The sequence below is a fragment of the Wenyingzhuangia sp. 2_MG-2023 genome (genome assembly GCF_030548295.1).
Classification (GTDB): Bacteria; Bacteroidota; Bacteroidia; order Flavobacteriales; family Flavobacteriaceae; genus Wenyingzhuangia.
Map to the genome: position 1 here is coordinate 1 of NZ_JAUOSB010000001.1, position 57,671 is coordinate 57,671.

The following is a 57,671-nucleotide window of genomic DNA, read 5'->3' on the forward strand; positions in this document are numbered from 1 at the left end:
TGGGACTTGAACCCATACGGGCATTTCTGCCCACTGGATTTTAAGTCCAGCGTGTCTACCAATTCCACCACTTGAGCGTGTGTAAACTAATATCTTTATAAAACTTTGTACTCAAGATGGGACTTGAACCCATACGGGCATTTCTGCCCACTGGATTTTAAGTCCAGCGTGTCTACCAATTCCACCACTTGAGCATCTAGTTTACACTAAATATTTTGGTATGTTTTATTTCTGTTATAAAGAACGTTTTGCATTTTATAAATGCGAGTGCAAATATAGCAGTTAATTCCATTCATAAAAAAATAAATGATTTTTTTTTTAATTTTTTTTCAATTCAGATAAATACATAGTTTCAAATCTTAATTGAATTTAGTCCGTAAGTTCATTTCTAAGTAAATTTTATCTCTATCTTTGCCCAAAATTTAGAATCAAATACTAAATGTCAAATTCTGATACATCATTGGCAGTTTCCGAAAACACTTTTATGAGCGATTTTAAGCAACTCACCAAATTGGGGCTTTCGCTAAGTGTTGTTTTTTCTGCCGTTGCAGGATATTTACTGGCTGTTGACACCATCAATTACAAAACAGTAACACTCCTAGCCATAGGTGGTTATTTAATGGTGGGAGCTTCCAACGCGTTCAATCAAATTATAGAAAAAGACATTGACAAATTGATGAAGCGTACGCAGAACAGACCTTTGCCTACAGGAAGATACAATGTTACTACAGCAATGATTATTGCGATCAGCTTCACCATTTTAGGTTTGGGTATTTTGTATAGCATCAACGAAAAAAGTGCGCTCTTTGGAGCCATCTCTATATTTTTATACACTTGTGCTTATACTCCGCTTAAAGGCGTTACACCTTTGGCTGTTTTTGTAGGTGCTTTTCCAGGAGCCATTCCTTTTATGCTAGGTTGGGTTGCCGCTACAGATCATTTTGGAATAGAAGCAGGAATTCTATTCATGATTCAGTTCTTTTGGCAATTTCCTCATTTTTGGGCAATCGGTTGGTTGGGTCATGATGAGTACCTAAAAGCAGGATACAATTTGTTGCCTATGGGAAAACGAGACAAAAAAGCAGTGGTTCAAATATTAATTTACACTGTTATGTTGATTTTTGCCTCTATCCTACCGGTATTTAAAATGACAGGAAGCTTTTACATCTTTCCACTAACTGCAGTGCTTATTTTTATCTGTGGAAGCGTTATTTTTTACTATGGTATTCAATTATACAAAGACTTGAGTAAAAAAACGGCTAAAAAATTAATGTTGGCAAGTGTATTTTACATCACCGTGGTTCAAATTATTTACATCATCGATAAATTTCTTCATTAACATGGAAAACACAATAAATATTCAACAAGAGTTAACCGTTGCTAGAAAAAAAGCGGCCAAACCAATGTTATGGATCTCCTTAGTCAGCATGACTATGATGTTTGCTGGTTTGGTTAGTGCTTATGTAATTAGTAGCAATAGGGAAGATTGGGTTTCTTTTGATTTACCTACTTCTTTGGTGATAAGTACCGTTCTAATTATAATCAGTAGCTTCACAATTCACGCAGCTGTTTACTTTGGAAAAAAAGAAAATAAAAATTTAACAAGCCTACTTTTAATAATTACTTTAGGGTTAGGAATTGGGTTTGTAATTTCACAATTCAATGGATTTAATGAATTGAAAGCTTCTGGATTATTTTTTACAGGACCCAAGAGTTTGATCTCATCTTCCATGCTTATGGTCATTGTAGGTGCTCACTTGCTTCATATATTTGCTGCTCTAATTGTACTGATTGTTATGTTGACAAAACAACTCTTAGGTAAATATAACAACGGCAACACTTTAGGGCTAGAATTAGGTAGTATTTTCTGGCACTTTTTAGACTTACTATGGATTGCACTATTTTTATTCTTTTATTTTAATACTTAATCTAAATTTATAAATTTGTCTTTCGAACGAAAACCGAAATAAACAAACAATAATAACTCTTATGAAAGCAACAACTGCTGATCAAGTCGCAAATGTATGGGAAGGTGGAACAACTAAACCCTTAGGTGCTAGTTATGGAAAAATGATGATGTGGTTCTTCATTTTATCCGATGCTTTAACTTTCGCAGGTTTCTTATCTGCTTATGGATTGACTCGTTTCAAATTCATTGACATATGGCCTATTGCCGATGAAGTATTCACTCACTTTCCATTTATCCACGGAACTTATCCAATGTATTATGTTGCATTGATGACATTTATTTTGATATTTTCATCTGTAACCATGGTATTGGCGGTAGATGCTGGTCATCAAATGAAACGTAACAAAGTAATTACGTACATGTTTTTAACTATTATTGGAGGTTTGATCTTTGTGGGTTCTCAAGCTTGGGAATGGAAAAACTTCATCAAAGGTGAATACGGTGCTGTTCAATTAAAAGATGGTAAAATTATTCAGTTTGTAGATAAAGAAGGAAAACAAATTGCTTTAGAAGCGTTTGCAACTCCTGACAATCAACTTGTAGAACACACTCGTAACAACGGATTGTGGTTTTCTGAAGGAAAAACTACTTATGAATACACTACAGAAGGAATTGTAGAGGCATTCAAACACAATCCATCTGTTGGAATTCGTTTGGAAAAGATAAACCCTGAAACAAAACAAAAAATTGTTATTCAGGACAAAGCAGAAGCTTTAAAGTTTTTAGAGCAATCATCAAGAGTAGTAAGAGGTGCTAACTTAGAGGTAAACGAATACGGTTCAAGTCAATTTGCTGATTTCTTTTTCTTCATTACAGGTTTTCACGGTTTCCACGTATGTTCTGGTATTGCCATCAACATTATCATTTTCGTAAATGTATTGTTAGGTACTTACGAGAAGAGAGGACACTATGAAATGGTTGAGAAAGTTGGATTGTACTGGCACTTTGTAGATTTAGTGTGGGTATTTGTATTTACATTCTTCTACTTAGTTTAATTATAAAAAAAGCAAAAACATAAGTATATTATGGCACAACACGAATCAAACACTACGTTAATCTGGAAAGTATTCGGATTCTTATCATTAGTAACTATCGTAGAGGTAATCTTAGGAATTATCAAACCTCACGGATTGCATTATACAAATTTCTTAGGAACATCTTTGTTAAACTGGATTTTTATCATCTTAACATTGGTAAAAGCAGCAGGTATCATGTGGTACTTTATGCACCTAAACCACGAGCGTAAAAACTTTTTAAACTCTATCGTACTTCCTTTGATTATCTTAATCCCTTATTTGATAACTTTGTTATTGATTGAAGGAGGATATTTACACGATACTTTAGCTCCTTTAGTGAACTGGAAATATTAATTCACCACATCGTGAGTTACAACTATACAAAAGGTGGATTTATCCACCTTTTTTAGTACCCAAATGATAATAATTATGAAGAAAACAATCATTCTTTCTCTCCTTTTTATAGGTCCCTTGGCGTTTTTTATCTTTTTGTCTATGGGAGAGGTAAATTTTAAACCTTGCGAAACTTTTAAAACCAATGTGATAGAAGTTGCTAATTTTAAAAAAGACACAACTTCTTTTAAAAACAACATCAACATTGTTCATTTTTTAGGAAAGAATCCAAATTTAAAAGACACACAGCTTTTCAACATCAATGAAGTTGCTTTTAAAAAATTAGCCAAATACAAAAAATTTCAGATGATTTCTTTTTATGTTGGTGAAAACAATCCAAAGATAGAAATCATTAAAAATAGATTGATAAAAACAAATGGAAGTGAAGATTTATACAAATGGAAATTTATTTGTTTAGACTCACTACAAACACAAACACTTTACAATTCTCTGAAAACAAAATCTTCTTTAGATCATAATTTTGCATCCGACGATGCGTTTATAATAGACAAAAAAAACAATCAAAGAGGAAGAACAGACGATGATAAACTTGGAGAAGACGTTTTTTGTTACAATATGCTATCTGTAAACGATTTAAAAAACAAATTGGTAACAGACACTAAAAATGTATTTTACGAACAAGAAGTATCCACAACATCCAGAAAAGAAAGATTAGGAAAAGATGAAAAATAAATACTCTTATGTAGGAATTGCTTTAATTGTCCTACTTTTTGGAGCGTTTGTAGTTAGAAATTACAAACACCATTTAGAACCTAGAAATAGAACCACACAAGAACAGAAAGAAGAAGAACTGAACCCTAGCGGTTTGACGTATTTTGAAATTGATCACAAAGCCAGAAAAATGCCTGATTTTGTTTTTACAGATCAAAACAATCAAACTATTTCTAATGTTGATTATAATGGAAAAGTTTTTGTTGTAGAATTTTTCTTTACTACTTGCCCTTCCATCTGTCCGATTATGAACAGAAACATGTTGACTATAGAAAAGGAATTTGGAAAAAGAGACGATTTTGGAATTGCATCTTTCACCATAAATCCAACCGTAGACACTCCTATCAAACTAAAAGAATATGCAGAAAATTATGGAGTTACTAGTTTAAACTGGCATTTCTTAACAGGTGATAGAGAAACCATTTACGAAATGGCCAACAAAGGCTTGAATATTTTTGCAGAATTGAATCCTGAAGTTGAAGGTGGTTTTGAACACCAAGGTTTTTTTGCGTTGGTAGACAAGAATGGTTTTTTAAGATCTCGTAAAGATCCATACGGAAACCCTAAAATTTATTACCAAGGTACCGACGAAAAAGAAGTAGCATTGCTAATAGAAGACATACAATTATTATTAGAAAATGAATAGTCATGAAAAAACAAACTAAAAACTACAAACAACTCATCACCCTATTATCCATTGTAATTCCCGTAGTTGTTGTCATATTGTTTAGTGTAAAATTAGACATTACATTGCCTGTATTCTTACCTCCTATTTACGCTACAATCAATGCAATTACGGCAGTACTCTTAGTTGTTGCTGTAGTTTTTGTTAAAAAAGGAGATATTAAAAAACATGAATTGTGCATAAAAGCGGCATTAGTTTGTTCAACATTATTTTTGGTGTTCTATGTGCTGTATCACATGACTAGTGATTCCACCAAATACGGAGGTGAAGGAGTTATTAAATACATCTATTACTTTATTTTAATCACACATATTATACTATCTGTTGTTGTTATTCCATTGGTATTGACCACCTTTGTAAGAGGAATTAATATGGAAGTAGAAAAGCACCGAAAAATAGCCAAATACACTTTCCCAATATGGTTGTATGTAGCCGTAACTGGGGTGGTGGTTTATATGATGATCAATCCATACTATTAAGATGAAGCGTATACAATTCCTAATTTTATTTTCATTATTAAGTTCAATTCCCTTTGGTTATAGCCAGTGTGCTATGTGTAAAGCTGTGGTAGAAAATGGAGATTCAGGATTGGCTGAAGGTCTGAATGATGGAATTGTTACATTGATGGTGATTCCTTATATTTTAGTTGCTATCATAGCCTTTATTTTATGGAGGAATTATCAAAAAAACAAATAGATATGTCAGTAAGAGCAAAAAAACATTTAGGGCAACATTTTTTAACCGATGAAAGTATTGCAGAAAAAATTGCTGATATATTGTCAGAAAAAGGATACAACCAAGTACTAGAAATAGGACCCGGAATGGGAATGATGACTAAGTATTTGTTGAAAAAAAAATACACAACGCATGTAATAGAAATAGACGATGAGTCTGTAGAATATTTACAAGCACACTACCTCCATTTGGGACCAAGAATTTATGGAAAAGATTTTTTGAAAATGGATTTATCCGAAATTTTCAAAGGAGAGCAATTTGCAATTATTGGTAACTTTCCTTATAATATTTCTAGTCAAATTGTTTTCAAAACTATCGAAAATAGAGCTTCTATTCCAGAATTTGGAGGAATGTTTCAAAAAGAAGTAGCTCAAAGAATATGTGCTCCTCCTGGTAGCAAAACTTACGGAATTATTTCAGTCTTAACACAAGCTTATTACAACACCGAATATTTGTTTACCGTTCCTCCAACCGTTTTCAATCCGCCTCCAAGGGTAGAATCTGGTGTTTTAGTTATGAAGCGAAAAGAAAGTTTAACCCTTAGTGTTCCAGACAGATTGTTCAAACATGTGGTAAAAACAGCATTCGGACAAAGACGTAAAACGTTAAGAAATAGTTTAAAAAGCTTAAACCTATCCGATGATTTAAGAACAAATCCTATCTTTGACAAGCGTCCAGAACAAATTTCTGTTGAAGGATTTACAGAACTAACTGCTTTAATTGAACAAGATGGAATTTCAAATCAATAAAGAATTCATCAACCATGCATCTCTTTTAATTGCCAACAACGACATACAGCAACTAACCGAGATTTTTTCTAATGTGCATTATGCCGATTTGGCCGAACTTTTTGAAGAAATAGAGCCTGATTTGGCTGTTGCAATCATCAAAATTTTAGATACGGACAAAACTTCTGATGCTATTGTAGAACTAGACGAAGATTATCGTGAAGAAATTTTAAAACGAATGTCTTCTGCTGAAATTGCTAAAGAAGTTGACGAGTTAGAATCTGACGATGCTGCTGATGTACTTTCTGAATTGTCTGAAGAACAGAAAGAAGAGGTTATTTCTAAAATAGAAGATGTTGAGCACGCAAAAGACATTGTAGATCTTTTACGTTACGATGAAGATACTGCAGGAGGTTTGATGGGAAAAGAGTTGGTAAAAGTAAAAAACTTCTGGACCAACTTACGAAGCATTAAAGAAATGCGACTACAGGCCGAGGATATTGAAAGAGTGTACACTATTTACGTAGTGGATGACAACGATGTTCTAAAAGGGAGACTTTCTTTAAAAAGTTTGTTAACAACGTCTACCAAAAGTTTGGTAAACGACGTTTATACACCTTCTATTACTTCTGTAAAAGTAGATGACAAAGCCGAAGATGTTGCCAAAATCATGCAAAAATACGATTTGGTTGTGGTTGCTGTAGTAGATGAAATGAATCGCTTAGTTGGTCAAATTACCATTGATGACATTGTCGATATCATTAAAGACGAAGCAGAAAGAGATTACCAAATAGCGGCAGGTATTACTGACGATGTTGAAGCGAGTGATTCAGTTTTAGAATTGACAAAAGCAAGACTTCCTTGGTTAATTTTAGGTCTTTTGGGAGGTTTTTGCTCTGGTGGAATTATGGGAAATTTCGGAGCTATTTTTAATGACTATCCTATGTTGTTCTTTTATACACCTCTTATTGCTGCTCTTGCAGGGAATGTTGGTGTACAATCTTCTGCTATTATTGTACAAGGTCTGGCCAATAACAATATAAAAGGTAGTATGTGGGATCGAATGCTGAAAGAAATTGGTTTGAGTTTGGTGAACGGACTTGCTCTAGGAACTCTTATTATTGGTTATGGTTTTATCCGTCAATATGATTTTTTGATTAGTTTGACCATTGCTTCTTCTTTGGTAATTGTAATTATTATTGCTGCATTGATAGGAACCTTTGTACCTATTGTCTTAGATAAAAAAGGGATAGATCCTGCACTTGCAACTGGACCTTTTATTACCACTAGTAATGATATTTTTGGAATTTTTATTTACTTCTCTATTGCTCGACTGATACTTCCTATATAAATTCTGCTAATGTCTATTGTATACGCTATCTTAGCCATGATTTTTTTTGGTGTTGCTGTTTTCTTTTACAAGCAAGGAACTCCTTTTTTCTCTACAGGTTTGGGTGCAGCTATTTTTATCATGAGTCATATGGTTGTCTTAGGTGTTTTGTCTTTGGTAGAAAAAACCAAATTTGATGGAAAACATTTCAAATTAATTGCTGTGGGTGGTATTTTGGGAGGCTTGGCTCAAGTTTGTTTCTTTTTAGCCTTAAAACACGGAAAACTAAGCACAGTAGTTCCAATCAGAAACATGGCCCTTTTAATCACAATAGCACTGGGAGTTTTCTTTTTAGGAGAACAGTTAACTACTGTAAAAGTTATTGGAATTGTACTAGGATTGATTTCTGTAATTTTGGTTACCTTTTAACTTACAAACAGTTAATTGAAACAAAGTTTTTCCAAAATCACCTTATTTTCACTTAACACACCTATCATTTACTGGTGTTTAAGACTTAAGCAACTGATATTTAACAGACTATTTCTGAACTTTGTTTTTTAGCTTCGTATGAGTCGCAATCTTCAATATCAACTTTTTAAAACAAACTGTTATGTATAAAAAAGATTACATTCTAAGACTCATCACTACACTTACAGATGCACTAAATGAAATTGTTCATGGCATTAAAAATGATGATACCGAAGATGCTAAAATTAAAATAGATCAATGTTATAAAATGCTAGGCAATGACTCTACTTTCTTTTTAAAACAAAACACAGAAGACATCCGAGATTTTTTCGATTCAAAAGAAGAAGGCATCATGGATAAACTGAATTTACTTTCCAAAATCATGTACCAAGATAGTTTGTTAGAAAACAACAAAGACCAAAAAATCAAGATCATGAAAAAATCTATCCTTTTATTAGAATATCACATTGATCATTCTAAAGAATACTATTTTGAAGACATCAACAAATTAAGCGTTATGAAAAACAACCTAAAAAGCTTAACCTAAAATATTTTGACAATCTATTTTACAACTTAGAACTGTACAAAATTAAAAACACCCCTAGCAAAACGCCTATTAATGGAAGAATCTTTAATCCTAAATTTCGCTCTTTAAAAATCAATCCACCAATTACTACTGTAAATAAAACTTGACTTCTTTTGATGGCAGACATCAACACAACCAATGCTTCAGGATCACTCAATCCTTCGTAATAAAAATAATCTGCGAACAATAAAAGAGTACTAATTCCTAAAATAGACCATCTCCATTGAAAACTATGATTGGTTAGTTTGGTGTATTTTCTGTTGTACAGATAAACAACAGACATAAACAGTGTTATGTAAGTAAAGAACCACCACAGCAATGTTATTGCAGTATATTCCTGAACTTGTAATAAAAATTTATCATACAATCCGCTACAAGCTCCAAAAAAGGTAGCCAATACAATGGCTAAAAACCACTTGTTTGTTTTAAAACTAATTCCTTCTTTCTTTCCAATGTAAGAATACGCTATCATAGACAAAATAATCAAAAAGAAACCTAACCATTGATATTCAGAAGGTCTTTCTCCATACAAGAAAAAAGCTCCTAACAATGTAAAAAACGGACCAGAAGCTCTAATAGGCGTTACTAAAGAAATAGGCATATGTTTCAAGGCAGAGAAAGCTAAAATCCAAGAACAAGTCATTAAAAAAACCTTGATCAAAATTAAAGCGTGATCCACCAAAAGCAATTCTGGAATAAACAAATTTGTTCCCTCCAAAGATTCTGGATAAAAGCGAGAAGCAAAATATATTGGAGACATTAACACAACACTTAATCCGTTGGCACAAATTAACACTGGTAAAATAGCATTCTCTCTAACACTCCATTTTTTGCACAAATTGTACAAACTCAAAAAAAAAGCAGCCATTAGGCCGTAGTATACCCACATACCGCAAAGATATGACTATAAATAATTACAGAACATGTTTTAACATTGTTCTTATGTAAAACTTATATCAATTTGGTTTATAATTATAAACACTTATTTTTTAGCTTTCCTATTCTTTTTAGTAATTTTGCATCTTTAATCGAAATTCATAAAAATGAGTACTACGAAGCAAGCTAAATCAGCTTTAATTTCAGTTTTTCACAAAGATGGTTTAGAGCCAATTGTTAGAAAATTTAACGAGTTAGGAATTACTATTTACACTACTGGTGGAACTGAAAAATTCATTAGAGATTTAGGTATTGATTGTGTGGCTGTTGAAGATATTACTTCATACCCATCAATTTTAGGTGGACGTGTTAAGACTTTACACCCAAAAGTATTTGGAGGTATTTTAAGCCGTAGAGATAACGAAGGAGACAAAGCGCAATTAGCTGAGTTTGAAATTCCAGAAATGGATATTGTAATTGTAGATTTGTATCCTTTTGAAAACACCGTAGCAAGTGGTGCTCCTGAGCAAGATATTATTGAAAAAATTGATATCGGTGGAATTTCTTTAATTAGAGCAGCTGCTAAAAACTTTAAAGATGTAATCTGTGTTTCTTCAATGGAACAATACGATGAGTTTTTAAATATTATTTCTGCTGATAAAGGAAACACATCTATTGAAGATAGAAAACGTTTTTCTGCAAAAGCATTTGCTGTTTCTTCTCACTACGATTCTGCAATCTATAATTACATGAACGAAGAAGAAACAAACTTCCGTCAATCTTTTGACAAAGTTACTTCTTTACGTTACGGAGAAAACCCTCATCAAAAAGGTGCTTTCTACGGAGATTTAGATGCTATGTTTGATAAATTACACGGTAAAGAATTATCGTTTAACAACTTGTTAGATGTAGATGCTGCCGTAAATTTAATTAACGAATTTAAAGGAGAAGCTCCTACTTTTGCCATTTTAAAACACAACAACGCTTGTGGATTTGCACAAAGAGACAACTTGAAAGACGCTTATGTAGATGCCTTAGCAGGTGATCCAACTTCTGCTTTTGGAGGTGTTTTAATTGCTAACAAAACTATTGATGTAGCTACTGCTACTGAAATTCACAAATTATTCTGTGAAGTAGTTATTGCTCCAGCATATGATGCAGATGCTTTAGAAGTTTTAAAAGGAAAGAAAAACAGAGTCATCTTAATTTTAAAAGATGTTGAGTTACCAAAAGTATCTTACCGTACTGCATTAAACGGAGTATTATTTCAAGATGCAAACTTAATTACAGACAAAAAAGAAGATTTGAAAAATGTAACCGAAAAAGTAGTTACTGATGCTCAAATAGACGATTTATTGTTTGCTTCTAAAATTTGTAAACACACCAAATCCAATACTATCATATTGGTAAAAAATAAAACATTATGTGCTGGTGGAACAGGACAAACATCTCGTGTAGATGCATTAGAGCAAGCTATTGCAAAAGCAAAACACTTTGAGTTTGACTTAAAAGGAGCAGTAATGGCTAGTGATGCATTTTTCCCATTTCCTGACTGTGTAGAGATTGCACACAACGCAGGAATTGAAGCTGTAATTCAACCAGGAGGTTCTATCAAAGATCAGTTGTCTATAGACTACTGTAACCAAAATGGAATTGGAATGGTATTCACAGGAACACGTCATTTCAAACATTAAATTGATTACATTTGTGCATACAGCATAAAAAATAAAACACAAACAAAACCATGGGATTTTTTGACTTTTGGACTGAAGATATTGCTATAGACTTAGGAACAGCAAACACGCTAATTATCCATGAGGGTAAGGTAGTGATAGATTCACCTTCTATTGTTGCAAGAGACAGAACCACAGGTAAGATTATTGCTACAGGTAGAGATGCCAGTTTGATGCAAGGAAAAACACACGAAAACATCAAAACCATTAGACCTCTAAAGGATGGTGTTATTGCTGATTTCCAAGCTTCTGAAGAAATGATCAAACAGTTTGTGAAAAGCATTCCCTCTATAAAGAAAAAAGTCTTTGCACCTTCTTTAAGAATGGTGATATGTATCCCCTCTGGAATTACAGAAGTTGAAAAAAGAGCTGTTAGAGACTCTGCTGTACACATGAATGCAAAAGAAATATACCTAATATTTGAACCAATGGCTGCGGCCATTGGTGTAGGTATTGATATTATGGAGCCTCGTGGTAACATGATTATTGATATAGGTGGTGGTACTACCGAAATTGCCGTAATTGCTTTAGCTGGAATTGTTTGTGACAAATCTGTAAAAGTAGCTGGAGATTTATTTACTGCTGATATTATGTACTACATGCGTACCCAACACAACTTACATGTAGGAGAAGCTACTGCTGAAAAAATTAAAATTCAGATAGGTGCTGCAACCGAAGATTTAGAAACTCCACCAGAAGATATGTTGGTACAAGGACGTGACTTATTAAGTGGTAAACCAAAACAAGTACAAGTTTCTTATAGAGAAATTGCCAAAGCTTTGGACAAATCTATTTTGAGAATTGAAGATGCTGTTATGGAGTGTTTGTCTTCTACACCTCCAGAATTGGCTGCCGATATTTACAATACAGGTATTTATTTAGCAGGTGGTGGTTCAATGTTAAGAGGTTTGGATAAACGTCTGTCAAGAAAAACAGATTTACCCGTTTACATTGCTGAAGATCCACTTAGAGCAGTTGTTAGAGGTACAGGAATTGCTTTGAAAGAATTGGACAAATACAAATCTGTTTTATTAAACTAGACAAATGCAATTTATTATTTATATAATTCAAAAAAACAAACATGTGTTTCTGTTTTGTCTTTTTGAGTTAATTGCGCTATTCTTTACCATTCAATTACATTCTTATCAAAAAAGTAAGTTCATCAACTCTGCCAACTCTTTAACAGGAGGTATCTATAACAATGCCATTACTTTAAGTAGCTTTTTTAATCTTAGAGTAGAAAACAAACTCTTAATTCAAGAAAACGAAAGGCTACACAACTTAATAGAAACAAGAAACATAACCACTCCTGTAGATAGTAGCCTTACGCAAAAAACAGAACAAGGTTATAGATATATTTCTGCATCCATCATCAACAATGACTACCATCAAAATAACAATTTCATCACACTAGATAAAGGTGAAAATGACGGAGTGCAAGCAGATATGGCAATCATTAATAGCCAAGGTATTGTAGGTATTATTGCCAAAAACTCTCAAAATTATAGCGTTGCTATTTCTGTACTAAACAAGTATTTTAAAACCAATGCTAAATTTAAAAACACCCCCTATTTTGGAACTATTTCTTGGAATGGAAAAAACACCAATATTGTACAATTGCTTGACATTCCTAGACAAGCTCAGGTAAAAGTAGGTGACACCATTGTAACTGGAGGTCGTTCTGCTATTTTTCCAGAAGGAATTTTAATAGGTAGTGTTCACAAAGTTGGATACAACAACAACCGTCATCAAAATATTGATGTCAAATTGTTTAACGATCTTAGGACCGTTAACAATGTGTATGTGATAGAAAATTTACACAAATCAGAAATTAAGAACTTAGAAAAAACGACTTATGAATAACAATATTAAAATAATACTTCGTGCTGTTATTTTAATACTAAGTCAAGTATTGATAGGAAATCAAATGCGAATTTTTGATTATATAAACCCTCAATGGTGTATTCTTTTTGTACTGTGGTACCCTATTAGAACTGAAAAAAGCACCATTCTACTTCCTAGTTTTTTGTTTGGATTAGCTTTAGATTTTTTTGGAAATTCGGGTGGAATTAATGCTGCTTCTTTTACTTTGATTGCTTTTTTAAGACTTTCTATTTTCAAAAGACTGTTGAGCCAAAACGAACTACATATGAAAGCCTTTAAATACAACAATTATGGAACAGCTACTATGATAGCTATGGTATTTTCTTTGGCTTTCTTACATCACTTGATGCTATTTAGTCTTTCTTATTTTGACGTATCCTTTGCTTGGACAATTGTATGGAAATCTTTTGTAAGTAGTATTTTTACTACCTTTGTTACAGTCGTATTTATATCCATTTTTAGTCCAAACAAATAATGAAAAAAAGCCAACTTTTCCCTTTTCTTGTTGTTTTAACAAGCATTATTTTTGTGGCTAGACTTTATTACTTACAAGTTTTAGTACACGACAAAACAGAAGTTGCACTTAGTGGATCTAGTATCAAAAAAGTATACACGTATCCTCCTAGAGGTTTTGTATTTGATAGAAACGGTCAATTATTAATTGCCAACGAACATACTTACGATGTAAAAATAGTACCTAATGAAGTAAAACCTTTTGACACTCTTGAATTGTGTCGATTGTTAAAAATTGACAAAGAATATCTTATCAACAGATACAATAAAGCATATGTCTATTCTCCTTGGTTGCCCTCGGTTTTTTTAAATCAACTATCTAAAGAAGACTACGCTTTTTTACAAGAGAAAATCCACAAATTTAAAGGCTTTAGTGTTCAGAAAAAAAACATGAGAACTTACCCGCATACTTCTGCTGCCAACGTACTTGGTTACATCAACGAAGTAAACGAGGAATTGGCTAAAAAAAATGATTACTATGAACAAGGGGAATTGATTGGTACCGCTGGAATCGAGAAAGAATATGAAAATGAACTAAGAGGAAAAAAAGGAGTTTCTTACAAACTTAGAAATCGTCTGAATAAAGTGATTGGCCCTTATAAGGAAGGGATTTATGACACCTTGCCCATGCCAGGTAAAGATTTAAAACTAACCATTGATCTAGAGTTACAAAAGTATGGAGAACTTTTAATGTCTGGAAAACGTGGTGGAATTGTGGCTATAGAACCTGCTACAGGAGAAATTTTAGCTTTGATAACAGCACCATCATACGATCCTAATTTGATGGTGGGTAGAGACAAGTCAAGAAACTCAGTAATTTTATTCAACGATAGCATCAACAAGCCCATGTTTGATAGAGGTTTGCAAGCAGCATACTCCCCTGGTTCTCCATTTAAACTTGTACAAGGATTGATTGGCTTGCAAGAAGGAGTCATTAATGAGTACACCAGTTTTTATTGCCATCATGGTTTTAGATATGGTAAATTACCTAGCGAATTTATGGGTTGTCACTGTGGTATTGTGGGTAGACCTATTCAATTACAAACCGCAATTGCCAAATCTTGCAACAGTTATTTCTCCAATGTATTTAAACGTATTATAGACAAAAAACAAAACACAGGAGAAGGTTTAAACAACTGGACAAGACATTTGCGTTCTTTTGGCTTGGGACAATATCTAGGATATGATTTGCCTACAGGTAGAAAAGGTTTTATTCCTACTTCTAGTTATTACGATCGATATTATCCTAGCAAAAATTGGCAATCGTCTACCATTATTTCCAACGCAATTGGTCAAGGAGAAATTGTTACAACCCCTATTCAACTGGCCAATCTTACTGTAGCTATTGCCAATAGAGGTTTTTTCTACACGCCACATGTAATCAAAGAAATCAACCAAAAACCTCATCAAATAGAAAAATACAGCACCAAAAGAATTACCACTGTAAAACCCGAACATTTTAAACCTGTAATAGAAGGAATGTCTGATGTTTACAAAACAGGAACTGCAAAACATGTTCAAATAAAAGGAATTGATATTTGTGGAAAGACTGGAACTGTACAAAACTACATTCGAAAAAATGGAAAGAAATTTGAACTAGAAGACCATTCTATTTTTGTAGCATTTGCTCCTAAAGACAATCCTAAAATTGCCTTGGCCGTATTTGTAGAAAATGGAGGTTACGGTTCTATGATTGCTGCTCCTATTGCTAGTTTGATGATTGAAAAATATTTATTAGGCACACAATCTCTAAAATATTGGGAACAAAGAGTCATCAACCAATCATTAGAAAAAGAATATAAAAAACAACTAAACCTTCAATTAAAAAATTGAGAAGTCAAAAAATAAACATACTCGCCCAAGCGGATTTAACGTTGATCCTTATTTATTTATTCTTAGTAATTTTTGGATGGATGAACATTTATGCTGCAGCAAGCACAGAATCTCACCATGAAGTGTTTGATTTTGGTACACGGTATGGAAAACAAATTATTTGGATAGGATTAGGAATTGTAATTTCACTTTTTCTACTTTTTATTGATAGTTATTTTTACGAAAAATTTGCCGCTTTTATTTACCTCGGCTGTCTTTTGCTACTTGTTGGTCTGTTTCTCTTTGGAAAAAACATCAACGGGGCTACTTCTTGGTACAGCATTGGTGGACTAAGCATACAACCTACCGAGTTTGCAAAAACAGGAACCCTCCTAGCTTTAGGAAGGCTTTTAAACGACAAACAATTCAATTTTAAACTTGCTATAGACAAAGCCAAAGCTTTTACCATTATTAGCATTCCTGCTCTTCTAATTACATTACAACCTGATCCGGGTTCTGCATTGGTGTACGTCTCATTGATTTTACTTTTTCACAGAGAAGGTTTACATCCAAATATTTTGATTATCGGAACGTTAGCAATTGTTTTGTTTTTAACCACCCTTGTTTTTGGGTATTTATACGTTATGATTGTAGTTACCATTCTTACACTCTGTTTGCTATGGTACATTTCCAAAGTTCAAAAAAAAATACTGCGTTTTGAATGGGGTAAAATCATTGGGATTTTTGGTGTGGTTATAGGGTATATTTACAGTATATACTACTTATTCAACCATGTTTTTAAACAACGACACCGAGATAGATTCAACGTACTTTTAGGACTGAGTGAAGATACAAGTGATATTGGATACAATACCTATCAATCCATCAAAACCATTATTTCTGGAGGTTTGTCTGGTAAAGGCTATTTGCAAGGAGACCGAACCCAAGGTAAGTTTGTACCCGAACAAGACACTGATTATATTTTTAGCACCATTGGTGAAGAATGGGGATTTTTAGGTTGTTGCTTGGTTGTGCTGACTTTTATGACCTTAATTTTACGAATCATCCGTTTGTCCGAAAAACAAAAATCTACCTTTAGTAGAGTTTACGGTTACGGAGTTGCTTGCGTTTTCTTTTTTCATGTTCTAATCAACATCGCTATGGTGATTGGCTTATTTCCAACCATCGGAATTCCACTTCCATTTTTTAGCTATGGAGGTTCGTCTTTATGGGGATTTACCATGCTTTTGTTTATTTTCATAAAACTTGATGCTTCTAAAAATTACATCTTATAATTTAGGGTGATTATTTAGTGGCTTATCCTTATTTTTGCATCATAAAAAATAAAATAGAACTCATGACTATCGAGAAATTAGTTTCAGAAATAAAAAAGAAAAAGTCTTTTTTATGCATAGGGCTGGATGTTGATTTGAATAAAATTCCGCCGCATCTTTTAGAAACCGAAGATCCTATTTTTGAGTTTAACAAACAAATTATTGATGCTACACATCATCTAGCGGTAGCCTACAAACCCAACACAGCCTTTTTTGAAGCATATGGAATAAAAGGTTGGCAGTCTTTAGACAAAACCATTGCTTACATTAATGAAAAGCATCCTGAAATATTTACCATAGCAGATGCCAAACGTGGAGATATTGGAAACACATCTACCATGTATGCAAAAGCTTTTTTTGAAGATTTAAATTTTGACTCTGTAACCGTTGCTCCTTATATGGGTAGCGATTCTGTAGAACCTTTTTTAGCTTTTGAAAACAAGTTCACCATTATGTTGGCTCTAACATCTAACAGTGGTGGTTTGGATTTTCAAGGACAAACTCTGACCAACGGACAACCTTTGTATAAAGAAGTTCTTAAAACGTCGTTGACATGGAAAAATGCACAAAACTTGATGTTTGTAGTGGGTGCAACCAAAGCAGAATACTTTAAGGGAATTCGTGAAATTGCTCCTAATCATTTTTTACTTGTTCCAGGTGTGGGAGCACAAGGAGGTAGTTTAGAAGATGTGTGTGAATACGGAATTAACCAAGAAAACATTGGTTTGTTGATCAACTCTTCTAGAGGAATTTTATACGCTAGCAATGGATTGGATTTTGCCGAAGCTGCTCAAAAAGAAGCACTAGATTTACAACAAAAAATGTCTGTAATTTTGACTGATAAAAACATCATTTAATGACTTTTATTGATGATTTAGGAAACGTACTTTCCTTTGATGCTAAACGTAACCGAATTGTATCTTTGGTGCCTTCTATTACAGAAACACTGTACGATTTAAACTTAGAAAGTTCTATTGTTGGAATTACGTCTTATTGTGTACATCCTGCTCACTTTAAACATACCAAAACCATTGTTGGCGGTACTAAAAAAGTGAACATCGATAAAATAAAAGAACTACATCCTGATTTGATTTTTTGCAATAAAGAAGAAAACACACCAGAGATTGTAGCTCAACTTCAAGAATTCACACAGGTATATGTAACCGATATTAAAACTATCGAAGATTCTAAACACATGATTTCTAACTTTGGTTTGTTGTTAAATCGTAGAACTGAAGCAGATTTATTGAACATCAAAATTGATTTAAAACTGAGAGACTTTCAGCTTTTTGTTGCAGGTTTTGACATCAAAAAAGCGGCCTATCTTATTTGGTACAAACCATGGATGGTGGCTGGAAACAACACCTACATCAACCATTTATTGACCTTAAATAGGTTTGATAATATTTACCAAAGCAAAGAAAGTTACCCAATTATAGAAGCTAAAAAAATAAGACTAGAAGGTGATCCTGATTTTGTATTTTTCTCTTCAGAGCCTTTTCATTTTAACGACAAACATGTTTTTGAACTAGGTAGATTTACACACCACGCTAGTGCAGTATATGTTGATGGTGAAATGTTTAGTTGGTTTGGTTCTCGTCTTCTGCAGGCTTTTGATTATTTTAAAGCTTTAAGAGAACGCATCACTTTGAGTAGTTTTAAATAAATCACTCATCTCTATAACACAGGCCTATTTATCTGTATTTTTTTTCTTTAAATTCGTAGGATAAATATTATTCAATGTCTGACTACGACTTTTCCACTCTAAATTCAAATGATTTTGAAAAACTAGTTTGTGATCTTCTTAATGAAAGTTCTTCGCTTGAAGGATCTGTTCCATTCCGAAGTTTTAAACCTGGGAAAGATGGTGGTATTGATCTTTTACATTCATCTGATAAAAATGAAAAAGAAATAGTAGTACAGATAAAACATTATTATAAAAGCTCTTTTGCAACTTTGAGGAGAGACTTAGAAAAAAATGAAGTATCCAAAGTCCATACTCTAAACCCTAAAAAATATATTTTTGTAACATCCTTGGAACTTAGTTTTGAGAACAAACGTATAATTAAAAATATTTTTTCTCCATATATAAAAAACATCTCTGACATTTACGGTAAAGATGATTTAAACGACATACTAAGGAAAAATAAACATATTGAAGAAAACCATTTTAAACTATGGCTTTCGAGTGCAGTAGCTATTCAAAAAATTCAACAATATAAATTTATAGGTAGAAAAAATGAATTTCAAGAAAATCAAATTAAGCAAAAACTTCGACTATTTGTAATAACTAGAGAACATTACAAAGCTATCAATATTCTTAATGAAAATAATTTCTTAATTATAACTGGAGAACCCGGAGTTGGAAAAACCACACTTTCAGAAATTTTAATTTATAGATATCTATCAAAAAAATATCAGTTAACGGTTATTTATGATGACATTAGAGAGATAGAGTTAGAATTAAAAGATGACGAATCAAAACAAATCTTTTATTTTGATGATTTCTTGGGGCATACACAAGCGGAAATTCAAAAATCTAAATCTGCTGAAACATATTTACTAAAGATTATTTCTAGAATAGAAAACTCTAAAAACAAACTTTTAATTCTTAATACACGAAAATTCATTCTTAATTCTTTTCTTGATGAATCGGAAAGATTTAAAAACTTCAATCCTTTAAGAGCTGAAGCTAAAATAGAACTACATACATATAGTTATGGAGCTAAAAGAAGAATGCTAGACAATCATATAAATGAATTTGAACTTAGCTCTCAAAAAAAAGAAGTCCTTAAAACACTTGCTCATTTAATATGTACCCATAGTAATTTTTCTCCTAGACATTTAGAATTCTTTACCAACAAACATTATATAGGTGAATTAGATACTTCATCTTTTCATTCATTTATAACCGAAAATTTAGCAAACCCCAAAAGAATTTGGGAACATGCTTACAATAAGCAGATTTCTGACAAAGAACGATTTTTGTTATACTCATTATACTCCCTAGGCTCTAAAGCTTCTAAAAAATCTCTTGAACTAGCATTTGATTCGAGAATTACTTATGAAGTCAGAGAGAATAATTTTTTTAAACCAACAAATCCTTTTAATGATAGTCTAAGAATTTTAAACGAAGGTTTTATCATAAGTTATAGCTATAATAATTATATCGAATTCAACTTTATAAACCCATCACTTGAAGATTTTCTTAAGTACTACATCGAAAACAATAATTATGAATTAACAAGAATATTATCTTCTTCAATATATATTGAACAATGGTTTGTTTTTTATAAACCATTTGAAAAAAAGAATATTGAAAAAAAATTAATAAATATCTTTATTTCTAAATTTTCAAAAAATAAAATATCTGAAGTCGAGAAATATAAAGCTATTTTATTTTTAGCTTCATATGCTCCTGATGAAATAAACGTAATACTAAAAATCTTAAAAAGTATTTATCAATGGGATTTTATTAGTGGAAATGTTATTCTTCAATCATACTCATTACAATTTTTAAAAAATTCTATTAGAGAAAAAAAATTACTATCTATCATTTGCAAACTTGATTACGAGTATTTTTTGAGAATTATTCTTAACTGTAAAAGTATAGGTGAAGTTTCTAATTATATTCATTTATTCCAGAATAATTTAAATTTAAACTTTAAAGAAAAATTTAATTTTAACTCTTTAACATCCTCTAAATACTCTTACCTAATAAAGGAAATTTATTTGTCGTGTAAATTTCTATTAAAAAATGAAATTGAATTTCAATACAACTACCTTCTTAAATCAAACACTTACGTAGATGAGCATTTGGATGTGATTGATCGAATAGAAAACTATATATCCTTTTTTAACAACTACATGTTTGAGGATTTAAACATCAAATATGATATTCTATTAACACCTAATTGGAATGACATAGCATTACAAAATAATTTGAATTCCTTAAGTTTAAAAAAAGAAAGCAACTCTATAGACGAAGATTTAACTCCAGAGTATTTTGACTTTGGCTACGAATACAACTATGACCAAGATTACGACTATGACCTTGAGGAGAAAACTAACGATTCATCGTACCTAATACGATTAAATGATAATCCGAACGATTTGCCATTTTAAAGTGACCTATTTTATTGTGTATTGAAATCCGCACAAAAAACCACGCAACACAATCAATACCTAACAGTTATATCTTCACAACAAACATACTATCTATAAAACACAAAAAACCTCGTAAAAAATACGAGGTTTTTAAATTTTTATATGATTTACTACTCTTCTACTGGAGTAATTTTAAAAGCAAATGCATGCTTTCCTACTTTGTTTTTAGGAAGTTGGATGGTTAAACCTTTGCTATTTCTCTCAAATTTTAAATCTTGATTGTCTCCTAACAATTGAATTGATTTTATTTTTTTAGGGTACAAACCATTGTCTTTTACCAAAGAATCTATGGTAAATTCTTTTCCTTCTGGCCAATCTAAGACAATAGCATATAAAATGTTCCCTTTGGTGGTAAAACGAATATCTTCCGCTGTATTGTCAGCATTTTTTTGTTCACTCAAATGTCCTTCAACTGCTTTAAAACTTCCCTCTCCATAAATATCAAAAGTTCTAGTTCCGTAAATGGCTTCACCATTAGTTTGCAACCAAGCTCCCATTTCTAACAAACGCTCTTTTACAGGTTCTGGAATTTCTCCGTTGGCTTTGGGTGTAATATTTAACAATACAGCTCCGTTTTTACTAACCACATCTACTAAAAAATCTATTAACCTATTGGTAGATTTGTAATTTGGGTTTTTAATATGCGACCAAGAATTCCAATCGATAGAATCATCTGTTAACCAAGGAAATTCTTTCTTTTCACTCATCCTAGCTCTTTCTAAATCTAACACAGCAGAACCTTTGGCAAAGTCTTCAAATTTATAAGTAGATACTACTTCTTGATTTTTTTTATCTGCATGATTGTAATAATACTCTAGAAATTCTTGTCTGTGTTCTTCAGAAATAATATCCATTTTATTGTCAAACCAAACCAAGTCTGGATCGTATTTATTGATGATTTCTTTTAATCTATTCAACCATTCATCATCAAATTCTTTTCCTGCCATTGGATAATGAAATTTTTCTCCATTAGCAGTTGCATGATTTTTTTTATGTGGAAATTGAAAATCTCCTTTGTTTACTTTAGGTCCATACAAATCTGCAAATTCAGGATCAGCAGCATCTGTAGTTTCATCCCATGTAGGAAACCATGCGTACAACCATTGTCTGTGGAAAGTAGCAATAAATTTCATATCTCGTTTTCTAATTTCTTTAGAAAGTTCTCCCATAATATCTCTTTTAGGCCCCATGTTTTTAGAGTTCCAACGAGTTAAATCACTATCCCACATAGCAAAACCATCTGCATGTTCTGATACAGGTCCTGCAAATTTAGCTCCTGCTTTTTGGAATAAATCTGCCCATTCTGCAGCATCAAATTTTTCGGCAGTAAACATGGGAATAAAATCTTTGTATCCAAATTTATCTAACGTTCCATAAGTTTCTACGTGATGTTTGTAATAGTGACTTGCCTCTCCATTTCTAGCTTCGGGATTGTCTTTGTTTACATACATCCAATGCGAATACCATTCATTTTTATATTCGGGTACAGAATAAGGTCCCCAATGACAATAAATTCCAAATTTTGCATCTAAAAACCATTCTGGTGTTTGATGTTTTTTTAAAGATTCCCAATTTGCTTGATACGTCTTTTTTTCCTCTTTTTGCTGACAAGATGCTGTTATAAAAACAAGTGTTAAAACAGCTATTAATTTTATATATTTTTTCATTTTAAATGATTTAATCTATGTTAGTATCGTATCTCTTTACTTTCTAAACAATTAAAAACCTCTAGATTTTATAGTATCTAGTTTTGTTTCATATTCTTGTTCGTTTTCACCTGATAATTTATCAAAAAACTTATAATAATTTCCATAAGTATAGGTCTGATTTCTCTTTCTAATTTCTAACCCCATAGTCTTAAATTTTTTAGAAGCTTCTTTCTGATCTCCAATTAAAAACATATACTCATTAGCAGAAACTATATCTCCTTTTTTATCTTTTAATTCTAAAATAACATAAAAAATTTTCTTTACTGTTTTAAGTACTTTATGATTCAAACTCTTTAGTTTTAGAGAACTATTTTCTTCTACGTTTCCTACATCAAAACTATTTTTAGCTAATACATTACCCTCATCATCTTTAATTACATAACTAGCTTTGCAATTTTTATAAGTTTTGTAAAAATCGTTTACTACCCATATTTCTCCATTAAAAGTATCAGATGTTTTCCATCTACGTTTATCAAACTTTAAATTAATCAACAAGGGTTGATAGGCTATTTTTACATAATTGCAAGAACGTTTGGGTTGTGTGTAATTATCTACAATTCCCCATTTCATATCAGGCCAATAGGTAATAAAATGACACAATGAAATTCCGCTAGTTCTAGGTTTATTTCTTCTAAAGTGCTCTATAGACAATTGAAAAATAATTCCCTGTGCATCTTGAGTCGCATCTACAAATTCTTGTAACGATCCTGTTTTTTCATCACCAAAAGCATCAAAATTTTGAATTCTTAATCTATCTAAATCTGCCCAATGATGTCCCCAACTTACTCCAGGTTTCCACAATTCATCTTTTGGAATAAACTTTTTTAAACTTTCTACATTAGGTACCGATGTAATGGCTAATTCTGGCACAATTGGAAAATCTAAACTAGAGTACCAATCTTCCATTAACCATTTTCCCATACCGTAAAAATACCCTAGGGCATGTACAGCCTCTTTGGGTTTGTATCCTGCTGATTGTGCTGTTTCACAAGTTAACGGAGAATCTGGCACATAAGGTAAATCTACTTTTGCTTGCAATCTTTTTCCTAAGGTTTCTAAAAAGTTACGTGTAAACATAGCATCTCCAGATCTTAAAAACATTTCTTCACCACCTTCCATCATAATTAAAGAGGGATGATTTCTTCTTTCTGTAATTACATTTTCTCCTTCTTTTAATATTTTTTCTAAAAACACTGGATCTTTAGATAGATTTCCTGTTCCTAAGGGAATAATATCTTGCCAAACTGTAATTCCAGCTTCATCACATAATTCATAAAAAATTGGAATTTCAGGAGGATGCCAACCAAAAATTCTGATGTTATTCATGTTTGCATCTTTGGCTAACTGAATTAATCTTCTGTATTTTTCTTCGGTAGTTCTTCCTACAAAAATATCTGGTGGACCTCCCCAACAAGCCGAACGAATAAATATTGGCTTTCCATTAATAACCGTAGTTCTTGGAAAACTAACTTGATCTTTAGAAAATCCAGGATTCCATTTCATGCTAACTTCTCTAATCCCAAAAGTAGTTTCGGCAAAATCTTGATTTACTTTATTTTCTGTTATAGAAACTTTGGCTACGTACAAATTAGGTTTTCCTAAATCCCAAGGCCACCACAACTGAGCATTTTTTACTTTAATTTGTTTTTTTACCACCTGCTTACCTGGTTGTACCAAGGCAGTAAATTTTGTATTGATTTGTTTGCTCTTAAAGTTACTACCTTCTATAGAGCTTGTAAACGTGATGTTTTTAGGTTTGGAAGTGGTGTTTTCTACCTCAACCTGTAGATGTACTGTTGCCGATTTGTCTTTATGAATATTAGAATGCACATACAAATCAGTAACTCTAGAAGATCCGGTATATACCATTTTAATGGGTCTGTAAATTCCAAAAGGAATTAAATCTCTCCAATAATCTCCAAACCAAGGAGTTTTTCTACCCGCCACTTTAGAGTTTACCTGCGGTGGTGGAGCCAAACGAATCATTAATAAGTTAGAACTTTTTAAATTCTTTTTAGAAGTTCTTAAAGCGTGATTGATGTCAAATGAAAATGGAGAAAAAGCACCTTCGTGACTTCCTAAATACTCGCTGTTCAACCAAACATCACAAGTATAATCTACTCCATCAAAATCTAACCTTGCCAAGTTATCTCCTAAATCTTGAGTTACATTAAATTGATAAGAATACCATCATTCATACTGCATTACCCATTGAGCCTTTACGCTATTTCTTCCAAAATAAGGATCTTCTATCACTCCTGCTTTCCACAAATCTATATAAACATCTCCTGGAATTTTTGCAGGATTCCAAACTAAGGTTTCAATATCTTCTGGCGGTATTTTGTGTAAACCTTGCTTTACACCTTCTCCAGGCAACATCATTTTCATTTTCCAACGATGTCCACTTAAATCTCTTACCAACTGACTATTTTCATCATGTGAGTTGATACTTCCTGGTTGTGCAAATCCAACGGATGTACAAATCAAGAACCAAAAAAATATTCTTATTTTTTCTATTATATTTCTCATTACACCTATTATTTTAAACAATCATTAAAAACAAATCAAATCCGACTTAAAAAAAACAATAACTCCAATAAAAATAACAATAAATAAACAAACAAAAACACACAAATCCGACTAAGTCTAAAACAAAAAAGACCACTTAAAGTGGTCTTTTTCATAGGTTTTAAAATCTTATTTATCTTTAGCTTCTTTGTCTGAATTGGCTGTATGCTTTCTCATTACTTTCGTTTTAAACCCACGAATGTATTGATAGTTGTAATTCATGTATTCATGTGTCAATCCCCAACGTAAAATTTCTGTTGGTTCTTTTTCGTTATCAGCAGTTCTGTTTAATCCTATTGCATGTGGTGCCCCTTTTACAGCTCCCATAATTTCAAAATTAATTCCATCAGGAGACCATTGTACCGTGTTTCTTTCTGGACCATCTGTAGTAATTAACGATGCAATTCCTCCATTGTATGGCCAAACGCATATTTCGTGTCCACTGTTAGAAATTGGATTGTATTCTGATTTTACATAAGGACCTTTAGGGTTGTCTGCAATGGCAACTCCATGTCTAATTTGACGACCTCCAAAAGTAATAGCTTCTCCCATTTGTTCTCCTTTGTAGTACAAGTAGAATTTTCCTTTGTAAGGAATGATACATGGATCGTGTACTTTGTGACTATCAAAATCTCCTTTTTTCTCTACAGAAAAACGATCTTGTAAATCATCTCCTTTCCAAATTCCATTATCTGCAGGACTTAAAATTGGTTCTTCACTTTTTGTCCAAGGTCCGTTAGGAGATGTAGACCAAGCTAAACCAACTTGATTTTTAACTCTTTTGTTATATGGATTTTTTACTGTTTGGTAACATAAGTAATACATTCCATCGCTTTCCATAATTTCTACAGTAAACACAGAACGATCATCATAAGAACCTGCTTTACCTCTAGCAACAGCAATTCCTTCTTCTTTCCAAGTAATTCCATCTGCAGAAGTTGCATACCAAATATCGCATCTATCCCAAGGGAATACTTTTTCGTTTTCTACATCACCTCCAAATCCTTGAGATTCTCCTGTACTTCTACTATACCAAGTATAATATTTCCCATCGTGCTTAATCATGGCACTAGGATCTCTTCTTACCACACCTTCTTCGTAAGCAAAATCTCCTTTTAAATCATAAACTTGATATTCAAAATACCAATCATTATTGTGTAACAATTCATCATTCCACTCTAAAGCTCTTTTAGATGCTGCACTTAATTTGTCTTTATTGGTAATTCCTAAAAAGTCTTGTTTTTCATCACTAAGAACTATTTCCTTACCACAATCATCACCTGTTTTGTTTTCTACTTTTGAGTTGCAAGAAAACAAACCAACTCCTAATATTACAGGAATTATATATTTTAAATTTTTCATTATTTATTATTTTTTGTGATTATCCTAAGCTATTAGAATATGCAATTACTAAGATTCCTCCAATCATACAAGCCAAACTTATATACAAAAAGTTTTTTGCTTTGGATGATGCATTGACCCATTCTTTGGTAATAATTCCACTTACAATAGCTGTTACCACACAAGCTGTATTGAAAATAGCATATCCTACACTTCCCCCTAATTCTTTCCCTAATTTAAAAGCTGCATATGCAAATGCCGAAGAAGCAGCAAAGTTGAAAACTCCCATGATAGAAGTTAATAAAATGTTTTTTCCTAAATGAGGTGATTTGAATTTACCCCATAATTTTTTAGCCGTTAATTGTTGAATAAAATAAATAGCAATAGCAACTCCTCCTGCCATGTAAATAACATACATTACCGCAATAGCACTTACCCAAGCTGGATTTCCTTGTGCCTGAGAAGCCTCGTCAATAACACTTGCTCCAAAAGAATTAGCAAAACTAAATCCTGTAGCCAACAAACCACCAATGACTGCTATTAAAATTCCTGCAACTACAGATCCTTTTTTAGAAACCGAATCGTCTTTTGCTTCATCTTTTTGGCGAGTAATTCCTGCTTTTGCATTCGAAATCACACCAATCAAAACAATAAACAACCCACCTAGAATGGTTAAAAACACATTGGTTTCTGGTAAATCTCCCACAAAGAAAGGTATCAAAGATCCCACCAAAATAATGGTACCAATAAAAATAGAGAAACCTAAAGACAAGCCAATATAGTTAATTGCTTTCCCCCACATCATGGCTCCAATACCCCATAAAATACTAGAAACAACCATTCCGACAAGAACTGTACTAGGGATAGCCGCTAATACATCAGCAAAACCATCAATTAACAAAAATGCAGCAATATTAGGGACTACAAATGTGTTGATTGCAAAAAACAAACTCCAAGTGTTTTCAAACTCAAAACCTTTGGTAAACTTTTCTGGTAAGGCATACAAACCAAGCATTAAACCTGCGATGACTGCCCAAATTACTCCTTCAATCATTATTTAATTATTTTTTAAGTTAGTAAAATTGACTACCATCCAAATTTAAAGATGGTTGTGCTTTTAAATTCTTCTCCTGCTTTGGTTATTGATTTTGGAGAGTTTTCAATATTTGGTCCATTTGGATATCTGTGTGTTTCACAACAAAAACCTTTATATTTACCGTATTGCTCTCCACTTTCTCTTTTCAAAGCATCTGAAGTATATTTACCTGTATACAACAACATACAAGGTTCTGTAGTAAACACATCCAAACTACGACCATTAGCTTCAGAAATAATTGATGCTGTAAGTCTCAAGTCCCCTGCTGTGTTATCAAAAATGTAGAAATGTTCAAAACCATCGTTCATTAATTGGTGTACATCACCTATGCGTTTCCCTCCTCTTAAATCGTCTACTTTTCCTTCTAAATGTTCAACTTCTCCAGTAGCAGCTCCTGTAGCATCCGTCACTAACCTTTTATCTGTATGTACTTTTGTTATGTGATTTTCTACTGTTTCTGTAAACCCTAACAAATTAAAGTATGTATGATTAGTTAAAGACAAGGGAGTGTCTGCATCGGGTGTAGCATTATAATTGATAGATAATTCATTTTCATCATTTAAAATAAATACAACTTTTACAGCTACGTTTCCAGGAAACCCCTCTTCCATATCTTTGCTAACCAAAGACATTTCTATACCATTTTCTAAAATAGAAACAGACCAAACTTTTTTATCGAAACCAACAATCCCACCATGTAAATTATTATCTCCACAATTGGCCGCTACGTTGTAAGTTTTACCGTTCAAATCAAAAGAAGCATTTTTAATTTGTGAACAGTACCTACCTATCGTTCCTCCAAAATAAGGAGCATTGTTTTTGTATTCTTCAGAAAAATAACCTCCTAAGGAATCAAATCCACAAGCAATATTTTCAATGATTCCTTTAGAATTTGGAACTTTGATAGCAGTAATAGTAGCACCATAATTTGTGATATTTACTTCAATTCCATTCGCATTTTTTAGCGTATACAAAGTAATTTCTTGATTCTCAATATTTCCAAAATTTGATTGTTCTATTTTCATATCTGTTTTTATTTTTCTTCGTATTGTGCTAATTTTTCCCAGTTAAAAACAACCCCTACACCTGGATAATCTGGAGCTACTGCTCTATAATTCTCTACCACCAAAGGTCTAGTTGTATATTCATCAATTGGGAAACTGTGCACTTCTAACCAACCTGAATTAGGTTGTGCAGAGACCAAACTAACGTGTAATTCTTGCATACCGTGAGAACAAGCTGGAATTCCATGCTTATCTGCCAATCTAGCAGCAGCTAACCATCCTGTTACCCCTCCACAGTTTGAGGCATCTGGCTGTACAAAAGATAATTTTGCTTGATCAAAAGCATATTCAAATTCATGAATAGTGTGTAAGTTTTCACCCATGGCTAATGGAAACCCTGTAGCATCTACTATTTCACCAAATCCTTTGTAATTGTCTGGAATAATTGGTTCTTCAAACCAAGTAATATTTTGATCTTTAAACCCTTCTATAGCTTTGATGGCTTTTTCTACCGTCATAGAGTAGTTGGCATCTACCATAAAAGTAACATCTGGACCAATGTACTCACGTACGGCTTTGATACGCTCTAAATCCTCTTCTAAGTTTTCACGACCAATTTTAATTTTCACAGCATTGAAACCTCTTGCTAAATAACCTTTCATGTTATCTAATAACTTTTCAATAGGGAACATCAAATCAATTCCACCGCAGTAAGCTTTACAAGTATTTCCTGCTCCACCAGCCATTTTCCACAATGGTTGTCCCGCTTTTTTACAACGGATGTCCCAAAGTGCAATATCTACAGCAGAAATAGCAAAAGAAGCAATTCCGCCACGACCAACATAATGCACATGCCACTCTAAAAAGTCGTAAATACCTTCAATATCAACTCCATCCTTACCTATTAATGCTTCTGTAAAATCATGTTCTACCATCGCTTTGATTGCAAAACCTCCTTTACCTCCTGTATACGTATACCCTGTACCTTCGCTACCATCTTCTAAAGTAACCGTAACTGTTACCAATTCAAAATGATAATGATCTCCATGTTTTGCATCTGACATTACTTCTGGTAATGGCACCGTAAACAATTGTGTTTTTATGTTTGAAATTTTTGTACTCATCTTATCTGTTTTAAGAAAGAGCAAAAGCTGTCGGGAAAACTATAAACCAAAAAATAGAAAACCAACAGCCAAATATGCTCTCAAACTAATTATGCTTTGTGTCTGATGTAGAAAGTTTTCTTTTCTAAATATTGTTCAAAACCATATTTACCATCTTCTCCACCTGAACCAGATTTTTTATATCCGTTGTGGAATCCTTGATGTTGTTCTCCGTGACCTCTATTTACATAAACTTCACCGTATTCTAACTCATCGTTACATTTCATAATCGTATTCATATCATTTGTAAATACCATTACTGCTAAGCCATACTCACTATCGTTTGCATAGCCAATAACCTCATCAAAAGAACTAAACTTTAATACAGGTAAAATTGGTCCAAAAGCCTCTTCATGAACAATCGTCATGTCTTGAGTTACGTTTGTTAAAACTGTTGGCTCAAACCAATATCCTTTTTCAAACCCTATACCTTCTGGTTTCTTACCTCCAGTAGCAAGAGTTGCTCCTTCTTTTAAACTTACAGCTACTAAATGTTCCATGTGCTTTAATTCAGCCGCATTTACTTTAGGTCCCATATCTGTTTCTTCTAACATTGGATCTCCAACTTTAAGTGCTTTTGTTGCTGCTATAAACTTCTCCATAAACACATCATGGATACTTTCATGCAAATACATGCGTTCGTTACAAGTACAAACTTGTCCACAGTTGTCAAAACGAGAATGCAAAGCTGCCTCAACAGCTGCATCAATATCAGCATCTGCAAAAACAATAAAAGGTGCTTTACCTCCTAATTCTAACTGTACGTGTGTCATGTTTTCTGCAGCAGCACGAGCAATAGATTGTCCTACTGGTGTAGAACCAGTCATGGTTACCATTTTAGTAATAGGACTTTCTACCAAAGCATTCCCCATTGCTCTACCTGGTCCTGTTAAAATATTGATAACACCTGCAGGAATCCCCACTTTGTTTGCCAAATTTCCTAACTCTAAAGTTGCCAATGGAGTTTCTGACGTAGGCTTAATTACAATGGTATTTCCTGCTACTAAAGCTGGTCCTAATTTACGACCTGCCAATGCCAACGGAAAGTTCCATGCAGTAATAGCAACCACAACTCCTCTCGGTACTTTTTGAATCCATATTTGCTCATTTGGATTGTCTGAAGGAATAATATCTCCTTCAATTCTTCGAGCACCCTCACAAGCATATCTAATAAAAGAAGCAGTAACGGCAACTTCAAAACGAGCTACCTTTAATAACTTCCCTTGTTCTTTTGTCAATAATTCAGCTAAATATTCTGTATTAGCTTCAATTTCATCAGCCAATTTGTACAACATATCCGCACGCTCACGTGGTGGTAATTTTTTCCACTCTTTTTGTGCTTTATCAGCAGCTTCCAAAGCTTCCAAAGCTTCTTCTGTAGTACCATTTTGTACTTTAGCTGTTACTTCTTCTGTAGATGGATTTATAATATCTATAGTTTCTCCTGAAGTTGATGTTTTCCACTCTCCGTTAATAAATAACTGATACTCTTTTACCTGTGACATAATTTTATTTTTTAGTTAGTTATAGATTATCTTCCCATCCATCCACCGTCAACTAACATAATAGTTCCGTGCATGTATGATGCTGCTTCTGATGCTAAAAATACCGTTGGCCCTGCAAAATCTGTTGCTTCACCCCACCTTCCTGCTGGAATACGAGACAAAATAGATTCTGACCTTGCGGCATCATTTCTTAAAGCTTCTGTGTTATCTGTAGCAATGTATCCTGGTGCAATTGCATTTACATTTACACCTTTGCTTGCCCACTCATTTGCAAAAGCCATGGTTAATTGGCCTACTGCTCCTTTACTCGCAGCATACCCAGGAACTGTAATTCCACCTTGGAACGTTAACAATGATGCTGTAAAAATGATTTTCCCAAACCCTCTTGCAACCATTTCCTTTCCAATTTCTCTAGTCAAAATAAATTGAGCATTTTGATTTACTTCAATTACTTTATCCCACATTTCATCTGGGTGTTCTGCTGCAGGAGTACGTAAAATAGTACCTGCATTGTTTACCAAAATATCAATTTGTGGATGGTCTTTTTTTACAGCTGCAATAAATGCATACAATGATTTTCTATCAGAAAAATCACATTGGTAAGCGCTAAAAGATTTACCTGTAGCTTCTACTGCTTTTGAAACTTTGCTATCGCTTAATTCTAAAGAAGCAGAAACTCCAATAATATTTGCTCCAGCCTCAGCCAAACCAACTGCCATTGCCATTCCAATTCCTCTTTTACAACCTGTTACTAAAGCTGTTTTTCCTTCTAAACTAAATGTATTTAAGATACTCATGTTGTTATTTTTTATACTTTTTATTTTAATTCTACAATTGTTGATATAGGCACTGTTGCTCCTAAATTTGCACTTCTTTTACTTGGTAAAGCGTTTGCAACAACCAATTTGTACTTCCCTTTTATCCAAACTTTTTTACCCTCTTGATTGATTTGATACAAATCTTTAGGTTCTAATTCAAATGATACTGTTTCTGATGATTGTGATTTCACTTTTAACCTCTTAAATCTTAACAACCTGTATTTTGGCAAATCGTTTTTATTTTCAACAGGAACCAAGTACAGTTGCGCAACGTCATCGCTGTCCATTTTTCCTTTATTAACCAAAGTACAAGAAACTTTAAGCTTGTCTTTTTTACCGATTTTAGCATTAGAAACTTTGATGTTTTTATAAGTAAAATTTGTGTAAGACAATCCAAAACCAAAAGGAAACAAAGGTTCTTTTTCCATGTATTTATAAGTTCTTCCTTTCATACTGTAATCTTCAAAAGCAGGCAATTGCTCTATCGATTTAGGAAAGGTAATCGGCAAGTGACCCGATGGAGATTCATCTCCGAACAAAACATCTGCAACAGCATGACCACCTTGTTCTCCAGGATACCACATCAACACAATAGCATCTGCCAAGTCGTACAACTCCCCCAAAGAAACAGCACTACCCGAAGCAACTACTAAAATTAAAGGCCCTTTTTTCTTAGCAGCCATTTCTTTTACATAATCAATTTGATTTTGCGGTAATTTTAAATCTTTTTTATCCCCTTTGTTTGGAGAAGCAATGGCATCAACCTCTTCCCCTTCAAAATCTGCAGACAATCCAACCACTGCAATTACTGCATCAGCCGTTTTTGCAACATTTGGAGCCCAATTTTTCGGATTTACATTTTTTGTAAATGGCAAAGCTCCCATTCTATAATTTAAAGAAGTTCCTAAAGAAACCTTTTCCGAAATTCCTTCCAAAACAGACACCAAATTGGTTGTCATTCCGTAATAACTTCCTAAGAGCACATCGTTAGAAGCTGCGAAAGGACCTGTTACGTAAGGCACTTTAATATCTTTACTTAATGGCAAAGTATTGTTATCATTTTTTAACAACACAATAGACTTTAATGCTGTTTTTCTTGCCAAAGCAATGTGCTTATCTGAGTGAATTTCTTTTGGAGAAATAGCATTGTAAGGATTGTCTTGTACAGGATCAAACAAGCCTAATTTAAAACGAGTCATCAACAACTCTTTCAATCTTTTGTCTACCGTTTTTTCTGTTGTCAATCCCTCTTTGATTGCTTTTTCAAGAGCACCGTACACGTAACCACAATTCAAATTTAAACCCATTTCTAAAGCCAACGCTGCAGCTTCTGTTTGAGTTTTCACAACTTTATGACCTTTGTAAATATCTCCCAAAGCACCACAATCTGAAACTATATATCCATTGAACCTCCATTCATCTCTCAAAAGATCCTTCAATAAAAATTTACTACTACCAGCAGGAGAACCATACACCGCATTGTAAGCTGACATAACTCCCTCTACATTTCCTTCTTTCACCAAAGCTTCAAAAGCAGGTAAATATGTTTCGTACAAATCTTTTTTTGATGGAGAAGCATTGAAATGATGTCTCAATTCTTCGGGTCCAGAATGCACTGCATAGTGTTTTGCACAAGCAGCACTTTTTAGATACTTCTGATGATTTCCTTGCAAACCTTTTACAAAAGCAACTCCCATTTTAGATGTTAAATAAGGATCTTCTCCATAAGTTTCCTGCCCTCTTCCCCATCTTGGATCTCTAAAAATATTAACGTTAGGAGTCCAAAATGTCAAACCAGCATACTGACCTCTATTTCCAATAGATTGAGAAATATTAAACTTTGCTCTTGCTTCATCTGATATTGCATTGGCTACTTCTTGCGCTAATTCGGTATCAAACGTGGCTGCCAAACCAATAGCTTGTGGAAAAACAGTTGCTTTTCCATTTCTTGCAATTCCGTGCAAAGCTTCATTCCACCAATTGTACTCTGGCACCTCCAAACGATCAACTTCAGGAGAATCACTCACCAATTGTGAGATTTTCTCCTGTAAAGTCATTTGTTCAACCAAATAATTGATTCTCTTTTCAAAAGACAATGATGTATCCAACCATTTTTTATCAGAAGTTTGACCAAAAATGAAGGTTGGAATAGCAATCAATGCAACTATTATTTTTTTAACCATTGTACAGTGTATGTTTTTTACAATTGACAATCCATCAAGACTTTTAATCCATCAGGATTGTTGTCTATGTTTTCAAAAACTGTTTGAATATTGCTTAATGGTTGTACATCTGTAATCATTTGCTCAAATGGCAATTCGTTCTCAGTAATCAATCTGATTGATTTTTCGTAGTCTTCTTTTTCGTAAACTCTAGCTCCAATCAACTTTAATTCTTTCCAGAAAAACTTAAATAAGTCTACTTCTTTTTTTACTCCATGAATAGCTACCATTACAATTCTACCACGAATTCCAGCTACTTCACACATAATATCTAAGGCAGGTTGCACTCCGGCTACTTCAAAAACCACATCAGCTCTTTTGTCTTCTGTTTTGCTTTTAACATATTCTACCAAATCCAATTCTATTGGACTTACTGCATCAAAACCTAATTCTTTTGCCTTTGCAATACGCTTAGGATTTACTTCAGAAATAATTACTTGTGCTCCAACTTCTTTTGCTACCATTGCAACCAATAATCCTATTGGACCACCTCCTAAAACTACTGCTGTTTCTCCAGCAACCAATCCACTCAAACGAACATCATGAGCCGCTACAGATAAAGGCTCTATCAATGCTGCTAATTTTAAATCAGTCTCAGCTCTTAATTTGTGTAAAATAAAAGTAGGCACATTCCAATATTGTTGCATTGCTCCTTCACTATCGATTCCAACAAATTTCAATTCTTCACAAATATGATTAAAACCTTTGTCTGATGCTTTTACTTTTCTATCATCTAAAGGACGAACCACAATTTTATCACCAACTACATAATCTGTCACCCCTTCTCCTACAGCATCAACTACACCAGACATTTCATGCCCAATTGTAACAGGAATACTTACACGCTTATCCATCATTCCGTGATAGATATGTACATCCGTACCACACACCCCAACATAAGCTACTTTGATTCTTACTTCACCTGCTTGAGGTTGTTCAATTTCTTTTTCAATTACAGTGAAGGTCTTATTACCTTCATAAATGGTTGCTTTCATCTTGATTTTCATTAAGTTTCAAATAAGAAACCAGTTCCTTATTTGAAACAAATATACAATAAATTGTAAATAATTAATTATTTAGATAAAAAAAACATCAAATATGAAATTATAAAAGACTATAATTATTACATAATCATTAGTGATAAACAAAAAAAAGCTTCTTAATAGTGAAAAATTCACAATTAAGAAGCTTAAAACTTATTTTAAGTATCTATCTAACTTATTCTACATAACCCAACTTCAAAGATATTTCTTTAGCATAACGAACAACCACCTTTCCTTTTTTATCAAAATCTTTAGAAGGCAAACGTCCATGTGGTGCTGTAATCCAAATAGCGGCTACCGGATAACCGTGTTCATTAAATATGGGTGCACCCACACAATTAATCCCTTGAATATCCTCTCCATGATCCACAGCGTATCCTATTTTTTTAACTTGTTTTAATTGTTCTTTAAAAACTTCTTTAGACACAATTGTATTTTCAGTATAACGCTTAAGTGTCTGTTTGTTTAAAATCGTGTTCATTTCATTTTCTGGCATATAAGACAAAATGGATTTACCACCTACAGAACTATGCAAACTAAACTGTGTTCCTTGTTCTACAAATAATTTAACAGGATAAGAAGACGCAACTTGTTCCAAAATAGTTCCGTTGTGCCCAATAAGCACACCTAACATAACAGACTCTTTTAGTTCATCTCTTAAAGCTCTCATTACATCAATAGAAACTTCTACAATACTTTGTTCATTTATTGCTGACAAACCTAATGTTAGCATTTTTCTGGACAATGTTATTTTTTTTGTTGTTTCATTTTTTTGTAAATAATTTTTGAATATCAATGTATTGATAATTCTAAAAGCAGATGTTTTGGTAATGGACAACTCTTCAATTATTTCTGCAAGTGTTAGACCTCCTTTACAAGTTGCCAACAATTCAATAATCATCAAACCTCTTTCTAAATTTGGAACATTGTAATTTGGTTTCCCATCAGCCCTTTCTTCTAAACCCATATTTTGTTTTTGTATGTGCCACAAAAATAAGATTATTTGACATACAGCACATGTATTGATTTCAATACAATAAAAAATCTTTACACTCTAAAAACTTCTAAACAATACATAGACTATTGAACTTCTATAACACTTTCAAGAAAAAAACACGCAAAACGAACTATTCTCTTTTATTTTCTCTTACAACAACAACAGCAGACGCTACTTTTTTAATGACACCAACATATTAAAGTTTCTACAGACACGACAGATTATGAATACGAACTAACAAATTAAAAAAACAGTAAAAATAAATAATATTCAAAAATCATAAAAAAGACAGCCATAAACCTTTAAATACGCAATAAAAACATAAATAAACTTCTGAAAAATGAATAATTAAAATAGAAATTGAACCTAACAAACTAGACAAAAACTAAACATCTAAAAAAATAAACTCAACAACAGAAAACAATAAATAAAACAAACACAGGAGTACACAGCGAAAAAAGAAGCAAATTACGCTCTTTAAAAACTTCACAATGTTGCCTATCTAGGCAAATCAATCTAGACATCCTTTTTTGTTTCTATATTGTAATACTAACATTTACAATAAAAAAAATAAAATTTGATGAAGAATTTTACACTTTTAACACTTTTCATATTTAGTATTTTATCAAGCTTTAAAAGTTACAGTCAAGAAACTCCAGATTTATTATATAACAAAGCTTTAAAGTACAAATACGTAAAACCTCAGCTATCTATCTCCTATCTAAACAAAAGCTACAATGCTTCTATGAAGGAAAAAGACACCCTAAATGCCATCAAAAGCCTAATGACATTATCTACTGTTTACAGCCATAACGTGAATTATGGAAAAGCCTACGATGGTTTTTGGACAGCTTTATTATTGGCCGAAAAAATAAAAAATAGACTTTACAAAGGTAGAATTCATCAGGAATTAGGTTGGCTGTATAGTTTTTATAACAGAGACAAAGAAGCACTAAAACACTTTAACCTATCTCTACACACAAACAAAACGCTATATCAAGAAAAAATAGTTCCTATAGATTATTTGTCTAGTGATTATTTTGCCTTTACCAATTTTTATAGAATAAGAGGAAATAAAGAAATGTATAAAAAATACTTAGATAGTTGTATTCAAACCAAAAAACTACACCCCACTTTTTCAGAAAATTATTATTTAGATGCTGAGCTAGCACATCAACTAGCTAATGAAAAAAAATACGATCAAGCTCTAAATAAGTTTAAAGAAGTAAAAGCGCATTTTGAAGAAAAAGATCCATCTTATTTAGTAATCGTAAACTACCTAATCGGTGATGTTTACAAAAAAATGGGATTGTATCAAAAAAGTGAAAAAGCCTTTTTAGAATCATTACAAGATTCTGAAAACTACCACAGTCACACCAATTACAAAATTATGAGTTGTGATGCTTTGGTAGAACTTTACAACATTCAAAATAAATGTGACAAAGCTTTTGAATATTTACAAAAATCCAAAACTCTAAACGATAGTGTTTTTGGTAGTAAAAGCAAAAGCAACCAACACTTATTTAACTTAAAAGATACGTACCGAATTACCAAAGAAAAGCAAGAACAACAACAAAAAGAACACCGTTTAAAGCAACTAGAGCAAGAAGATTATATCTGGTTTTTAAAATATGTAATTCTAATCACATCTATTATTTTCATTCTCATATTTGGTTACTTGTTTATCCGAAACCTAAGAAACAAACATAAAAATGAGAAAAAGCTAATTTTTGAACGTCAGCAACTAGAATTGAAAAGACAAAATCAGATTCTAGAGCTAAAAAACAAAGAATTAACAACTTCTGCACTACAACTGATTGAAAAAGAAGAATTTTTAGCAAACTTAAAAGACAAGTTATCCAAACAAACTACAGACAACATAGACATAAGAGTTATCAACCGAATGGTAAAATCCATCCAAGGAAACCCAACAAACAACTGGAAAGAGTTTGAAGCTCGCTTTACACAGATCAATCAGAGTTTTTACCAAAACTTAAACAATAAATTCCCCTCTCTAGGACAAACTGATCTAAAAATATGCGCTCTTATTAAGCTAAATTTTTCTAGCAAGGAAATGTCTTCATTGTTAGGTATCTCTATAGAGAGTGTTCATACATCAAGATATCGATTGAGAAAAAAACTGGGATTAGAAAGAAACGAAAGTTTGACAGAATTTATAAACTCCATATAAAAGACGTTTTTTTTATACAAAATTCATAAAATAAACCCAAACAACAAACACATACCTCAAACACTACAAAACATACATATAACAAATGTTTAGACTATATCTAGTCAAATTTGCCCTAATGTTTAGTCAAAACCATCCATTGTTTAGGGATGGTCTAGTCTAAAAAACAACTTTCTCTATCTATTTCATGCAATTTAGCCCCAAGTAATAAATTAAAATTTATCATATGAAAGTTCATTTACGCTCTCGTGGCAAAAAAAGCAAGCTATACATAATAGCGTGTATGTTATTGTGTTGCATTGGTATTGTTCACGCTCAACAAAAAACAACCATTAAAGGGATTATTACTGGAGATGGTCAACCTTTGCTTGGAGCAAACATACTAGTTCAAGGAACAAACAACGGAACCATGTCCGATTTTGATGGAAACTATGAGTTGAGTGCTCCTCCAGGCAAAAAAATTGAGATTTCTTTTCTTGGTTTTGTAACTAAAATAATAAATATGCCTACCAATAGCCAAACACTCAATGTTTCTCTTGAAAAAGATGCTACTCAACTTGAAGAAGTTCTTGTAGTAGGTTATGGATCTCAAAAAAAGAAAGAAGTAACAGGAGCTGTTGCAAAAGTAGATACCGAAATTATTTCTAAAACACCAACGTCTGATATCGGTAATGCTATTCAAGGACAAATTGCAGGAGTGGATGTACAAACAAGTGGTGGATCTCCTGGTTCTGCAGCAAATATTCAAATTAGAGGTTTAGGATCTATCAGTCCAAACGCACTAGGTCCATTGTATGTTGTAGATGGAATTCCTTATCAAAGCAATCCAAATATTGCACCAGAACAGATTCAATCTATAGACATTTTAAAAGACGGAGCTTCTGCTGCAATCTATGGTACAAGAGCCTCTAACGGGGTTATCCTAATCACCACTAAAAAAGGAGAAGAAGGACAAATGAAAATAGATTTTAGCACGTATACGGGTATTCAAAATATTACTTCTGGAACTCCATTGATGAATACGCAACAACAGATGTATGAGAATCAAAAAGCAAGTGAAGCCAAAGGAATCAACTCTCCTCTTTTGTATTTAAACGCACAAGCTCTAAACAACAACTCTGATTTTGTTGGCGATGTTCAGAACGACAACGCAGTAATGAGCAATTACAATTTGAATATTTCTGGTGGAACAAAAAACCTAACATTGAGTTTAAATAGCAACTATTTTACACAAGATGGAGTACTTATCAACTCGGGTTTTAATAGACTTTCTAACAGAATTACAGGTCAGTTTAAAAAAGGAAAGTTCAAGGCATTTGCAACCATCAACTTTAAACAAGAAAACAAACAAATAGAACCTTGGGGATTGTATGAATACGCTATTGCACAAGGACCTTATCAAGCAAGTCTTGGTTCTTTAAATGCACAAGGAACAGAAGTTCAAATACCTGTAGCAAATGCAATTCAATACAGTTATTTATCACAACTATTAAAAAACGAAAACAATTCTAAAACACTTGCAACCAATATTGCTGTTAATTTAGAATATGAAATTTTAAAAGGACTTAAGTACAAAATCAACTTAGGAAGTAATAATTCTAACTACAGACAAACATTTTACAAACCTCAATATATTGTATACGATTTGACTGGAAACATGAACCCTGGAGCTTCACATCCAAACGCTTTTCTGAATGAAAACTATAATTGGGGAAAAAGAGAAACTATTGAAAACATCTTAAATTACTCTAAGAGTTTTGGAAAACACAACCTTAATTTATTAGGAGTTATCTCTTATGAAAAATACAACTACAAACAAGTTGGTGTAGGTGTTATGTATAGTGCTGATGCAAATGAAGCTCTAAAAACATTGGGTTCAGGATCAGAAGCAATTACTCCTACAAGTCTAAACAACGCCAATACACTTACAGGTAAATTGGCTAGAGTACAATACAATTACGATGGTAAATATTTGTTTTCTGCAAGTATTAGGAGAGACGGTTCTTCTAATTTTTCTTCAAAAAACAGGTACGGAACCTTTCCTGCCGTTTCTGCTGGATGGAATTTAGATAAAGAAGATTTTTTCAAAAACTTAAACCTAAAAGCTATTTCTGGATTAAAGTTTAGAGCAAGTTGGGCAGAAGTTGGAAATCAAAGCATTGGGTCTTACTCTTTTACACCAACTATTGAAAGTGGTGTCAACTATCTTTTCAACACAGGAGCCAATGAAACCTTAAACAATGGATTTATTCAAAGAAGATATGTAGACCCAAACATCAAATGGGAAACTACCATCTCTAAAAACTTTGGTGTTGATTTAGATTTATTTGCAAACCGATTGAACATCAACCTAGACCTTTACGAAAACGACAAGAAAGACATGTTGTTGCAAGAAAGCCTTCCTCCTTCATCAGGAACTTACCAACCAAGAACCAATGGAGTATACAATGTTCGTGTAACCAACGCAGGAAGCATGAGTAACAAAGGAGTTGAATTGGCAATTAAATATAGAGATGAAACCAATTTTGGATTGAAATACACCTTAAGCGGTACATTTACCAAAAACGTAAACACGGTTACTAATTTAAATGGTGTAGACAGAGGATATGCAAACGGGAGACCTGTACTTTCTAGAGGTACCAATGTTGATTATACAACTTACTTAGCAGAAGGATACAGAGCAGGATCTTTCTTTTTGGTACAACATGATGGAATCATCAAAACACAAAGTCAGTTAGATGCTTACAAATTGATTGACAACAGTGCTCAATTGGGAGACATGATGTACAAAGACATAAACGATGATCAAAAAATTGATGACAATGACCGTGTTTATTCTGGTTCTGGACAAGCTAAGTTCAACATTGGTTTCAACATCAATTTAGATTACAAAAATTTTGATTTATCAGCACAAACCTATTTTTCATCTGGAGCAAAAGTTTACAACGGATCAAAATTATATGCTTATCAAGCAGGAAGACATTTAGACTTGTACAACATGTGGACTCCACAAAACCCAGACTCTAACGTACCTACAGACAGACAAAATGCATTTGCCAATAGCATTAGAGCTAGATCTGATTACTTTTTAGAAGATGGGACATACTTTAGAATTAGAAACTTATCCCTAGGATATACGTTGCCTAAAATAGAAGCTATAAAACTTGAAAGAGCTAGAATATACTTAACAGCGGTAAATCCATTTACGTTTACAAAATACACAGGATACAACCCTGATATTGGTGGAGATGGAATATTCACTCGTGGTGTAGATGTTGGAAACTACCCTTTTTCTAGACAATTTATGCTAGGAGCTCAATTAAATTTCTAACAACATTAAAAAACTTTAAGATCATGAAGTACATAAAAAACATATTACTACTAACCTCAACCTTGCTATTTGTAGCTTGTGATGAAAGTAGTTTTTTAGAAGAAATAAACCCTAATGCCACTACATCGGCAATATTTTGGGAAACAGAAAATCAATTCAACAGTGGTTTGACCACAGTATATGGTGCCTTGCAATTCCAAAACGTAAGCGGTAGCGGACTACAATACGAAATGGTAAGAGCGGATTTAGGAGGAACTGAATCTTGGTACGCTCCCAATACTTTTAGAAATTTAACCTACACAGATGGTACCTTTTATGTAACCGACAAATGGAATGAATTGTATGTTGGAATTTTTAGAGCCAATCAGGTTATAGAAAACATCAATACTGTTGACCCAACTGTTTTTACTGAAAACTCCAAAAACGAAATTGAAGCACAAGCTAGATTTCTAAGAGCTTATTTTTATTTTGAATTGGTAAACACTTACGGAGGAGCTGTAATGCAGACTAAAATTGCAGAAACAACAGAAGATTTAAAACAACCATTTTCTTCTATTGAAGAAGTGAACAATGCCATTATTATTCCAGATCTAGACTTTGCTAAAGAAAACTTACCTCTAGAATGGACCTCAAGTGATGATCTTGGTAGAGTTACCCAAGGTTCTGCAAAAAGCTTATTAGGTAAAGTATACCTTTATGATAAAAAATGGTCAGAAGCTGCTGATTTATTTAAAGAAGTTATAGACTCTAATGTTTACACATTGGTTCCTGATATCTTAGACAACTTTACCGATCAAAATGAATTCAACTCAGAATCTATTTTTGAAGTAAATTTCTCTAGCACCATTGCTGCTGGTGTAAACGGTAATATTGTTGATAATAGTACAACCGAAACTGGTGCAGAAGCTAGTGCTTTGGCTAGACCTTTGGCTCAATTAAATTTTGGAGGATACAATACAGTTTTACCTTCGTATTATTTGCATGAGTTATTTGTATATGATGAGGTAGATTCTACAAATCCAGTCAACGACGGAAATACACAATCTAAAAGAATGGGAGCAAGCATTGTTCCTAAAAACGGAGATGGTGAATATTACAATTTGCCTATCGGTCAAAAAGCAGGATGGGCATACGGTCAAAGTTCTTATGTAAAAAAATACACCAACTGGTACAACCAAGAAAGTGAAGACGTAAATAGTAGATCTGGTATCAATTACAGAGCTATTCGTTTGGCAGATGTCTACCTAATGTATGCTGAAGCTGTATTGATGGATACTGGAGATTTTAACACTGCAATCACATACATAGACAAAGTAAGAGCTAGAGCCGGTGTTAAAACGTTACAAGAATATATGAATGAAAACGTAGGACAATTTCCTCAGTTACATATAAGCAAACAAGTACACACAGTGCAACCTTTGGTAACCCCTAGTATTGAAACTGTTTTAACTCACATCCAAAGAGTAGAAAGACCTCTTGAACTTTGTTTTGAAGGACAACGTTGGAAAGATTTGGTAAGATGGGGAATTGTAGAACAAGTATTTACAGAGCTTAGAGCCGACGAAGTTTGGAGACAAAACAACTTAGACGTAACAGGAGAAGGGGAAGCTCCAATATACATTAACGAAAGAATAAGACCTGATTTTATTATTGCTAGTTCGGTTTACAATTCTGCTCAACACGATTATTTCCCTGTACCAACTTTAGAAGTGCAGGCTAATAATAATTTAAATTAACAGTACAAAAAATTTAAAATTATGAATTCAAAAAATATATACAAATTGTTATTCATGCTCGCTTTTGTTTTTTCTGCGTGTAGTGATGATCAAAAAAGCGATTTGATTACGGCAAATGATCGAGAAGTCATGACCAATCAGATGGACTTTGATAACAAAGTAGAAGTTAATAACTCTATCACATTTGGAGATGTTTCTTCTGGTGTTGAATCTAGAATCTGGACTTTTCCAGAAGGAGTTGTAGATATTGTAGATGCTGATAATGATATTACTTCTTCAAAAAACATACTAGAAGCCATCTTTAAAGAACCAGGATTACACGATGTTTCATTACATCAAGTTTTTAAAGGAGATGCTTATGATGGTACTACGTTAAAAGGAAACGTATTAGACACCATTATTGTTATCAATGTTTTAGAAGAAGTTGCAGTTACTTTAGAAGGATACAAATTAAATTCTGACGGATCTTTAGGTGATGCTTTAGTAATGAAAGACGAAGCTTTTAACGAAATTACATCTAGTTCTTCAGTACGTTTTATATACACTACTGTAGGAGAACCTGAAGAATATACTTGGGATTTAGACAACGGAGGAGTTGTGGTAAATACAGATGAGACTAATAAAACTTCTGATGTAAAATACTCTAAAATGGGAGACTACAATCTGTCTTTTGGAGCATCTAGAGCAAGACCAGCAGGAGGAAACATGGTGTCTTATACCGGTTTGATTAGAGTTGTTCCTTCTACCGACCCAGTTACATTAGATAATATTTACAATAACGAAGGGAAAATCGTCCTAAACTTTAGTAGAGAAATGGATGCTAGTACACTAAATGCAAGCAGTTTTTCAGTGAACATTACAACTTTAGCAGGTGCAAATATTACTCCACCTATAAAATCTGTAACATTAGATGCAACAGAAAAAAACATTGCAATTATAGAACTTGATGGAGAAACTTTATATACTGATGACCAAGCCACAATTAGCTATAGTAAAGGAAATTTGGCAACGCTAGATGGTGTAGAAGCAGAAGCTTTTAACAACACAACTATTACTACTGAATATCCTAACATTCTAGAATCATTAGCTTACGATTCTAATTTTGAAGACAGTACCAATGCTAATTGGAAATATTTAGAATGGGGAGCTCCATGGGATGAATACACATTAAACATTAATAGTGACCAAGCACACTCTGGTTCTAAAAGTGCTCATATAGTCATGAATGCTAATGGAGGAATGATTGTTGGGAACTTTAACAATGCTGGTACTGCAAACACCTTTCCTGTTGAAGCAGGAGTAACTTATGAAGTAGGAGTTTGGATGTACTTAGATCAAATAGGTACTACCACCAACTTAACACCAGACATCAGATTCTTTAGCGTACCTAATACAGATTGGGGGGTAGCTTCCGTACATCTTTTTGATTCTGAATACCCGTTAAATGAATGGGTATACAAAAAAATTACTGTAAAATATGCAACCGCTGCTGATAACAAATTCTCAATACGAGGATACAATCAAGACAATGATACAACCACCTCTTTCTATATGGATGATATTGTGGTAAGAAAAGTAAATCCTAGACCTTAACTACAGTAGTTAAAAACACACAAAACGGTTGATACTTTTTCAGCTGATAATTTAAAAAGGCTTGAGAACATTCTCAAGCCTTTTTTACGTCTACATCCGTTTTACAGGCTATAAAACCTCAATACAAATAGCAACAAACACTCTTTATATTCATACAGATCTTACCATTATAAATAAAGCTTACCATCTTGCTTATTCTAGTATTTTTAAAGATTACCCACTCCATCAAACAACAAACAACAAACAAAACCTCAAAATTTTAAGGAAATTCAGCCTGCTTTAAAGAGGTATCCAAAAGGAAAAAATGTACAGGTTGACAACCTTTTATTGTAGAACTTCTGCAGAATGGGTTGTTGAATATTTAGACAAAAAATAGAGTTGATTTATTAAACATCAGCAATTCTAACACTCCAAAAGCATTCAAAATAGTTAAATCTAAATAACACATTCTATACTATTTGTACTACAAATAAAAAAAAGGATTGACCATAAATAATCAATCCCTTTTTTAAAATTTTAAATACTGTTACAAAACCACAAATTTTGAACTTCCATAATTTTTTTCTTCTTTTTCTAAAACAAGAACATACACACCTTTTTGAAAATCTCCAACTTTTATTTCATTCTCAATGTTCGTCATTGAATATTCATTTATTAGTTTCCCTAAAACATTATAAACCCTAACAGTTGAATTCAACATTTTTTCTGAAATCATAATTGATAAAACGTCCTCTACAGGATTCGGATAAATATCAAAGTTTTTATCTATCATAAAAGACTCTTCATACACTCCTTGACAACTTTTTTCTGTAGAAACTTTTAAATGATTATTCCCTTTTGCTAGTTCTAATTTGATATTATTAGAAGATGTCTCTAATTTTTCTCCATTTAAAAACACAAAATAGCTTCTTCCTCCCGATAAATTCAAATTTACCAAGTTGTTAATTTCATCCTTTTGAGCCAAAACATCTAATGATTTTGGCTCATTAATTACAACCTGAAATTCTGCTTTGTAACCTGGAGAATCTGCTATTGAAATAAGAACTTGATACGTTCCCGCTTTTAACCGATCTATATTTAATAAGTTGGTAAAATTAAAGCTTTTGCTAAAATCCTCTCCAGTAACAACAGCGCTGTAATCCATAGTTGCTAAAGTGGCAATCTGAATTTTTCCGCTATTTTCTCCAATACAATTAGCTTCAAAACTTTTAATCTCGTAATTATCAAAGGATAATTTAGAAGGATCTACTTCTCTAATGTTGCTACTAAAATTAAAAACTTGTAAAACCACACTACTTACATGTCCTCCAGAATCTGGAAACTCAATAGCTACAGCATTGTTTGTTTTTAACAAATCATAAGCTACTGGAATTTCTAAGGTTCCAAAAAAACGTTCTTTATCTGCTTGATCATACCCTCTCCAATCTTGCGGAACAGCAATCTCCACTCCGTTCACAGTTACTTTAGGTATTAAAACTTTTCCGTGATCTCTACCAATACTTACTCTCAACACACCTTCTCCGTACGTTCTAGGTTTTGCAACATTATTGATAGCAAACGCAATCTGTGTCTCTGCTTCTATAGGTTTTAAATAGTTCTCAGAAAAATACTTAACCTCTTCAGAAGTTTCATCGATTATTACATCATTTGCAAACGTATATTCTAAAATCATTGTAGATTCTGCCCCTAACACTACACTAGAAATAGCAGATTGAACTGTTTCTTCTTCCAAAACAGGTTTCTCGCCTAAAAACGTCAAATGTTTTTTAACAATACTGACAACACTAGAAGTATGGTCGTCAAACATATTTAAATTGATATTCTTGGCATTGGACTCTAAATTATTCAAAATTAAATAACCTTTTTTACCATCTATATACGCATCCACCTGAATATCTAAATCATCTGATTTTGTATCTATTCTAGTCCCTTTAACATTTTTCCACAACTGATAAAACTTTACTCTTTCCGTATAAATCCAAGTTCCTGTATAACTTTCAGGTTCGTTTGTCTTGCGCATCAATCTTGCAGGATATGGATCATTTTTTGTAGTATTAAATCCCCATTCTGCTTTTACAACTGTAAATGGAATAGCAATCGCAATATCATTAGGTCTTTCCATAAAAGACATCATTAATGCGTTTTGAGATTTCAGAAACAACCAATCTCTATACGCATTCCACCCCTTACCGTTGTAATCGTGAGTCTGAGCACCATATTCAGAAATTACGTAAGGTTTTGTATGCCCTAATTTCAACATACTGTATTGATCGTTCATATCAAAAGTTGCTTCAACATTGCTACCAGAACGTAAATCTACTCTTCCTCCTATGGCAGGAAAATCATACAAATGCCAAGACCAAAAATCCATTTTTTCTCCAGCAACATCAATAAACAGTTTATCTCTATGAATCCATCTCTGAAAATCTCCCGTTTCAAAATCTGGAAAAGCAACCGTATAACCTCCAATTTTTAAATTTGGGTTCTGTACTCTGATTGCATCGGCTACTTCAACGTGAAAATCTGCAATTTCCTGCAAAGAATTCGTGTAATTCTTTTTACCTCCTAATGCCTCATATGCTGGTTCATTAATAACTTCTACCCAAGTTGGCTCAGGCAATCCGTTTCTACCATGAAACTCATTAAAATAACGTCCCATATATTCACCTGTTGCAGTAGCATTTGCCAGTTTCCAACCTTTGTTCGTTGTTTTTTGACTTTCTCCTGTCCAAAAAGGATGTAACTGAGCTGCCACCACTTGCTGTTTTCTTGAATCGTAAGCGTGTAAATGAGTTTTAGCTGCATAAGAGTTCCTAGAGTTTTTTCCTTTAGAAGCAATTTTAGTTGGGTCTGCAAAACCAAGCCTATTAGGATCTTCTTCCATATTGTTCAAGTTCCATGTAATCCCTCCTGTATCTCTTCCTAGATACACATCATAACCATTCAAAAAATCATTTCTTAAATCTGACGTAAAATTATCTCCATCCCATTCTCCTTCTGTTTGATTGGCATGAATTGTTATAAATTTAGACCTATCAAAGGTAGAAATCCCTCCTACAACGTGTTTTACGTTTACATTTATACTCACCGAAACTTCATTACTCTGACTATAAGAAAGGCAATTTATAAAGAATAGAAATCCAACAAATTTTTTCAAAATCGTATTGTTTTAAAATTAGACATTTCCTAAAAGTAGTAGTAATTTACACAAATGCATGTTCACACATATGGACTTAAACTATACAACAAGTACTTAATCCATTTGTTGCTACAACTTAGACATATCGTCTATTTCAATTTATCCCATTTACAAACAACCAACACCCAAATCTACTATTTCACAACAAAAACAACCATCTATTACCAAAAACATCATTAATCCCAAAAACTAATAGTGTTTTACAAAAAGTAAAGCTCCTTTTTTTATACTTTTGAAAAATATTCTCACCCACTTTATAGTTAATTTTTCTTCTATAAACTGAACAGTTATAAAAACAAACTATTATTTGCGATTTTACTTTCTTAATTTCACAGCCTACAAAATCTCAACAAGAACAATTTCTCTTTCAAATTCTCATAATTAAAGACCGAAAATGAAACTAAATCAATTTTTAAAAACATCTATATTGTTGATTGTAATAGCTTTCAATTCTCTATTGCTTGCCCAAAAACCAAAAGAAGTTAACAACAAAGAATGGAACCAAATTTTAAAAAATGCAGATCAAATAAAATTCATCAATCCTAAAAAATCTATTGAAGAGTATCAGAAATTTTATGAGTTGTCACTTCAAAAAAAAGATACAATAAAGGCTATTAAAGCTTTAATAGGAATTGGGTTTGTCTATAGCCATAACGTGAATTATTCTAAGTCTTACGATTATTATTGGAAAGCACTTTTACTAGCCGAAAACACTAATAAAGATGATTCTAAAAGTAAAATATATCAAGGTTTAGGTTGGCTGTATAGTTATTTTAACAAAGAAGAAGAGGCTTTAAAATACATCAACAAATCTTTAGAACTAAGCAAACAGTTAGTTGCAAAGAAAAAATTTCCCATTGCTAGAACATTTGGGGGATATTTTGCATTGACTAATTTTTATAGAAAAAACAACAACTACGAAATGTATCAAAAGTATTTAGATAGTTGTTTCCAAATTAAAAACCAAACGCAAGAAACTAAAATAAATTATTATTTAGAAACTGAACTTGGCTACAAATTAACGCATGAAAAAAAATATGCACAGGCTATTGAAAAATTAAAAAGGACAAAAAAATATTACGAAGAAAAAAACGATACCAGCGAAACTTATATTGTAATTGTAGATTATTTGTTGGGAGAAGTTTATCAGAAAACAGGAGACTATGACAAAAGTATTAATGCTTATCTAAACTCTTTAACCATTTCTAAAAAACTACACTGTCATGCAGATTATCGAATTATGAGTTGTGACGGTTTGGTGGAAGTTTACAAAAAGAAAGGAGACCACCTAAAAGCTTTTGAGTATTTAGAAAAATCTAAAGAAATGAATGAGCAAATCTTTAGTAGCAAAAGCGAAAGCAATAAAGATTTACTTGCTGTAAAAGATACTTATAGAATTACCAAAGAAAAACAAGAAAAATTAGAAGCCGAAAGAGAAATTAAAATATTAAAGCAAGAAGAATATATCTGGTTTTTAAAAAACATGCTACTTATTGTCTGCATTTTATTTTTATTAATTTTTGGTTTTGTCTTTATTAGAAACCTAAGAAGTAAACATAAAAATGAAAAGAAAATCATCAAAGAAAGACAAGAATTAGAATTGAAAAGAAAGAATGAAATCTTAGAATTAAAAAACAAAGAGTTAACAGCTTCCGCTCTTCAATTGATTGAAAAAGAAGAGTTCTTAAACAGTCTAAAAAACAAACTTTCAAAACAAAAAGACAATATTGATGTAAAAGTCATTAGCAGAATGGTGAATAATATACAAGGAAATCCGAACAGCAATTGGAAAGAATTTGAAGCTCGATTCACCAACATCAATCAAAGTTTTTACACCAATTTAAAGGCACAATTCCCTAAACTAAGTCAAACAGATCAAAAAATATGCGCGCTGATCAAGTTGAATTTCTCTAGTAAAGAAATGTCTTCATTGCTAGGAATATCGGCAGAAAGCGTACATACATCAAGATACAGATTGAGAAAAAAATTAGGTTTGACTAGAGATCAAAACCTAACGGATTTTATCAACACCATTTAAGCATCACAAAAAAGCTCAAGATTTCTCTTGAGCTTTTTTATAAAATATTTATTTCTTTTTAGTCTTGCAAAGCAAAAACTTTTTTCAACAACACAGAAGAACGCTCACTAATATTGGTTCTAATTTTTTGTTCTTCAATAGCAATCATTGTGTATACACCTTCCAAAGCTTTTTCCGTAACATAATCTGTTAAATCTGGATTTACTTTACTAATAAACGGTATTTGATTGTACTTTGTAATTAAATTTGTCCAAATTTCTGCTGCTCCTACTTTATCAAAAGACTGTTTGATTACAGGATTGAATGAAGCATATAATTTGTCATTGGTAACATTGGTCAAATACGTTGTTGCAGCTTTGTTATCGCCCATCAAAATATTTTTCGCATCGTTAAAACTCATTTGTTTTACAGCATCTACAAATATGGGTGTTGCTGTTTTCACAGCATCTTCAGCAGTTGCGTTTAAGGCAATCAAACCTTTGTCTGCCAAATCTCCCAAACCAAATTTCCGTAAAGTTTCATCTACTTTTTTCAATTCATCTGGCAATGCAATCCTTACCAAATCATTGCTATAAAAACCTTTTTCTTGAGTCAACTTACTTACCTCATCGGTAATTCCTTTATTCAAAGCCTCCTTCAATCCATTAGAAATGTCTAAGCTAGAAACTGGCTGTTCCATTATTGCTGGCAAACTCTGTACTATTTTATTCAATTCCGCACAACTTGTCAAAGTCAAAGCTAATGCCATTACTATAATTTTTTTCATATTTATTTATTTGATGAATGAATCTGTTTTTTTATTATAACCATAAGGGCAATGTTTGCAACCACTTTTACAGCAATAACCTCTTTTTAAATGGTATTGCTCCGTAAAAACCCTATATCCTTGTTCGTTTGTATAAAAATCTCCCTCTTCGGGCGGAATGTTTAGCATTGCCTTAAATTAACTATTGCCAAAAATAAATAAAGTGAAACATATAAGCTGTTCTAAAATGGTAAATAAACAATTAAAATATAGTCCTCATTTTCTTTTAGTTAATTTTTACAAATAAAGTAACTTTGTAGTTCAATACTACTTTATAATGAAAGATATTTTAGGCATCGCATTGAAAGCTTATTATTTTGACAAGAACACCAAAGACAAACTGTTGACAAATTCTTCTATCACAGAAGAAGATGAGTTGCCTCTTAACTATTTGTTACGATCTTACAAAGACATGCCTATTGTAGAACAAAAAGCGTTAGAACTTAGCAAAGGAAATGTTTTAGATGTAGGTTGTGGTGCTGGTAGTCACGCTTTGTACTTACAAGATAAAAACTTAACCGTAACTGCTATTGACATTTCTGAAGGAGCTATTGAGGTAGCCAAAGATAGAGGATTGAAAAATGCCAAAGTTACCAACATTTACAACCTTGATACCGACCAAAAACATGACACTATTTTGGTATTAATGAACGGAACAGGAATTTGTGGAAAATTAAATAACTTAGCTCCGTTTCTAACACATCTTACTAATTTTTTAACCCCAAAAGGACAACTATTGATAGATTCTTCAGACATTATTTACATGTTTGAAGATGAAAATGGAGACCACTGGATAGATGCTGCTCAAGATTATTACGGAGAAGTTCAATTTTGGATGAATTACAAAGACCACCAATCTGAAACTTTTGACTGGTTGTATGTAGACTATAATACTTTGCAACGTTGTGCTGTTTATAACGGACTAAATTGTGAACTAGTCGCCGAAGGAGATCATTATGATTATTTAGCAAAAATAACCAAAGCTTAACTTATGAAAAAATTAATACTTATTGTACAATTGATTTGCTGTGCTGGATTTAGTCAAAATAATTATCAATCAGAAATTAGAGTGCATAGAGAAGAATTAAACGACTATTTTAAAAACCCTAAAAAAAGTCCGTTACCCTCAAAAAAAATCAAATCCTTTAGTGGGTTACCTTTTTTTTCTATGAATGAAAAATACAAAGTAAACGCAAAGCTTAGCTACACCTTTAACAGCCCAATTATTTATATACCAAACACACATGGAGAAACAGAAGCATACCAACAATATGCCTTAGCTACTTTTACAATTGATGGCAAACAACTCACATTAAGCATTTACCAAAATTTGAGTTTGAAAAAGAAAAGAGGCTATGAGAATTACTTATTTATTCCTTTTACAGACAATAGCAACGGAAAAAATACTTATTCTGGCGGACGTTATATAGACACCACTATTCCAGAAAATCCTACTGGCTATATTACCTTAGACTTTAACAAAGCATACAATCCATATTGTGCCTACAACAAAAAATATGTTTGCCCTATTCCACCAAAAAACAATCATTTAGATATTGAAATTTTGGCTGGAGTTATGTATTAACAATGAAAAACCTAGAGCTGAGCTCTAGGTTTTTTTTGAAATATAAACGTAAAATACTTAATTAAACTCACTCGTTTTTATTTCATTTTTTCAACATCCACATAAAATGCATTACTAGGAGTTCCATTTTGCATATCAAAATAAGCCAAAAGACTTGTTTTTCCCTCCGGTACTTCCATTTCAATTACCGCAGCAGTTTCTTTGTTATCCACATCTACTTGAGCAACCTTATTTCCTATTTTTAAGAAAGCTTTAGAAAAACTCATTGCATTACCATCTATGATTGCTTCTGTATGTGAAGTAGCTTCTACTCCATCATTTGTAGCTGCACCTAATGCCAAACCACTTTCTTTTGGCCATCTTCTTAAATAGAACTTGTATTTTCCTCCTTCTACAAAATTAACGGAGAAAGATGCTGGTTTCATTGGTTTTCCTGCTCGAATCAATTGTTGATTCCATGGAGGATAAAAATCTACTGTTCTAGCATCATGACAAGTCAACACCTCATGCTCCTCTACTCCTAATTCAATAGTAGAATATTTTGTTTCCTTAATTACATCTGCCCACCATTGCTCATAGAAGGCATTCATTTCGGCAACTTTTTCTGGATATTCAGACGCAATGTTATTCTTTTGTCCTGGGTCTTTTTTAATGTTGTACAATTCTTCCCCTTTTATCAAACGCCATTCATCATCCATCACACAACTATTCTTACCTTTTACTGGCCAATTTACACGTTGTGTATCTGTTACTAAATACCTTTTAGGAGCTGGTTTTTTTCCCAATAAATAAGCACTAACATCTGTACCATCCATGGTTTTGTTAGACGTATATTGTTCTCCTATCAAACTTATAAATGTTGGTAAAACATCAACATGAGCTACTAAATTATCTAACGATTTTCCACCTGTCAATCCACCATTAGGCCATCTTACAATAAAAGGAACTCTGTGACCTCCATCATATTCACTACCTTTTACACCTTTCATATTGGCATTGTAACCGTGAACCTCTTTTGTTTTTGGGTCTGTTTTGTAACCTTTTGCAGTTCCATTGTCTGTAGTAAACACAAGAATTGTGTTATCTGCAATCCCTAAATCGTCTAACTTTTTTAATAATCTCGAGAAATTATCATCTACGTTGGTGATCATTCCATAAAAACGCTTTTGAGCTTCAATTAAACTTGTTTCATCTTTATACAAATCATAATATTCTTTTGGAACGTTGTAAGGACCATGAGGAGCATTTAAGCTTAAGTAACAAAAGAAAGGTTCTTCTTTTTTATCTTCTATAAAAGTCATTGCTTCATCAAACCAAATATCTGTACAATACCCTTCTTTTTTCTCTGGCTTACCATTTCTCATGTAGGTGTCATCAAAGTAATCGTTTTTCCAGTAATCTGGTGTTTGTCCAACTCCACCTCCACTGTGGTGAAATGCCACTTGAAAACCTCTATCTTCTGGTAAAAAAGGATGATTGTCTCCCAAATGCCATTTACCAAACATAGCAGTATTGTAGCCTTTTTCTTCTAGAACATTTGCCAAGGTTACTTCTCCTTTATTTAACATAGAAGCTCCCATAATAGTATGCCAAACTCCGTTTCTGTTACAGTTTCTACCCGTTAACAAACCTGCTCTTGTAGGTGCACAAGTTGTACCCACATGATAATTGGTTAAGTTCACAGACTCTGCTGAAAAATTATCTATAGTCGGTGTTTTTACAATTGAGTTCCCTGTATGACCTAAATCTCCATAACCCTGATCATCTGTAATAACTATAATAACATTTGGTTTTTTAACCGTTTGTCCTTCCTCTTGTTGTTTTGCTTTACAAGACACGACAACTGCTATTCCTCCTAATAAAAAACAAATTTTAAGGATATTATTCATCTTTACATTAAGATATTTTTTAATCTTCATAATGATATTTTATGTTTATAAATGTTTTTCCTACTATCTCTTGAATTAAAAGTTACATGACACTATGCCTTGGGTCTAGGTCTGGGAAAGATAAAAGATAAAAACACAGCGCATGTAACTATAATAATTTTAAATTACTATTTACTCAGGTAAAGTAGATTTCCAATTTTTCTAAAGTTTTTAAATTTCTTTTTTTTCTGGTTGACTTATTGACAAATCATTTTCTTTTTGATGGTCGTTAGCTATAATTATACAATTTAATATTTCGTTTATTTATAACACATATGTGATCTTAAGCAAAAGACAACTGCATATAAATGAGAACACTTATAACTTCACCTTCTTATTTGATTGATGTTAACTTTAACGCTTTTAATCTTGATGTTTTTACATCTCCTTCTACCAATCTTGTTGTAATAGAATGTTTTCCAGCAGTTTTAAACTCAAGTATTCCCATGTTATAATACACATACTTCTCTGTTGCTGCTTGTTGGTTTTGAACTATAATTCCCTCATCTGTTGTTGTTTTCCAAACCAATCTACCTTTACCACTATAAGACAATTCTATATAATAATATCCTGGTTCTTTTACATCAACTTCCCAAGACACACCTGCATTCTCTTTCCACTCACTTACTTGAAAAGCGTGCTTCCATTCCCCAAATTTCTCCATCCAACGGATTGTTTTTGCTTCAGCATTTTTTACAGTCGAAAACTCTGTAGTTAACTCTGTCTCTACATTTGGATACACTCCAAAAGCAGTATTGTCTGCTATCATTTCTTCTCCTTTTTTAACCTCTACTTCAATCACCGAAATTAAGGCCTCTGGAGCTTTAAAAGGAATCTCGAAAGTTACCCAATTATCTTTTCCTTGAGTAAATTCAATTTTTTGATCTTTTCCTTCAGGGTTTAAAATTTTAGCAGATTTAATTTTAGTTTTCAATCCTGGTAAATACAATTTACCATCTGTTGGCCATTCCGAAACGGCTAAATACATAGAGTTTCCTTTAGTGGTAACATCTCCCCAAGGCAACTTATAATCCCACGGAGAAGCTCCTGATGCATATACTACCTGAGGATATCTTTTTAACCATTTTCCTGTTTCTCTTAAGAATTCTGCTCCAATTTCTGGAACAATTCCCAACTCATTTGGCCCTACGTTAAATAAATAAGACCCTCCTCTTGCTACAGTTTCTACCAACCTACCTAAAATAACTTTAGGACTTTTAAAATTGTTATCATACCACGCATAAGACCATGAATCGTTATTTGTATCACATGTTTCCCACAAACCTTCTATACGCTTTGTTGGCACTTCCATATCTCCTACACTCGCATAATCACCCAAACCATAACCTACTCTACTACACATCATAGCTTTGGGTTGCAATTCTCTTACCATGGCAGCTAATTCAACAACGTATTTTTTTTCCATGTCTCCAGGAGTATCAAACCATACAAAGTCTATATCTCCATAGTTGGTACAAATTTCTCTTACTTGAGGCTTACATTTGTTGTAGAAATAATCTTTAAAAGTTGCTTCTTTACCATTTTTATCTGTCTTAGGACCTCTTGTTCCTCCAGGAGCTGTCCAATCTTGATTGTGTGAATAATAAAACCCAAACCCCAAACCTATTTCATGACAAGCATCAGCCAACTCATGCATAGGATCTCTTCCAAATGGTGTAGCATCTACAATGTTAAAATCACTTACTTTAGAATCAAACATCGCAAAACCTTCGTGATGTTTACTGGTAATTACAATGTATTTCATTCCAGCATCTTTGGCTAATTGTGCTATTTTTTTAGCATCAAACCCTGTTGGGTTAAAATCTTTTGCAATCTGCTTGTAATCTGCTACGGGAATCCCAGCCATTCTTGGATTCATAATCCACTCTCCAATTCCGTAATAAGTTTTCTCATTCCAAACTCCTCCTAAATTAGAAAACAATCCCCAGTGAATAAACATTCCAAAATTACTTTCATCAAAAAACTTTCCTTTTCCGCTTTTTAAAGCATCTACAGAAACACTAGTTTCTCCCCACATTTCCTCCATCCCTTTTTCTGTTTTCTCTTGGGAAAATGCGGTATTAGATATACATACTACTGAGGCAGCTAATAATATATACTTATTTATTTTTTTGAAATTCATTCTATATAATTTAAAAATTACCATTTACTTAACTATTAGCTCATTTTCTTTTTAGCTAAAAGAATTAACTAAGACAAAAATACCTATACAACAAACAAAAAGACTTTCTCTATTCCTCCATTCTATTGCTCAAATAATGTTTTCTTTAGTTAAAACGGCATTAAAGGTAAACAAAAAAGCCCCTAATCTTAACTTTGTAAAACTAGGGGCTTTTTTATAATTATTTATTAGTTATTCATAACCTTCATTTTGAATCCAACCATACTTTAAGTTGATTTCCATTTGCGCTTGTGGTATTGGCCATAACCATTCATTATCTGGCCATAAGATATCTCCTGAAAAATCGGTTGATGCAGAATTTAATGTACTAACTGAACCTTGTTCTTCTTCCCAAACAATGTTTATTGGACTTGTACTGTTTGTTAATCTATCTGTACGGATTAAATCGAATTTACGTTTGTATTCACCAGCCAATTCACATCTTCTTTCTTGCCAAACAGCTAATCTGAAATCTTCTTGAGATAAGTTAGGTGTTAAATCATCTAAACCAGCTCTATTTCTAATCTCGTTTATAGCTGCATAAGCTTCATTATTTGGTGCTCCATCTGCTTCATTTTGAGCTTCAGCATAAATCAATAAGGCATCTGCATATCTATATAATATGGTATTATTATCTGCATATCTAAAGTCTGAAC

The 57,671-nt window shown here is 32.8% G+C and carries 46 protein-coding genes, 1 tRNA gene and 1 pseudogene (1 of these 48 running past the window's edge); 28 read left to right on the forward strand and 20 right to left on the reverse strand.

The genetic code is table 11. The features are described from left to right. Positions 1-108: 108 nt before the first annotated feature. A tRNA-Leu gene (locus tag Q4548_RS00005) sits at positions 109-194 on the reverse strand. Positions 195-439: 245 nt separating this feature from the next. On the opposite strand from Q4548_RS00005, the gene cyoE reads away from it, so the two are divergent. From cyoE to Q4548_RS00065, 12 genes are all read left to right on the forward strand, one after another. Beyond that, a complete protein-coding gene (gene cyoE, locus Q4548_RS00010; protein ID WP_303449910.1) occupies positions 440-1,339 on the forward strand; it encodes a heme o synthase in 900 nt (299 codons plus the stop codon). Between the two features lies 1 nt (position 1,340). Beyond that, positions 1,341-1,928: a cytochrome c oxidase subunit 3 gene (locus Q4548_RS00015; RefSeq protein ID WP_303449913.1), complete on the forward strand. Its 588-nt coding sequence runs from the start codon at positions 1,341-1,343 to the stop codon at positions 1,926-1,928. Positions 1,929-1,989: 61 nt separating this feature from the next. Beyond that, positions 1,990-2,964, forward strand: a complete 975-nt coding sequence (locus Q4548_RS00020; RefSeq protein ID WP_303449916.1) for a cytochrome c oxidase subunit 3 — start codon at positions 1,990-1,992, stop codon at positions 2,962-2,964. Positions 2,965-2,994: 30 nt separating this feature from the next. Beyond that, complete coding sequence (locus Q4548_RS00025) at positions 2,995-3,339, forward strand: cytochrome C oxidase subunit IV family protein (RefSeq protein WP_303449918.1); 345 nt, start codon at positions 2,995-2,997, stop codon at positions 3,337-3,339. 75 nt (positions 3,340-3,414) lie between these two features. Then, on the forward strand, positions 3,415-4,071 hold the full coding sequence (locus tag Q4548_RS00030) for a hypothetical protein (protein WP_303449920.1): 657 nt from the start codon (positions 3,415-3,417) through the stop codon (positions 4,069-4,071). After that, entirely contained in the window at positions 4,061-4,756 is a 696-nt protein-coding gene (locus Q4548_RS00035) for an SCO family protein (protein ID WP_303449922.1), read from the forward strand. Before Q4548_RS00030 ends, Q4548_RS00035 begins: the two co-directional genes overlap by 11 nt. A 2-nt stretch (positions 4,757-4,758) precedes the next feature. Continuing rightward, positions 4,759-5,274, forward strand: coding sequence for a DUF420 domain-containing protein (locus tag Q4548_RS00040; protein WP_303449924.1), 516 nt, complete (start codon positions 4,759-4,761; stop codon positions 5,272-5,274). A 1-nt stretch (position 5,275) separates the two neighbouring features. After that, positions 5,276-5,491: a hypothetical protein gene (locus Q4548_RS00045; RefSeq protein ID WP_303449927.1), complete on the forward strand. Its 216-nt coding sequence runs from the start codon at positions 5,276-5,278 to the stop codon at positions 5,489-5,491. 2 nt (positions 5,492-5,493) lie between these two features. Then, a complete protein-coding gene (gene rsmA / locus Q4548_RS00050) occupies positions 5,494-6,279 on the forward strand; it encodes a 16S rRNA (adenine(1518)-N(6)/adenine(1519)-N(6))-dimethyltransferase RsmA (RefSeq protein ID WP_303449929.1) in 786 nt (261 codons plus the stop codon). Then, entirely contained in the window at positions 6,260-7,609 is a 1,350-nt protein-coding gene (mgtE, locus tag Q4548_RS00055; RefSeq protein WP_303449931.1) for a magnesium transporter, read from the forward strand. Before rsmA ends, mgtE begins: the two co-directional genes overlap by 20 nt. Positions 7,610-7,618: 9 nt before the next feature. Next, positions 7,619-8,017, forward strand: coding sequence for an EamA family transporter (locus Q4548_RS00060; protein WP_303449933.1), 399 nt, complete (start codon positions 7,619-7,621; stop codon positions 8,015-8,017). Positions 8,018-8,198: 181 nt separating this feature from the next. Then, on the forward strand, positions 8,199-8,603 hold the full coding sequence (locus Q4548_RS00065) for a hypothetical protein (RefSeq protein WP_303449935.1): 405 nt from the start codon (positions 8,199-8,201) through the stop codon (positions 8,601-8,603). 19 nt (positions 8,604-8,622) lie between these two features. On the opposite strand, the gene Q4548_RS00070 is transcribed toward Q4548_RS00065, so the two are convergent. After that, entirely contained in the window at positions 8,623-9,531 is a 909-nt protein-coding gene (locus tag Q4548_RS00070) for a DMT family transporter (protein WP_303449936.1), read from the reverse strand. Between the two features lie 154 nt (positions 9,532-9,685). Here Q4548_RS00070 and purH point away from each other — a divergent pair, with 154 nt between their 5' ends. The 9 genes from purH (at position 9,686) to Q4548_RS00115 (ending at position 20,919) form a co-directional block, all read left to right on the forward strand. Further along, positions 9,686-11,212 (forward strand): bifunctional phosphoribosylaminoimidazolecarboxamide formyltransferase/IMP cyclohydrolase, encoded by a 1,527-nt coding sequence (gene purH, locus Q4548_RS00075; RefSeq protein ID WP_303449938.1) that lies wholly within the window; start codon positions 9,686-9,688, stop codon positions 11,210-11,212. A gap of 50 nt (positions 11,213-11,262) precedes the next feature. Next, complete coding sequence (locus Q4548_RS00080) at positions 11,263-12,291, forward strand: rod shape-determining protein (RefSeq protein ID WP_303449942.1); 1,029 nt, start codon at positions 11,263-11,265, stop codon at positions 12,289-12,291. Positions 12,292-12,295: 4 nt separating this feature from the next. After that, on the forward strand, positions 12,296-13,114 hold the full coding sequence (gene mreC / locus Q4548_RS00085; RefSeq protein WP_303449945.1) for a rod shape-determining protein MreC: 819 nt from the start codon (positions 12,296-12,298) through the stop codon (positions 13,112-13,114). After that, positions 13,107-13,610 (forward strand): rod shape-determining protein MreD, encoded by a 504-nt coding sequence (mreD, locus tag Q4548_RS00090; RefSeq protein WP_303449947.1) that lies wholly within the window; start codon positions 13,107-13,109, stop codon positions 13,608-13,610. Before mreC ends, mreD begins: the two co-directional genes overlap by 8 nt. Then, on the forward strand, positions 13,610-15,481 hold the full coding sequence (mrdA, locus tag Q4548_RS00095) for a penicillin-binding protein 2 (protein WP_303449949.1): 1,872 nt from the start codon (positions 13,610-13,612) through the stop codon (positions 15,479-15,481). The genes mreD and mrdA overlap by 1 nt, the downstream gene beginning before the upstream one ends. Continuing rightward, entirely contained in the window at positions 15,478-16,755 is a 1,278-nt protein-coding gene (rodA, locus tag Q4548_RS00100) for a rod shape-determining protein RodA (RefSeq protein ID WP_303449951.1), read from the forward strand. Before mrdA ends, rodA begins: the two co-directional genes overlap by 4 nt. Before the next feature lie 62 nt (positions 16,756-16,817). Next, positions 16,818-17,651, forward strand: a complete 834-nt coding sequence (pyrF, locus tag Q4548_RS00105; protein WP_303449954.1) for an orotidine-5'-phosphate decarboxylase — start codon at positions 16,818-16,820, stop codon at positions 17,649-17,651. After that, positions 17,651-18,460 carry an ABC transporter substrate-binding protein gene (locus tag Q4548_RS00110; protein WP_303449956.1) on the forward strand — a complete coding sequence of 270 codons (810 nt, stop codon included), beginning with the start codon at positions 17,651-17,653 and terminating at the stop codon, positions 18,458-18,460. Before pyrF ends, Q4548_RS00110 begins: the two co-directional genes overlap by 1 nt. Positions 18,461-18,534: 74 nt before the next feature. Beyond that, positions 18,535-20,919 (forward strand): restriction endonuclease, encoded by a 2,385-nt coding sequence (locus Q4548_RS00115; RefSeq protein WP_303449959.1) that lies wholly within the window; start codon positions 18,535-18,537, stop codon positions 20,917-20,919. 152 nt (positions 20,920-21,071) lie between these two features. Here the strand turns inward: Q4548_RS00115 and Q4548_RS00120 are convergent, their stop codons facing one another. From Q4548_RS00120 to Q4548_RS00180, 12 genes and pseudogenes are all read right to left on the reverse strand, one after another. Beyond that, positions 21,072-22,628 (reverse strand): alpha-L-fucosidase, encoded by a 1,557-nt coding sequence (locus Q4548_RS00120; protein ID WP_303449962.1) that lies wholly within the window; start codon positions 22,626-22,628, stop codon positions 21,072-21,074. Positions 22,629-22,679: 51 nt separating this feature from the next. After that, positions 22,680-24,539, reverse strand: a complete 1,860-nt coding sequence (locus tag Q4548_RS00125) for a glycoside hydrolase family 2 TIM barrel-domain containing protein (protein WP_303451533.1) — start codon at positions 24,537-24,539, stop codon at positions 22,680-22,682. Positions 24,540-24,548: 9 nt separating this feature from the next. Next, positions 24,549-25,199 (reverse strand): annotated as a pseudogene (locus Q4548_RS17375) (glycosyl hydrolase 2 galactose-binding domain-containing protein); the annotation flags it as partial. Positions 25,200-25,367: 168 nt separating this feature from the next. Continuing rightward, positions 25,368-26,603: a glycosyl hydrolase gene (locus Q4548_RS00140; protein WP_303451535.1), complete on the reverse strand. Its 1,236-nt coding sequence runs from the start codon at positions 26,601-26,603 to the stop codon at positions 25,368-25,370. A 16-nt stretch (positions 26,604-26,619) separates the two neighbouring features. Continuing rightward, positions 26,620-27,633 (reverse strand): L-rhamnose/proton symporter RhaT, encoded by a 1,014-nt coding sequence (locus Q4548_RS00145; RefSeq protein ID WP_303449968.1) that lies wholly within the window; start codon positions 27,631-27,633, stop codon positions 26,620-26,622. A 32-nt stretch (positions 27,634-27,665) separates the two neighbouring features. After that, on the reverse strand, positions 27,666-28,700 hold the full coding sequence (locus Q4548_RS00150) for an aldose epimerase family protein (RefSeq protein ID WP_303449970.1): 1,035 nt from the start codon (positions 28,698-28,700) through the stop codon (positions 27,666-27,668). Positions 28,701-28,708: 8 nt separating this feature from the next. Next, complete coding sequence (locus tag Q4548_RS00155; RefSeq protein ID WP_303449972.1) at positions 28,709-29,803, reverse strand: mandelate racemase/muconate lactonizing enzyme family protein; 1,095 nt, start codon at positions 29,801-29,803, stop codon at positions 28,709-28,711. 89 nt (positions 29,804-29,892) lie between these two features. After that, on the reverse strand, positions 29,893-31,347 hold the full coding sequence (aldA, locus tag Q4548_RS00160; protein ID WP_303449975.1) for an aldehyde dehydrogenase: 1,455 nt from the start codon (positions 31,345-31,347) through the stop codon (positions 29,893-29,895). A 26-nt stretch (positions 31,348-31,373) separates the two neighbouring features. Then, positions 31,374-32,138 carry an SDR family oxidoreductase gene (locus Q4548_RS00165; RefSeq protein ID WP_303451537.1) on the reverse strand — a complete coding sequence of 255 codons (765 nt, stop codon included), beginning with the start codon at positions 32,136-32,138 and terminating at the stop codon, positions 31,374-31,376. A gap of 26 nt (positions 32,139-32,164) precedes the next feature. Further along, a complete protein-coding gene (locus Q4548_RS00170; protein WP_303449977.1) occupies positions 32,165-34,348 on the reverse strand; it encodes a glycoside hydrolase family 3 C-terminal domain-containing protein in 2,184 nt (727 codons plus the stop codon). A 17-nt stretch (positions 34,349-34,365) separates the two neighbouring features. Further along, positions 34,366-35,382, reverse strand: a complete 1,017-nt coding sequence (locus tag Q4548_RS00175; RefSeq protein ID WP_303449980.1) for a zinc-binding dehydrogenase — start codon at positions 35,380-35,382, stop codon at positions 34,366-34,368. 223 nt (positions 35,383-35,605) lie between these two features. Beyond that, complete coding sequence (locus Q4548_RS00180; protein ID WP_303449982.1) at positions 35,606-36,397, reverse strand: IclR family transcriptional regulator; 792 nt, start codon at positions 36,395-36,397, stop codon at positions 35,606-35,608. 610 nt (positions 36,398-37,007) lie between these two features. Between Q4548_RS00180 and Q4548_RS00185 the strand changes: the two genes are divergently transcribed. The 4 genes from Q4548_RS00185 (at position 37,008) to Q4548_RS00200 (ending at position 45,278) form a co-directional block, all read left to right on the forward strand. After that, positions 37,008-38,618 carry a hypothetical protein gene (locus Q4548_RS00185; RefSeq protein ID WP_303449985.1) on the forward strand — a complete coding sequence of 537 codons (1,611 nt, stop codon included), beginning with the start codon at positions 37,008-37,010 and terminating at the stop codon, positions 38,616-38,618. A gap of 283 nt (positions 38,619-38,901) precedes the next feature. After that, on the forward strand, positions 38,902-41,949 hold the full coding sequence (locus tag Q4548_RS00190) for a TonB-dependent receptor (RefSeq protein WP_303449987.1): 3,048 nt from the start codon (positions 38,902-38,904) through the stop codon (positions 41,947-41,949). A 23-nt stretch (positions 41,950-41,972) separates the two neighbouring features. Beyond that, the gene (locus Q4548_RS00195) at positions 41,973-43,685 is read left to right on the forward strand and encodes a RagB/SusD family nutrient uptake outer membrane protein (protein WP_303449989.1); all 1,713 of its coding nucleotides are present in this window, start codon (positions 41,973-41,975) and stop codon (positions 43,683-43,685) included. Between the two features lie 21 nt (positions 43,686-43,706). Further along, positions 43,707-45,278 (forward strand): hypothetical protein, encoded by a 1,572-nt coding sequence (locus Q4548_RS00200; protein ID WP_303449992.1) that lies wholly within the window; start codon positions 43,707-43,709, stop codon positions 45,276-45,278. A gap of 526 nt (positions 45,279-45,804) precedes the next feature. Here Q4548_RS00200 and Q4548_RS00205 read toward each other — a convergent pair. Further along, a complete protein-coding gene (locus Q4548_RS00205) occupies positions 45,805-48,435 on the reverse strand; it encodes a T9SS type A sorting domain-containing protein (protein ID WP_303449993.1) in 2,631 nt (876 codons plus the stop codon). A 436-nt stretch (positions 48,436-48,871) separates the two neighbouring features. Between Q4548_RS00205 and Q4548_RS00210 the strand changes: the two genes are divergently transcribed. After that, a complete protein-coding gene (locus Q4548_RS00210; RefSeq protein ID WP_303449997.1) occupies positions 48,872-50,515 on the forward strand; it encodes a tetratricopeptide repeat protein in 1,644 nt (547 codons plus the stop codon). 58 nt (positions 50,516-50,573) lie between these two features. Here the strand turns inward: Q4548_RS00210 and Q4548_RS00215 are convergent, their stop codons facing one another. After that, positions 50,574-51,281, reverse strand: a complete 708-nt coding sequence (locus Q4548_RS00215) for a DUF4197 domain-containing protein (RefSeq protein ID WP_303450000.1) — start codon at positions 51,279-51,281, stop codon at positions 50,574-50,576. A 6-nt stretch (positions 51,282-51,287) separates the two neighbouring features. Continuing rightward, on the reverse strand, positions 51,288-51,449 hold the full coding sequence (locus Q4548_RS00220) for a DUF5522 domain-containing protein (RefSeq protein WP_303450003.1): 162 nt from the start codon (positions 51,447-51,449) through the stop codon (positions 51,288-51,290). A 148-nt stretch (positions 51,450-51,597) separates the two neighbouring features. Between Q4548_RS00220 and Q4548_RS00225 the strand changes: the two genes are divergently transcribed. Beyond that, positions 51,598-52,308 (forward strand): bifunctional 2-polyprenyl-6-hydroxyphenol methylase/3-demethylubiquinol 3-O-methyltransferase UbiG, encoded by a 711-nt coding sequence (locus Q4548_RS00225; protein ID WP_303450005.1) that lies wholly within the window; start codon positions 51,598-51,600, stop codon positions 52,306-52,308. Positions 52,309-52,311: 3 nt separating this feature from the next. Further along, positions 52,312-52,905, forward strand: a complete 594-nt coding sequence (locus Q4548_RS00230) for a DUF1684 domain-containing protein (RefSeq protein WP_303450006.1) — start codon at positions 52,312-52,314, stop codon at positions 52,903-52,905. A gap of 77 nt (positions 52,906-52,982) precedes the next feature. On the opposite strand, the gene Q4548_RS00235 is transcribed toward Q4548_RS00230, so the two are convergent. From Q4548_RS00235 to Q4548_RS00245, 3 genes are all read right to left on the reverse strand, one after another. Continuing rightward, positions 52,983-54,824, reverse strand: coding sequence for an arylsulfatase (locus Q4548_RS00235; protein ID WP_303450008.1), 1,842 nt, complete (start codon positions 54,822-54,824; stop codon positions 52,983-52,985). A gap of 343 nt (positions 54,825-55,167) precedes the next feature. Beyond that, on the reverse strand, positions 55,168-56,976 hold the full coding sequence (locus Q4548_RS00240) for an alpha-L-fucosidase (protein ID WP_303450010.1): 1,809 nt from the start codon (positions 56,974-56,976) through the stop codon (positions 55,168-55,170). 231 nt (positions 56,977-57,207) lie between these two features. After that, positions 57,208-57,671 carry the end of a RagB/SusD family nutrient uptake outer membrane protein gene (locus Q4548_RS00245; protein ID WP_303450014.1) on the reverse strand. The gene runs 1,195 nt beyond the window's last position, so 464 of the gene's 1,659 nt are visible here — the last part of the coding sequence; its start codon lies off the right edge, out of view; it ends in the stop codon at positions 57,208-57,210.

What these genes read in the sequence shown, in the direction of transcription:
- cyoE (WP_303449910.1), top strand. Translation starts at nt 440, where the DNA reads ATGTCAAATTCTGATACATCATTGGCAGTTTCCGAAAACACTTTTATG.
- Q4548_RS00015 (WP_303449913.1), top strand. Translation starts at nt 1,341, where the DNA reads ATGGAAAACACAATAAATATTCAACAAGAGTTAACCGTTGCTAGAAAA.
- Q4548_RS00020 (WP_303449916.1), top strand. Translation starts at nt 1,990, where the DNA reads ATGAAAGCAACAACTGCTGATCAAGTCGCAAATGTATGGGAAGGTGGA.
- Q4548_RS00025 (WP_303449918.1), top strand. Translation starts at nt 2,995, where the DNA reads ATGGCACAACACGAATCAAACACTACGTTAATCTGGAAAGTATTCGGA.
- Q4548_RS00030 (WP_303449920.1), top strand. Translation starts at nt 3,415, where the DNA reads ATGAAGAAAACAATCATTCTTTCTCTCCTTTTTATAGGTCCCTTGGCG.
- Q4548_RS00035 (WP_303449922.1), top strand. Translation starts at nt 4,061, where the DNA reads ATGAAAAATAAATACTCTTATGTAGGAATTGCTTTAATTGTCCTACTT.
- Q4548_RS00040 (WP_303449924.1), top strand. Translation starts at nt 4,759, where the DNA reads ATGAAAAAACAAACTAAAAACTACAAACAACTCATCACCCTATTATCC.
- Q4548_RS00045 (WP_303449927.1), top strand. Translation starts at nt 5,276, where the DNA reads ATGAAGCGTATACAATTCCTAATTTTATTTTCATTATTAAGTTCAATT.
- rsmA (WP_303449929.1), top strand. Translation starts at nt 5,494, where the DNA reads ATGTCAGTAAGAGCAAAAAAACATTTAGGGCAACATTTTTTAACCGAT.
- mgtE (WP_303449931.1), top strand. Translation starts at nt 6,260, where the DNA reads ATGGAATTTCAAATCAATAAAGAATTCATCAACCATGCATCTCTTTTA.
- Q4548_RS00060 (WP_303449933.1), top strand. Translation starts at nt 7,619, where the DNA reads ATGTCTATTGTATACGCTATCTTAGCCATGATTTTTTTTGGTGTTGCT.
- Q4548_RS00065 (WP_303449935.1), top strand. Translation starts at nt 8,199, where the DNA reads ATGTATAAAAAAGATTACATTCTAAGACTCATCACTACACTTACAGAT.
- Q4548_RS00070 (WP_303449936.1), bottom strand. Translation starts at nt 9,531, where the DNA reads ATGTGGGTATACTACGGCCTAATGGCTGCTTTTTTTTTGAGTTTGTAC.
- purH (WP_303449938.1), top strand. Translation starts at nt 9,686, where the DNA reads ATGAGTACTACGAAGCAAGCTAAATCAGCTTTAATTTCAGTTTTTCAC.
- Q4548_RS00080 (WP_303449942.1), top strand. Translation starts at nt 11,263, where the DNA reads ATGGGATTTTTTGACTTTTGGACTGAAGATATTGCTATAGACTTAGGA.
- mreC (WP_303449945.1), top strand. Translation starts at nt 12,296, where the DNA reads ATGCAATTTATTATTTATATAATTCAAAAAAACAAACATGTGTTTCTG.
- mreD (WP_303449947.1), top strand. Translation starts at nt 13,107, where the DNA reads ATGAATAACAATATTAAAATAATACTTCGTGCTGTTATTTTAATACTA.
- mrdA (WP_303449949.1), top strand. Translation starts at nt 13,610, where the DNA reads ATGAAAAAAAGCCAACTTTTCCCTTTTCTTGTTGTTTTAACAAGCATT.
- pyrF (WP_303449954.1), top strand. Translation starts at nt 16,818, where the DNA reads ATGACTATCGAGAAATTAGTTTCAGAAATAAAAAAGAAAAAGTCTTTT.
- Q4548_RS00110 (WP_303449956.1), top strand. Translation starts at nt 17,651, where the DNA reads ATGACTTTTATTGATGATTTAGGAAACGTACTTTCCTTTGATGCTAAA.
- Q4548_RS00115 (WP_303449959.1), top strand. Translation starts at nt 18,535, where the DNA reads ATGTCTGACTACGACTTTTCCACTCTAAATTCAAATGATTTTGAAAAA.
- Q4548_RS00120 (WP_303449962.1), bottom strand. Translation starts at nt 22,628, where the DNA reads ATGAAAAAATATATAAAATTAATAGCTGTTTTAACACTTGTTTTTATA.
- Q4548_RS00125 (WP_303451533.1), bottom strand. Translation starts at nt 24,539, where the DNA reads ATGGTATATACCGGATCTTCTAGAGTTACTGATTTGTATGTGCATTCT.
- Q4548_RS00145 (WP_303449968.1), bottom strand. Translation starts at nt 27,633, where the DNA reads ATGATTGAAGGAGTAATTTGGGCAGTCATCGCAGGTTTAATGCTTGGT.
- Q4548_RS00150 (WP_303449970.1), bottom strand. Translation starts at nt 28,700, where the DNA reads ATGAAAATAGAACAATCAAATTTTGGAAATATTGAGAATCAAGAAATT.
- Q4548_RS00155 (WP_303449972.1), bottom strand. Translation starts at nt 29,803, where the DNA reads ATGAGTACAAAAATTTCAAACATAAAAACACAATTGTTTACGGTGCCA.
- aldA (WP_303449975.1), bottom strand. Translation starts at nt 31,347, where the DNA reads ATGTCACAGGTAAAAGAGTATCAGTTATTTATTAACGGAGAGTGGAAA.
- Q4548_RS00170 (WP_303449977.1), bottom strand. Translation starts at nt 34,348, where the DNA reads ATGGTTAAAAAAATAATAGTTGCATTGATTGCTATTCCAACCTTCATT.
- Q4548_RS00175 (WP_303449980.1), bottom strand. Translation starts at nt 35,382, where the DNA reads ATGAAAGCAACCATTTATGAAGGTAATAAGACCTTCACTGTAATTGAA.
- Q4548_RS00180 (WP_303449982.1), bottom strand. Translation starts at nt 36,397, where the DNA reads ATGGGTTTAGAAGAAAGGGCTGATGGGAAACCAAATTACAATGTTCCA.
- Q4548_RS00185 (WP_303449985.1), top strand. Translation starts at nt 37,008, where the DNA reads ATGAAGAATTTTACACTTTTAACACTTTTCATATTTAGTATTTTATCA.
- Q4548_RS00190 (WP_303449987.1), top strand. Translation starts at nt 38,902, where the DNA reads ATGTTATTGTGTTGCATTGGTATTGTTCACGCTCAACAAAAAACAACC.
- Q4548_RS00195 (WP_303449989.1), top strand. Translation starts at nt 41,973, where the DNA reads ATGAAGTACATAAAAAACATATTACTACTAACCTCAACCTTGCTATTT.
- Q4548_RS00200 (WP_303449992.1), top strand. Translation starts at nt 43,707, where the DNA reads ATGAATTCAAAAAATATATACAAATTGTTATTCATGCTCGCTTTTGTT.
- Q4548_RS00210 (WP_303449997.1), top strand. Translation starts at nt 48,872, where the DNA reads ATGAAACTAAATCAATTTTTAAAAACATCTATATTGTTGATTGTAATA.
- Q4548_RS00215 (WP_303450000.1), bottom strand. Translation starts at nt 51,281, where the DNA reads ATGAAAAAAATTATAGTAATGGCATTAGCTTTGACTTTGACAAGTTGT.
- Q4548_RS00220 (WP_303450003.1), bottom strand. Translation starts at nt 51,449, where the DNA reads ATGCTAAACATTCCGCCCGAAGAGGGAGATTTTTATACAAACGAACAA.
- Q4548_RS00225 (WP_303450005.1), top strand. Translation starts at nt 51,598, where the DNA reads ATGAAAGATATTTTAGGCATCGCATTGAAAGCTTATTATTTTGACAAG.
- Q4548_RS00230 (WP_303450006.1), top strand. Translation starts at nt 52,312, where the DNA reads ATGAAAAAATTAATACTTATTGTACAATTGATTTGCTGTGCTGGATTT.
- Q4548_RS00235 (WP_303450008.1), bottom strand. Translation starts at nt 54,824, where the DNA reads ATGAAGATTAAAAAATATCTTAATGTAAAGATGAATAATATCCTTAAA.
- Q4548_RS00240 (WP_303450010.1), bottom strand. Translation starts at nt 56,976, where the DNA reads ATGAATTTCAAAAAAATAAATAAGTATATATTATTAGCTGCCTCAGTA.